At 31.4% G+C, this 55,362-nt stretch carries 77 protein-coding genes; 15 read left to right on the forward strand and 62 right to left on the reverse strand.

What is annotated here, in order from left to right; genetic code table 11:
* Positions 1-457: 457 nt before the first annotated feature.
* Together IPP61_00160 and IPP61_00165 are read left to right on the forward strand one after the other, a co-directional pair.
* A complete protein-coding gene (locus tag IPP61_00160; protein MBL0323592.1) occupies positions 458-922 on the forward strand; it encodes a hypothetical protein in 465 nt (154 codons plus the stop codon).
* A 941-nt stretch (positions 923-1,863) separates the two neighbouring features.
* The gene (locus IPP61_00165) at positions 1,864-2,037 is read left to right on the forward strand and encodes a hypothetical protein (GenBank protein ID MBL0323593.1); all 174 of its coding nucleotides are present in this window, start codon (positions 1,864-1,866) and stop codon (positions 2,035-2,037) included.
* A gap of 1,867 nt (positions 2,038-3,904) precedes the next feature.
* On the opposite strand, the gene IPP61_00170 is transcribed toward IPP61_00165, so the two are convergent.
* The 17 genes from IPP61_00170 to IPP61_00250 all read right to left on the reverse strand — a co-directional run bounded on the left by IPP61_00170 (position 3,905) and on the right by IPP61_00250 (position 13,895).
* Positions 3,905-4,099, reverse strand: a complete 195-nt coding sequence (locus IPP61_00170; protein ID MBL0323594.1) for a hypothetical protein — start codon at positions 4,097-4,099, stop codon at positions 3,905-3,907.
* A 148-nt stretch (positions 4,100-4,247) separates the two neighbouring features.
* Positions 4,248-4,784 (reverse strand): hypothetical protein, encoded by a 537-nt coding sequence (locus IPP61_00175; protein ID MBL0323595.1) that lies wholly within the window; start codon positions 4,782-4,784, stop codon positions 4,248-4,250.
* Positions 4,785-4,973: 189 nt separating this feature from the next.
* Positions 4,974-5,240: a hypothetical protein gene (locus IPP61_00180; protein MBL0323596.1), complete on the reverse strand. Its 267-nt coding sequence runs from the start codon at positions 5,238-5,240 to the stop codon at positions 4,974-4,976.
* Entirely contained in the window at positions 5,237-5,434 is a 198-nt protein-coding gene (locus IPP61_00185) for a hypothetical protein (protein MBL0323597.1), read from the reverse strand. The genes IPP61_00180 and IPP61_00185 overlap by 4 nt, the downstream gene beginning before the upstream one ends.
* Positions 5,435-5,591: 157 nt before the next feature.
* Positions 5,592-5,783 carry a hypothetical protein gene (locus tag IPP61_00190; protein ID MBL0323598.1) on the reverse strand — a complete coding sequence of 64 codons (192 nt, stop codon included), beginning with the start codon at positions 5,781-5,783 and terminating at the stop codon, positions 5,592-5,594.
* A 5-nt stretch (positions 5,784-5,788) separates the two neighbouring features.
* Positions 5,789-7,285 (reverse strand): AAA family ATPase, encoded by a 1,497-nt coding sequence (locus IPP61_00195; protein ID MBL0323599.1) that lies wholly within the window; start codon positions 7,283-7,285, stop codon positions 5,789-5,791.
* Positions 7,285-8,163 carry a hypothetical protein gene (locus tag IPP61_00200; protein MBL0323600.1) on the reverse strand — a complete coding sequence of 293 codons (879 nt, stop codon included), beginning with the start codon at positions 8,161-8,163 and terminating at the stop codon, positions 7,285-7,287. Before IPP61_00200 ends, IPP61_00195 begins: the two co-directional genes overlap by 1 nt.
* On the reverse strand, positions 8,154-8,639 hold the full coding sequence (locus tag IPP61_00205) for an HNH endonuclease (protein MBL0323601.1): 486 nt from the start codon (positions 8,637-8,639) through the stop codon (positions 8,154-8,156). Before IPP61_00205 ends, IPP61_00200 begins: the two co-directional genes overlap by 10 nt.
* 33 nt (positions 8,640-8,672) lie before the next feature.
* A complete protein-coding gene (locus tag IPP61_00210) occupies positions 8,673-8,831 on the reverse strand; it encodes a hypothetical protein (protein ID MBL0323602.1) in 159 nt (52 codons plus the stop codon).
* A 54-nt stretch (positions 8,832-8,885) separates the two neighbouring features.
* The gene (locus tag IPP61_00215) at positions 8,886-9,044 is read right to left on the reverse strand and encodes a hypothetical protein (protein ID MBL0323603.1); all 159 of its coding nucleotides are present in this window, start codon (positions 9,042-9,044) and stop codon (positions 8,886-8,888) included.
* 55 nt (positions 9,045-9,099) lie between these two features.
* Positions 9,100-9,420: a hypothetical protein gene (locus IPP61_00220; protein ID MBL0323604.1), complete on the reverse strand. Its 321-nt coding sequence runs from the start codon at positions 9,418-9,420 to the stop codon at positions 9,100-9,102.
* 4 nt (positions 9,421-9,424) lie between these two features.
* The gene (dcm, locus tag IPP61_00225) at positions 9,425-10,483 is read right to left on the reverse strand and encodes a DNA (cytosine-5-)-methyltransferase (protein ID MBL0323605.1); all 1,059 of its coding nucleotides are present in this window, start codon (positions 10,481-10,483) and stop codon (positions 9,425-9,427) included.
* A complete protein-coding gene (locus IPP61_00230; GenBank protein MBL0323606.1) occupies positions 10,480-10,734 on the reverse strand; it encodes a hypothetical protein in 255 nt (84 codons plus the stop codon). The genes dcm and IPP61_00230 overlap by 4 nt, the downstream gene beginning before the upstream one ends.
* A gap of 4 nt (positions 10,735-10,738) precedes the next feature.
* On the reverse strand, positions 10,739-10,972 hold the full coding sequence (locus tag IPP61_00235; protein MBL0323607.1) for a hypothetical protein: 234 nt from the start codon (positions 10,970-10,972) through the stop codon (positions 10,739-10,741).
* A complete protein-coding gene (locus tag IPP61_00240; GenBank protein MBL0323608.1) occupies positions 10,972-13,284 on the reverse strand; it encodes a hypothetical protein in 2,313 nt (770 codons plus the stop codon). Before IPP61_00240 ends, IPP61_00235 begins: the two co-directional genes overlap by 1 nt.
* A 92-nt stretch (positions 13,285-13,376) precedes the next feature.
* A complete protein-coding gene (locus tag IPP61_00245; protein MBL0323609.1) occupies positions 13,377-13,607 on the reverse strand; it encodes a hypothetical protein in 231 nt (76 codons plus the stop codon).
* Positions 13,608-13,625: 18 nt separating this feature from the next.
* Positions 13,626-13,895, reverse strand: a complete 270-nt coding sequence (locus IPP61_00250) for a hypothetical protein (GenBank protein MBL0323610.1) — start codon at positions 13,893-13,895, stop codon at positions 13,626-13,628.
* A 195-nt stretch (positions 13,896-14,090) separates the two neighbouring features.
* Between IPP61_00250 and IPP61_00255 the strand changes: the two genes are divergently transcribed.
* Complete coding sequence (locus IPP61_00255; GenBank protein MBL0323611.1) at positions 14,091-14,387, forward strand: hypothetical protein; 297 nt, start codon at positions 14,091-14,093, stop codon at positions 14,385-14,387.
* 482 nt (positions 14,388-14,869) lie between these two features.
* Here IPP61_00255 and IPP61_00260 read toward each other — a convergent pair whose 3' ends face one another.
* From IPP61_00260 to IPP61_00335, 16 genes are all read right to left on the reverse strand, one after another.
* A complete protein-coding gene (locus tag IPP61_00260; protein MBL0323612.1) occupies positions 14,870-15,328 on the reverse strand; it encodes a hypothetical protein in 459 nt (152 codons plus the stop codon).
* Positions 15,325-15,528, reverse strand: coding sequence for a hypothetical protein (locus IPP61_00265; GenBank protein MBL0323613.1), 204 nt, complete (start codon positions 15,526-15,528; stop codon positions 15,325-15,327). The genes IPP61_00260 and IPP61_00265 overlap by 4 nt, the downstream gene beginning before the upstream one ends.
* 462 nt (positions 15,529-15,990) lie before the next feature.
* Positions 15,991-16,473, reverse strand: a complete 483-nt coding sequence (locus IPP61_00270; GenBank protein MBL0323614.1) for a hypothetical protein — start codon at positions 16,471-16,473, stop codon at positions 15,991-15,993.
* A 13-nt stretch (positions 16,474-16,486) separates the two neighbouring features.
* Positions 16,487-16,906, reverse strand: a complete 420-nt coding sequence (locus IPP61_00275; GenBank protein MBL0323615.1) for a DUF882 domain-containing protein — start codon at positions 16,904-16,906, stop codon at positions 16,487-16,489.
* An 86-nt stretch (positions 16,907-16,992) separates the two neighbouring features.
* Positions 16,993-18,732 (reverse strand): hypothetical protein, encoded by a 1,740-nt coding sequence (locus IPP61_00280; protein MBL0323616.1) that lies wholly within the window; start codon positions 18,730-18,732, stop codon positions 16,993-16,995.
* Positions 18,733-18,818: 86 nt separating this feature from the next.
* Positions 18,819-20,027, reverse strand: a complete 1,209-nt coding sequence (locus IPP61_00285; protein ID MBL0323617.1) for a hypothetical protein — start codon at positions 20,025-20,027, stop codon at positions 18,819-18,821.
* A gap of 19 nt (positions 20,028-20,046) precedes the next feature.
* Complete coding sequence (locus IPP61_00290) at positions 20,047-20,913, reverse strand: hypothetical protein (GenBank protein ID MBL0323618.1); 867 nt, start codon at positions 20,911-20,913, stop codon at positions 20,047-20,049.
* 102 nt (positions 20,914-21,015) lie between these two features.
* Positions 21,016-21,408, reverse strand: coding sequence for a hypothetical protein (locus IPP61_00295; GenBank protein MBL0323619.1), 393 nt, complete (start codon positions 21,406-21,408; stop codon positions 21,016-21,018).
* 18 nt (positions 21,409-21,426) lie between these two features.
* On the reverse strand, positions 21,427-21,702 hold the full coding sequence (locus tag IPP61_00300; protein ID MBL0323620.1) for a hypothetical protein: 276 nt from the start codon (positions 21,700-21,702) through the stop codon (positions 21,427-21,429).
* A 1-nt stretch (position 21,703) separates the two neighbouring features.
* Positions 21,704-22,534 carry a hypothetical protein gene (locus tag IPP61_00305; GenBank protein ID MBL0323621.1) on the reverse strand — a complete coding sequence of 277 codons (831 nt, stop codon included), beginning with the start codon at positions 22,532-22,534 and terminating at the stop codon, positions 21,704-21,706.
* Position 22,535: 1 nt separating this feature from the next.
* Positions 22,536-23,462, reverse strand: coding sequence for a zinc finger-like domain-containing protein (locus IPP61_00310; protein ID MBL0323622.1), 927 nt, complete (start codon positions 23,460-23,462; stop codon positions 22,536-22,538).
* 129 nt (positions 23,463-23,591) lie between these two features.
* The gene (locus tag IPP61_00315) at positions 23,592-24,287 is read right to left on the reverse strand and encodes a hypothetical protein (protein MBL0323623.1); all 696 of its coding nucleotides are present in this window, start codon (positions 24,285-24,287) and stop codon (positions 23,592-23,594) included.
* A 35-nt stretch (positions 24,288-24,322) separates the two neighbouring features.
* The gene (locus tag IPP61_00320; GenBank protein MBL0323624.1) at positions 24,323-25,276 is read right to left on the reverse strand and encodes a hypothetical protein; all 954 of its coding nucleotides are present in this window, start codon (positions 25,274-25,276) and stop codon (positions 24,323-24,325) included.
* Between the two features lie 53 nt (positions 25,277-25,329).
* On the reverse strand, positions 25,330-26,187 hold the full coding sequence (locus IPP61_00325; protein ID MBL0323625.1) for a hypothetical protein: 858 nt from the start codon (positions 26,185-26,187) through the stop codon (positions 25,330-25,332).
* A 12-nt stretch (positions 26,188-26,199) separates the two neighbouring features.
* Positions 26,200-26,838 (reverse strand): hypothetical protein, encoded by a 639-nt coding sequence (locus IPP61_00330; protein MBL0323626.1) that lies wholly within the window; start codon positions 26,836-26,838, stop codon positions 26,200-26,202.
* A gap of 80 nt (positions 26,839-26,918) precedes the next feature.
* Entirely contained in the window at positions 26,919-27,176 is a 258-nt protein-coding gene (locus IPP61_00335) for a hypothetical protein (GenBank protein ID MBL0323627.1), read from the reverse strand.
* Between the two features lie 233 nt (positions 27,177-27,409).
* Between IPP61_00335 and IPP61_00340 the strand changes: the two genes are divergently transcribed.
* The 5 genes from IPP61_00340 (at position 27,410) to IPP61_00360 (ending at position 29,130) form a co-directional block, all read left to right on the forward strand.
* Positions 27,410-27,637, forward strand: a complete 228-nt coding sequence (locus tag IPP61_00340; protein ID MBL0323628.1) for a hypothetical protein — start codon at positions 27,410-27,412, stop codon at positions 27,635-27,637.
* 12 nt (positions 27,638-27,649) lie between these two features.
* Positions 27,650-27,862, forward strand: a complete 213-nt coding sequence (locus IPP61_00345) for a hypothetical protein (GenBank protein ID MBL0323629.1) — start codon at positions 27,650-27,652, stop codon at positions 27,860-27,862.
* Positions 27,859-28,146 (forward strand): hypothetical protein, encoded by a 288-nt coding sequence (locus tag IPP61_00350; GenBank protein MBL0323630.1) that lies wholly within the window; start codon positions 27,859-27,861, stop codon positions 28,144-28,146. Before IPP61_00345 ends, IPP61_00350 begins: the two co-directional genes overlap by 4 nt.
* Before the next feature lie 224 nt (positions 28,147-28,370).
* Positions 28,371-28,892, forward strand: a complete 522-nt coding sequence (locus IPP61_00355) for a hypothetical protein (protein MBL0323631.1) — start codon at positions 28,371-28,373, stop codon at positions 28,890-28,892.
* Between the two features lies 1 nt (position 28,893).
* The gene (locus IPP61_00360) at positions 28,894-29,130 is read left to right on the forward strand and encodes a hypothetical protein (GenBank protein MBL0323632.1); all 237 of its coding nucleotides are present in this window, start codon (positions 28,894-28,896) and stop codon (positions 29,128-29,130) included.
* A 233-nt stretch (positions 29,131-29,363) separates the two neighbouring features.
* Here the strand turns inward: IPP61_00360 and IPP61_00365 are convergent, their stop codons facing one another.
* From IPP61_00365 to IPP61_00445, 17 genes are all read right to left on the reverse strand, one after another.
* Positions 29,364-31,199, reverse strand: coding sequence for a hypothetical protein (locus tag IPP61_00365; GenBank protein ID MBL0323633.1), 1,836 nt, complete (start codon positions 31,197-31,199; stop codon positions 29,364-29,366).
* Positions 31,196-33,043 (reverse strand): hypothetical protein, encoded by a 1,848-nt coding sequence (locus tag IPP61_00370; GenBank protein MBL0323634.1) that lies wholly within the window; start codon positions 33,041-33,043, stop codon positions 31,196-31,198. Before IPP61_00370 ends, IPP61_00365 begins: the two co-directional genes overlap by 4 nt.
* Complete coding sequence (locus IPP61_00375) at positions 33,043-36,948, reverse strand: tape measure protein (protein ID MBL0323635.1); 3,906 nt, start codon at positions 36,946-36,948, stop codon at positions 33,043-33,045. The genes IPP61_00370 and IPP61_00375 overlap by 1 nt, the downstream gene beginning before the upstream one ends.
* A 166-nt stretch (positions 36,949-37,114) precedes the next feature.
* On the reverse strand, positions 37,115-37,813 hold the full coding sequence (locus tag IPP61_00380; GenBank protein MBL0323636.1) for a hypothetical protein: 699 nt from the start codon (positions 37,811-37,813) through the stop codon (positions 37,115-37,117).
* Positions 37,814-37,930: 117 nt separating this feature from the next.
* The gene (locus tag IPP61_00385; protein ID MBL0323637.1) at positions 37,931-38,377 is read right to left on the reverse strand and encodes a hypothetical protein; all 447 of its coding nucleotides are present in this window, start codon (positions 38,375-38,377) and stop codon (positions 37,931-37,933) included.
* Positions 38,374-38,610, reverse strand: coding sequence for a hypothetical protein (locus IPP61_00390; protein ID MBL0323638.1), 237 nt, complete (start codon positions 38,608-38,610; stop codon positions 38,374-38,376). Before IPP61_00390 ends, IPP61_00385 begins: the two co-directional genes overlap by 4 nt.
* Positions 38,607-39,083 (reverse strand): hypothetical protein, encoded by a 477-nt coding sequence (locus tag IPP61_00395; protein ID MBL0323639.1) that lies wholly within the window; start codon positions 39,081-39,083, stop codon positions 38,607-38,609. The genes IPP61_00390 and IPP61_00395 overlap by 4 nt, the downstream gene beginning before the upstream one ends.
* Entirely contained in the window at positions 39,080-39,280 is a 201-nt protein-coding gene (locus IPP61_00400; GenBank protein ID MBL0323640.1) for a hypothetical protein, read from the reverse strand. Before IPP61_00400 ends, IPP61_00395 begins: the two co-directional genes overlap by 4 nt.
* Positions 39,258-39,458 (reverse strand): hypothetical protein, encoded by a 201-nt coding sequence (locus IPP61_00405; GenBank protein ID MBL0323641.1) that lies wholly within the window; start codon positions 39,456-39,458, stop codon positions 39,258-39,260. The genes IPP61_00400 and IPP61_00405 overlap by 23 nt, the downstream gene beginning before the upstream one ends.
* Before the next feature lie 58 nt (positions 39,459-39,516).
* Positions 39,517-39,894, reverse strand: a complete 378-nt coding sequence (locus tag IPP61_00410) for a hypothetical protein (GenBank protein MBL0323642.1) — start codon at positions 39,892-39,894, stop codon at positions 39,517-39,519.
* Positions 39,895-39,969: 75 nt separating this feature from the next.
* Entirely contained in the window at positions 39,970-41,058 is a 1,089-nt protein-coding gene (locus tag IPP61_00415; protein MBL0323643.1) for a hypothetical protein, read from the reverse strand.
* Between the two features lie 625 nt (positions 41,059-41,683).
* On the reverse strand, positions 41,684-41,986 hold the full coding sequence (locus IPP61_00420; protein ID MBL0323644.1) for a hypothetical protein: 303 nt from the start codon (positions 41,984-41,986) through the stop codon (positions 41,684-41,686).
* Positions 41,987-42,023: 37 nt separating this feature from the next.
* Positions 42,024-42,335 (reverse strand): LytTR family transcriptional regulator, encoded by a 312-nt coding sequence (locus IPP61_00425; protein ID MBL0323645.1) that lies wholly within the window; start codon positions 42,333-42,335, stop codon positions 42,024-42,026.
* The gene (locus IPP61_00430) at positions 42,310-42,654 is read right to left on the reverse strand and encodes a hypothetical protein (protein MBL0323646.1); all 345 of its coding nucleotides are present in this window, start codon (positions 42,652-42,654) and stop codon (positions 42,310-42,312) included. The genes IPP61_00425 and IPP61_00430 overlap by 26 nt, the downstream gene beginning before the upstream one ends.
* A 19-nt stretch (positions 42,655-42,673) precedes the next feature.
* The gene (locus IPP61_00435; GenBank protein MBL0323647.1) at positions 42,674-43,285 is read right to left on the reverse strand and encodes a hypothetical protein; all 612 of its coding nucleotides are present in this window, start codon (positions 43,283-43,285) and stop codon (positions 42,674-42,676) included.
* A 2-nt stretch (positions 43,286-43,287) separates the two neighbouring features.
* Complete coding sequence (locus tag IPP61_00440) at positions 43,288-43,599, reverse strand: hypothetical protein (GenBank protein MBL0323648.1); 312 nt, start codon at positions 43,597-43,599, stop codon at positions 43,288-43,290.
* A 5-nt stretch (positions 43,600-43,604) separates the two neighbouring features.
* On the reverse strand, positions 43,605-43,961 hold the full coding sequence (locus IPP61_00445; GenBank protein ID MBL0323649.1) for a hypothetical protein: 357 nt from the start codon (positions 43,959-43,961) through the stop codon (positions 43,605-43,607).
* A 176-nt stretch (positions 43,962-44,137) separates the two neighbouring features.
* Between IPP61_00445 and IPP61_00450 the strand changes: the two genes are divergently transcribed.
* The 4 genes from IPP61_00450 (at position 44,138) to IPP61_00465 (ending at position 45,819) form a co-directional block, all read left to right on the forward strand.
* Positions 44,138-44,350 carry a hypothetical protein gene (locus tag IPP61_00450; GenBank protein ID MBL0323650.1) on the forward strand — a complete coding sequence of 71 codons (213 nt, stop codon included), beginning with the start codon at positions 44,138-44,140 and terminating at the stop codon, positions 44,348-44,350.
* A gap of 62 nt (positions 44,351-44,412) precedes the next feature.
* A complete protein-coding gene (locus tag IPP61_00455; GenBank protein ID MBL0323651.1) occupies positions 44,413-45,213 on the forward strand; it encodes a pentapeptide repeat-containing protein in 801 nt (266 codons plus the stop codon).
* The gene (locus tag IPP61_00460; GenBank protein ID MBL0323652.1) at positions 45,210-45,380 is read left to right on the forward strand and encodes a hypothetical protein; all 171 of its coding nucleotides are present in this window, start codon (positions 45,210-45,212) and stop codon (positions 45,378-45,380) included. The genes IPP61_00455 and IPP61_00460 overlap by 4 nt, the downstream gene beginning before the upstream one ends.
* Positions 45,370-45,819 carry a hypothetical protein gene (locus tag IPP61_00465; GenBank protein MBL0323653.1) on the forward strand — a complete coding sequence of 150 codons (450 nt, stop codon included), beginning with the start codon at positions 45,370-45,372 and terminating at the stop codon, positions 45,817-45,819. Before IPP61_00460 ends, IPP61_00465 begins: the two co-directional genes overlap by 11 nt.
* A gap of 238 nt (positions 45,820-46,057) precedes the next feature.
* Here IPP61_00465 and IPP61_00470 read toward each other — a convergent pair whose 3' ends face one another.
* From IPP61_00470 to IPP61_00485, 4 genes are all read right to left on the reverse strand, one after another.
* The gene (locus tag IPP61_00470) at positions 46,058-47,443 is read right to left on the reverse strand and encodes a hypothetical protein (protein ID MBL0323654.1); all 1,386 of its coding nucleotides are present in this window, start codon (positions 47,441-47,443) and stop codon (positions 46,058-46,060) included.
* Entirely contained in the window at positions 47,443-47,922 is a 480-nt protein-coding gene (locus IPP61_00475) for a DNA-packaging protein (protein MBL0323655.1), read from the reverse strand. Before IPP61_00475 ends, IPP61_00470 begins: the two co-directional genes overlap by 1 nt.
* 389 nt (positions 47,923-48,311) lie before the next feature.
* Positions 48,312-48,572: a hypothetical protein gene (locus IPP61_00480; protein MBL0323656.1), complete on the reverse strand. Its 261-nt coding sequence runs from the start codon at positions 48,570-48,572 to the stop codon at positions 48,312-48,314.
* A 94-nt stretch (positions 48,573-48,666) separates the two neighbouring features.
* Positions 48,667-49,098, reverse strand: a complete 432-nt coding sequence (locus IPP61_00485; protein ID MBL0323657.1) for a hypothetical protein — start codon at positions 49,096-49,098, stop codon at positions 48,667-48,669.
* 218 nt (positions 49,099-49,316) lie between these two features.
* Here IPP61_00485 and IPP61_00490 point away from each other — a divergent pair, with 218 nt between their 5' ends.
* Positions 49,317-49,655, forward strand: a complete 339-nt coding sequence (locus tag IPP61_00490) for a hypothetical protein (protein ID MBL0323658.1) — start codon at positions 49,317-49,319, stop codon at positions 49,653-49,655.
* A 90-nt stretch (positions 49,656-49,745) separates the two neighbouring features.
* Here IPP61_00490 and IPP61_00495 read toward each other — a convergent pair whose 3' ends face one another.
* The 8 genes from IPP61_00495 to IPP61_00530 form a co-directional block, all read right to left on the reverse strand.
* Positions 49,746-50,084 carry a hypothetical protein gene (locus IPP61_00495; GenBank protein MBL0323659.1) on the reverse strand — a complete coding sequence of 113 codons (339 nt, stop codon included), beginning with the start codon at positions 50,082-50,084 and terminating at the stop codon, positions 49,746-49,748.
* Positions 50,085-50,090: 6 nt separating this feature from the next.
* Entirely contained in the window at positions 50,091-51,005 is a 915-nt protein-coding gene (locus IPP61_00500; GenBank protein ID MBL0323660.1) for a hypothetical protein, read from the reverse strand.
* A gap of 1 nt (position 51,006) precedes the next feature.
* Complete coding sequence (locus IPP61_00505) at positions 51,007-51,828, reverse strand: hypothetical protein (GenBank protein MBL0323661.1); 822 nt, start codon at positions 51,826-51,828, stop codon at positions 51,007-51,009.
* A gap of 119 nt (positions 51,829-51,947) precedes the next feature.
* Complete coding sequence (locus IPP61_00510; protein MBL0323662.1) at positions 51,948-52,244, reverse strand: hypothetical protein; 297 nt, start codon at positions 52,242-52,244, stop codon at positions 51,948-51,950.
* 67 nt (positions 52,245-52,311) lie between these two features.
* Positions 52,312-52,500, reverse strand: coding sequence for a hypothetical protein (locus tag IPP61_00515; protein MBL0323663.1), 189 nt, complete (start codon positions 52,498-52,500; stop codon positions 52,312-52,314).
* Positions 52,501-52,502: 2 nt separating this feature from the next.
* Positions 52,503-52,700, reverse strand: a complete 198-nt coding sequence (locus IPP61_00520) for a hypothetical protein (GenBank protein ID MBL0323664.1) — start codon at positions 52,698-52,700, stop codon at positions 52,503-52,505.
* Positions 52,701-53,108: 408 nt separating this feature from the next.
* The gene (locus IPP61_00525) at positions 53,109-53,288 is read right to left on the reverse strand and encodes a hypothetical protein (protein ID MBL0323665.1); all 180 of its coding nucleotides are present in this window, start codon (positions 53,286-53,288) and stop codon (positions 53,109-53,111) included.
* Positions 53,289-53,300: 12 nt separating this feature from the next.
* Entirely contained in the window at positions 53,301-53,528 is a 228-nt protein-coding gene (locus IPP61_00530) for a hypothetical protein (protein ID MBL0323666.1), read from the reverse strand.
* Between the two features lie 338 nt (positions 53,529-53,866).
* Between IPP61_00530 and IPP61_00535 the strand changes: the two genes are divergently transcribed.
* Together IPP61_00535 and IPP61_00540 are read left to right on the forward strand one after the other, a co-directional pair.
* Complete coding sequence (locus IPP61_00535) at positions 53,867-54,451, forward strand: hypothetical protein (protein ID MBL0323667.1); 585 nt, start codon at positions 53,867-53,869, stop codon at positions 54,449-54,451.
* A 263-nt stretch (positions 54,452-54,714) separates the two neighbouring features.
* Positions 54,715-55,263, forward strand: coding sequence for a hypothetical protein (locus IPP61_00540; GenBank protein ID MBL0323668.1), 549 nt, complete (start codon positions 54,715-54,717; stop codon positions 55,261-55,263).
* The last annotated feature ends 99 nt before the right edge of the window (positions 55,264-55,362 follow it).

The following is a 55,362-nucleotide window of genomic DNA, read 5'->3' on the forward strand; positions in this document are numbered from 1 at the left end:
AAATTGCTTAAAAAATAAGTCCAAATATTATTGTTAAATCTGATTTTTTGAATCTGGGTATGGGAAAGGTGATTTTTTGACCACTGGAAATAATATCCAAGAGATCTGTGCGATATTAATTTAAGCCTTGAATATGTACTTTCCAATTTGATGCATTATATGACCTAAACTTTGACTTTGAAGGGAAACGTCGGTGATTGAGCCTGCAAAGTAATAATTCACGAAATGCAAGTTTTATAAATGCTACATGCGACTAAATAACGTGAATATGCAGACATTGGCCGGCTTTATTCGAGTCTTAAGTTGGATTTAGTACCCGGCAATGGAAAGTAAATTTAAAGGATTACAATACATAATTCAACAAGAACGTATGAATCAAATCTTTCATTTGGAGTCGTGAATTAAGTTTAGTTTCTGATTTTATCAGCCGGGGTATATAATCCGAAGAACAAAGGAGTTGCAATATGATGTAAATGAAAATCAAAAAGAACATAAATTTGATGAAAATATATTTTTGATTGCCACAGAAAACGGATCAATAGAAAGTATTACAAAATACAACCCGGTTGCAAATATCATTCTTTCCGGAGGAGTTTATAATTTAAAATACACTCCTTTGAATGTTTTACAATATAATGCCAGAAAATTACAATATCTTTCTGAAATAAAATTCGCATCCGGGGAAGGTAATATTTCCATGGTTATTGGTGGTAATTTTGAAAACAGTTCTTTTAATTTTGGCGAAAATATGCCTATGAAATGCGAATTTGATGCAGTAATAGATTTTGAAGAATTTAAAGAATTAAATGAAATTGGGATTGTTGCTTGTGGTGAAGATAAATTTATCAAGTGCGATGAAATTAACCCAGAATTTGCAGGGAATGGAAAAGGATTTGTAAATATTAAAGGTGAATTGATATGATCGGTTAGTAAAATCATCAGAAACAAATTTCAATCAGAAATATAAATGCAAAATTAGCGATAAATTAAGATTTCCGGTTGATGCATCTATGATGATTGGACGGTCAAACTATAATTTTAAGTTTTTAAATACGATATTTTGAATTGTACTGAATCAACAGAAATTGAAGTTTCAGACGGTCGATTAGTTCCTTTTTCGTGCATGAAAAGAGGTAGTTTTTAGATTAAGGGTGAAAGCTATGATTCAAACGGTAATAAACAATTTGCAATAAATATCGGAGGCGTAAAACTTGGTAAAACATTTAAATCAAAAGCAAATTAAGCTATCTGAATATATCACGAAAATTGTAAATCATTTCAATAAAGCAAAGGCTGGGATGTTGAATCAAATGGTAATATTATAAATTTCAGGCAATCAGATGATTGTTATAATTGTGGGACAAGTGTAACTTTCGATAGGGTGATTACAATATCCTAAACCAAATGCACCTTGTTTTGCAAAAAACATTTATTGCAACGGAGAAGTGATAGGGACTAAATGCTATTTACTAAATTTTACGGACTTTCAAGAAGGAAATAAATTCACAGTGGATGGATTGACTATTTTAGTTGAAAGCGAGATAGTGAAAATGATTTGAGATCTAAAATACATCCTGATTCTGAATATTATTACATTCAAAATGGTGCCACAATTGCGGTTAGTTCAGATAATGGATTGAGAATATAATTAATAAGAAATAATCCGAGAATTACTTTACCTTTTCAACGGATGCAACTTATGATTATTATAACAAAACTTTTGATGTAAGGTCCGGAAATGTTTTGATATAAATGGGTTCGAATCGTTGCGAACGATACGGATACACAAACGACAATTGATGCTTTTTTACGTATCTACAAATAGGTTTAGATTAGCAAAGGAACGTCAATTAATCCAGTTGTTTGAGTGGTAGCCGTTTGGTTTCAAATACAAATAATCCTGAAATTGAAGCATTATTAACAAAAACAACGGCAACTGCAAATAAAGACAAATATGCTATTTCTGTTTGTAATGATGTGGCAAGGGTAACGCCATACACTTTGGGAACCAATTATTATAGCAAAAGATGGCGATAGTTCAATTGATGTAGCTTATGGGTTAATTGGTGCCAATTCAAGCACTTTCTTACATTATTCGAGAGAAAGTACATTAGATTGTTACGCAACACCAGGATACTAAGAAAATGATTCAAACATAGCAGATGTAGGATTACTTTGCACTTCTGTTAATTGTTGCGTATAAAAGCATGATTTTTGGAATTTGAGGCTAAAGAATTTGGGTGCTATCAGGGAATTTTATTTAACCAGCATAATCAGAAATTGCCAAAACAACACTTATTAAGTGGTTAATGATATTGATGAAGATCTTGTAAGTTTTTCAAATGGAAACAAATACATACGGGCTTGAATTTGATAAAAATAGAGATATTACTCTTTGAGATTATATATTTTTGCAAGATGTATTTCCATTTCACGGAAGAATTAAACGAAAATTTAAATGGTGAAATAGTAAGGGGTAAAACGACAATTCAAAACAGACGTAATTTTGTAACTAAGCCAATTTCAAGTTTAGAACATAGTTTTTTGTTAAAATATTAAAGTGTGATTATCTTAATATTTCAGGTAAATTATAAAATGCAAGGCGAATATGATATTGAGCAACAAAGACAAGGAGTGAAGGACATTAGAAGTGCATCCGGTCTTATGGTTTGTAGATGGAAATATTGCATCAAACATTAAGAATTGTATTTCTAGGTTGTAGTTAATTCATAATGATTAACAATTAAGTCTCCTAGGTGATGGTCGTTCATAAATTCTACACGATCGCCAGTATTATATTGTTTTGCATATGTTCCAAATTTGCCGTTAACAACTTCAATAAAAACAACTTATTGGTATCCTGTTATTCTTTTAAAGAATATTCCAGTTTCTTTTTCATAAGTTACTTTATAAATTAAAGATACATATGATAATGATAAAAAATTTAAGTGAATTATTTTCATAACTTTTCAATTTCTTGTTTTACTGCATTCCAAAAATTCTTACGCAAACGACAATCATAGAAATCAAAACTATCACATTCCGATATAATGTCATTGAGATAAACTAAAGTGCATTGTTTGGCTAAATAAATTTCATCTTCCTGAACTAAATGATTATATACATCTGCTTTTCTTATATGTGTTCTGTATTTATCCAGCAACTCCTCTGCTTTCTTTTGTTGGGTTTTTCATTTTAATTTATTTTTGATTCTACAATATCTTTTAGTTTTACAGTTAATCTATCAAGGTCTATATAGGTAGTATTATTACATTCTCCTATAATTACGGCAATTTCTTTAATACTCAAACAGTTTTTATTTAGTACAATATATTCTTTTGCTTTTTCTAAAGTTGAAAAAAATATTCTGCGTGGATATAGTTCTGTTATATTGTCAGAAACAGTTAGGCACATTATTGTGTCTATTAAAGAAGGAGAATTTTCAACTGAAAAGACTTTATCGTCTATAAACTTACTTACACCATCGAAGGTGGTTAATATAAATCTGTTTTCTTCTTCAAATGTTATTATCTTTAATTGACCAATAAATTCATTAATGCTATTTAATTTATCTTTAGTCCTTTGCTAAACTATCTCTTGTTTTTGTAAGTAAGGTTTGATAACAGTAATTAATTTTTGTCTTTCTTTTCATAAAGTTCTATCAGAAAACTTATTTTTCATTTCGCTTAAACTCTTTTTATTTCTTTTTCCATATCTTAGAATGTTTAATGTTTAATTTAAAATTAGTGCTTCAAAACCGCACCAGCATACAACAAGGGCTATACAAAAGAGGCGGTTCGGTACTCCGCAGAAACATTTGTGGTTAAACAAACATTTGTACTCAGCATCAACTTTAGTGCTAACAATCGCCTCCTTCGTATAGCACCATACGTTATAGGGCATTTTAAGACCCCAACAACTCAACCTTTACAATCCTATCATCTTCTGAAAAGTTAATCGGACTATCATTAAAATTGTCTGAAATGAATTTGTAGGCAGCCATAGGGTCGCAATTAAATTCATCGTGAAATGTTTTTTCGTCAATCATGTCGGTGCAATCAAATTCAACCGTTACTTTAAATCCTATATTCTTTTCCATAATAAAAACGCCCTATAACATTGCATTGGCAAAAGCGGGGCGGAAGTGCTTTTGCTCAACGGTAGTACTTAATTTATCATTTGTGCATTAACAAGCGGTAGTACTTCAATTCCCTGCCTTCGCCAATGCATTGCCGTTAGCGTTCATACTAAGAACGTGCGTAACTTGCAAATTCTAAACCTCTATCACAAAACGATTTTACCATTGAGCAAACTAAACCGAATGACATTCCAGAGTGTCCTTGGTCTTCAATTATCTTTTTTGCCGCTTCTAATTCACAACCTGCATTTAGTTCTTTCACAATATCCAAGGTTGCTTTTAGCTCAAAACCTCTATATAAGTCACCCAATCTAATTGGTACACATTTCGCCCAAGTTTCGTGGTATTTTTCGGCAAGTATTTCATTACCTTTTTCAATCCATTCTTTTGTAAGTTTTGGTATGGCTTCTTCGTGTCTTTTCTTTTCGGCTTCATATTCCAAATGCTCTTTTTCACGTTCATCATCAAACTCAGCCTTTGTTCTGCCAGTAATTTTCTGATATGCCGAATCAACATCATCAATATCCGAATAAAGTATTTGTCCGTTAAATGAGCCACAAACTAAATCTTTATGGCTTTTCAATTCTTTCATTGCTGAGTTTATATCTCCAAACCCAAATTCAATTTTTCTATAATTCTTTTCCATTTTTTTGATATTTAATTGTTTAAAATTCGATTAAAAAAGTACGAAACGCTAACACAAGCTATAATCAATAAAGGTTTTAGTGGTTAATCCAACGTTTTAGCTCGCTCCAAGTTCGGTATATTTTGACAGGGACGAAGCCCGTAATCCTTTACTGGTCATAGCTTCAACGTTAGCTGCAAAACGTTATAATCAATTAAAAGGTAATCTGTTATTTTCCGGTACCAATGCATCAAACAAAATCTGCAAATGTTCTGATGTTTCAATTTTTGCAATTTTTATATCAATGCCTTTTTTTTCTATTTTCAAAACACAATCATCAATATTCATTATTAAAGTAGTTCCAAAACCTAACGGCATTTTATAATGAAATAATCCAGGATCAAAAAGTTCTTCAACAAAATATAAACTTTCAAGTTTTTTTCTAATAATCTGCTTTTTATTACTGTTGCGTTTCATTTCGATTCTGATATTAAAGTGTTTTGATCGACTTTTGTTTGATACTGGTTTATTTTAGTTTTATCATTTTCAGAAAAAACCGTTTTCGCAACCTCTACGGCTCTAAAATAGTCTTTCCCTAATGATTGTCTGCTATTCTCAATTAATCGCACCATTTTGGCTAAAATTGGCAAATCTGACTGTTTAAATTGCATTTTCTTTGTTTGTTTTGGTTAAATTTTTATTAAAGTGACAATTCCGGCAATAATTACGGTTGCAATTATAAATGTTGCTATTGTAATTAATCCTGAAAGTAGATATTCAGAATATTCATCTTGCTTGTTTTCTGTTTTCATTTTATTGATATATTTTTTATTTGATATAAACTTTTCTATATTTTCCACTTGTCATAAATGTATTGCATTCCGATAATTTCCAACCGTTTTCTTTCCAAATTGAAATTTCGTTTTCCGGGATTCTGTAATCTGAACTACTAACAAAAGTTAAATCTTTTTTAGGTATATTCCTTAATTCGGTTACTGTTTTTACATTTGACAAATCCATGATTTTTAAAAATTTACGTTTTCTGAATTAATTGATTTTGGCACCTCGCTTTCAAAACTTTCAATATTAGAATTATTTTGCATAGAATTATTATCTAAATTTTCCCGGCTTTCAACAATAGTTGAAATAGTAGGCAAAAAACGCATAAAACTACTATCCTTGCCTCCTTGTCTGTTTTTTGATGTAATTACTTCAATAAGTCCTTTTGTGCTTTCTCCTGTCTCCGTTTCAGTTATATTGTAATATTCTGGACGGTATAAAAATAACACTACATCTGAATCTTCCTCAATAGACCCTGATTCTTTAAGGTCTGATAATTGTGGTCTTCTGTCTCCTGCCCTATTTTCAACCTGTCTATTTAATTGTGAAAAAATGACAATGCAAATATCCAATGCCTTTGCAAGTGATTTTAATGACCTTGTTATTTGGCCTAATCCTTCATTTCTATTATCCCGGTCTAATTTAATAAGCTGCAAATAATCGATATACACTATATCAACGCCTTTTTTAGATTTGTCAATATTCTCGTTTTTATTTTTGATTCTCTTAATCTGGCTTGTTATGTACATTAAGTCAATACCTCCTGAATCGTCAATAAAAATATTATTATGAAAATTATTATGAATGAATTTTTCAATTACCAATCTTTCATCATTTGTGAGGATATTTTTATCAAATTTATAACTTTCAATTTGAGTTCCTAAAGAAAATATTCTTGTAGTAACTTCTGATGCCGGCATTTCAAGTGAAAAAATAACAGTCTTAAATCCTACTGATGCCTGGTGATATGCTTCATTAACCAAGAAAAGAGATTTACCCATTCCCGGCCTTCCTGCGACTGTATATAAATTCCCTTTTCTATATCCTCCTGTTAATTGATTTAATTGCCTAAATTTTGATGGAATACCTGGCAACTCGTTTTCTTTTCTTTCTGAAATATCTTTGTATGATTTTGTTGCAATCGCAATAAAATCAGTTTCTTTTGAAAACTTAAAAGTCAATAACTCGACTATTCCTTTTTGAACTTCATCTATAAGCTCAAATACATCTGAGGTACTATCATAAGACTTGTGAGTTATTTTTGTGCCTAATGTAATTAACTGTCTTTTTTTTGATAATTCAACAATATACAATGCAATTTGTTGCATATTTTTAAACGCCCAATATTTAGATGTATATTCTGCTATTGTCCTTGCACCTCCAACGAATTCAATTTCTCCAGTTGATCTCAATTCCCTAACTACTCCAAGTGAATCACATGATTGTCCTTTTTTGTGTAAATTTATAATTGCTCTATAAATTGTTTGATTTTTTTCTGAATAAAAATCAAATTCATTCAACATATCAATTACATTAAACAATTCGTTTGGAACTGCTATTATAGTGCCAATGATGTAATTTTCTTGCTCAATATCATACGGCATTTGCATGCCTTGATAATCAGCAATATTTTTAACTTGCTCACTTAGTGATTTATCATATTTTTTATAATCTTTTGCCATTAGTCAATTAATCCGTTTTCTTTTCTAAATGCTATTTTTTCTTCTTCTGTTGGCTCTAATGGCTTTTCGTAATGTTGTGTACTTGCTACTATTTTTGGGGTTTCATTAATGGATTTTTCTTTATTTGCATAATTCCCTTCCATGACTTTAATAAAGTTATTTTTGTTTGAAAAAAAGTCAAAAGTTAATACAAATCCTTCTTTTGTTTTTCCTGTTAAAAAATCTGATTTTAAAGCAATATTTAAAACCTCTGCAAATTTTTCTTTTGAAAATTCACTAAATAAAATTCTCAAAGACTTTTTTCTTTTATCGGTAAGTTTGTCGATTTTTGGAATTAATGATTTTTCAACTTTCTTATTCCAAAACAAAATAAAATTTTCATAGTCAATTTTAATTCCATTTTCAATTTCAATTTCATTTTCATTTTCATTTTCATTTTCAGAGTTTGCTTTACTTTTTGGTTTAGCAAATTTTCTTTTAGGTTTTTTATCCTTGTTTTGAGTTGAAATACCTCCTTTACTTCCTGAAATAGACCTCTTTAAGCTAATGTCATTGTCCTTAACCATTCTCTTTTGAATTAAAAAATCATCTCTTATTTCAAGTACTTTTTCATTTAAAAGCTCCTCAATTGATTGTTCTATTTCACCCAAATTATAAGGCAAACTTTTAGCAAGTTGTGTAGCAAAATTTAAACTTTGCTTTTCTGTTTGCTTATATTTTTGCTTTAGCAAAATTTTTCCGTAATCTTCTGATTTGTGCATCAAACACATAATTCTAATGTAAACACCAGTAGTTGAAGCACTGCATTCAATTAACTTTTCATCAGTCATAAAGTCCTGAATATATAGAGGTAAATATGGTTGGTCTCTTAATGCCATGGTCTTTCTGTTTTATGTAGTTCAATATGGCATCCCTTACAAAGAGTAATCCCGTTAGATAATTCAAACCTAAGGTTTTTATCTATTGAAAAAGGTATTATATGATGAGCATTTAAAACTCTTCCTTTTTTGTTACAAGATTGACAAATAAAGTTATCTCTTATAAATACGGATAATCTCCATTTTTTATATTCTGAGCTTGACCTTATTAAGTTATTTTCATCAGAAATTCCTCCTTTCCAATTCCAATGACTTTCTTTTATCTGTTGGTCATTTTCCGATATTAATTCTGAATAATTACCTAAAGCATTAGAAATGTTTTTAGGTAAATTAATATTTATTTCATTTCCTAAGTAAATATTAATTAACTCTTTGAAAAAAATATCGCTTTCAATAGAATTAAACTCTGATGTTACTTTAAACCAATTTTTCGTATTTAATAAAAAAGGTTTATTAATATTCTCTGAATGAATCATTTTATAACTTTAAAATTTTTTAACAAAAAAAAATTACTTGCTTAAATCTACAAATTTAACTCCGTCAATTTCTGTAAACTTAACTTGACCATCTTTCTCTAATTGATATATCCTTTGTGGTGTATATCCTTTTAGATTAGCATAATTTTTGACCGTTTTTAGTTTGGTCTTATCAACTTTTAATGATTCCATACACAAATTTACTTTAAAGGTTTCAAATATAAAAACATTTCCCTAAAATTTATTTTATAAATGGTCAATTTCTATATTTTCCCAAGTTTTACCGTCAATTGAATATTGGCCTCCGTTGAAAATCATTAAATAATCATCTGACCAATTATTTTCGTATTCATACCAATTTGTAAAAAATGGAGTTCCGATTTTTGGAATAATTAAATATTTCATTTTTCCCTATAATTTAAAACATTTTTTTATAGAATTTACCTATAATTTGTAACATCTATTTTCTAAAATCAACCTCTTTTGAGTTCTTTTGAATATCTTTATAAATAGACTTTGCAAGTTCAATATTTTCATTTTTTAAAACATGAACCTGAAAAACATATTCCCTGCCAAATTTATTTTTACCGGTTTTTTCGATGTTGTCAAATGGTAGATTATGTTTTAATTTCAAATCTGATATTCTTGTCCGAAATCCTGGCATCCAAAAAAATGAAACAATTGATACATTACTGTTGGTAATCATTTCAAATAATACCTCCTGAATTGCTGTTTTTGGAGGCTTTAAATCTTGACTGAATAAGTTTGGTTTGTTTTTCATTGTTTTAAAGTTTTGATAACCATTGTTCATATATTTGAGTTGCTATTTGTGCGGTCATGACTGGGGGGACGGACATACCACACATATAAAACGCCTTCATATCCTTTGTATCGTAATCAGTCGGAAATGTAGCACCTAATAGATATTCAAGATTATTCAATCTTCTTGGTATGTCTGAATGATATACTTTGTTTTGGCTTGCAAGTGTTGGCAATACATTTTCTTTACTAACTTTTATATCATTAAAAAAACTCCCATTGCTTTCTGGAACACTTGACAAACTTTCACCTGCAATACATTTATACCACAATTTCCCGGCAACAGGTGGTAAGTCTGTATTCATATCTTCATTATCTGATATTTCAGAAAATATAATTTTTTGTTCTTTAAATTCCAAGTTCAACTCTGGCAAAATATCAAACAAATTCATTTGCTTTAAAAAAGGCTTTGCCAAATCTTTACGCAATGCAATAAAAAATACACGTTCACGCCTTTGTGGTACACCCATTTTTGAAGCATCTAATAACCAATGTTGGCAATGATAACCAGCTAAGTTAAACTCTTTGTATATTTGCATTACATAGGCTTTTGCTTCACCTAATAATAAGCCTTTTACATTTTCAGCAACCACAACTTTAGGTTGTAATTTCTTTGCCAAATCAATAAAATCAAAAAACAAAGTGTCTAAAATCTGTTTTTGTTGACCCTCTCTAAAAATCTTATCTTTGCCCCAATCTTTTTCACGATTACCAGCCATAGAAAAACTACTGCAAGGCGGTGAACCATCCAAAATATCTAAATTGTAAAGTTCATCAGGTAAATCAGTTCTTAATTTAAAAGTCTGTATTGGCTCTAAATAAGCATATTTAGGATTATGATTAGCTTTGTATGCTTCAATCATTTTAGGGTCAATCTCATTGCATCCAATAACATCAAAACCTGCTAATTTGTAGCCCATAGTCGAGCCACCGCCACAAGCAAAACAACTAAAAACCGTTCCTTTGTCTTTTGTAAATACAGCATCTTTTAAAGTCCATTTATATGGGAATCTATGTTCTTTCATACAAACATCTTTTTTAATTGATCAAAGTCAAAAACACAACCGGCAAATGTTTTACGGCTTTCCCCTTTTGCACGTTTTGGATCAAACATAGTAATTGTCATGTTGTTGCCATTTTGACCAGGGTAAGTATGAAAAACAGTGTCAATCTGAATTTCTAAATCCCCGGATTTGTTTTCTTTAACCAATTCCGGATGGTTTTCAATAAATTCATCCAACTTGCTTAAATTTAGCTTTCCTTTACAATAGTACATATTTTTATAAAATTATTTTAGTTAAAATTAAACCTGATAAACCGCCAATCATAGCACCAAATGCATATATAAATTGGTCTTTTTTAGTCGCAATATTTGCTTTTTTTACATTAGTTACCCAAAACCATGATATTAAAAAACCAAACAATGCAACTCCAAAATATAAGCCTTTCGATAAGCATATTGTATTTATGCTTACCAAAAAGACTTGAATAAATGATGTTTTGAAAATTTGCATTAGAATAGTGTTAAAACGGATTCATTTTCATCAACTGCAGCTTTATGATTTTGGGCATTAAGTTTAAAATAACTACCTTTTAACTCAATTGAAATAGATTTTCTTTTCATTTTCAATGACTGAAAACCCTCTGAACCAATACCACCAAAAGGACTAAAAATAGTTTCTCCCTCATTAGAATATAAATGAATTACCCTTTCTATTGTATCTAATTGTAATGGTGCAATATGTTTCTCGTCATTTCCATCACGGCCCGAACGATATTGCAATGTTCTTGAATAATCAATATCATACCAAACTGGGGATGCATATTTTTGCCACAAATCTACTGGCAGATAATTTGGTAATTTTGGATCAATATCCTGGTGTTCAATTGGTATTTGATTTTCTCCATCATTTCTAAAAAACAATATATAATCCGGAATACCTACCCTACTCATTGAACTGTCTTTTTTGATAGTTTTGTGAAGTAATCCCAATGCTTTTGTTCTTTGCATTTCTGTTACTGGATTTTTCCAAATTGTAACCCTTGAATGATAAATAAAACCATTTTCTTGAAACCAATCAATCAGCATTCCTGAAAAGTCACGTAATCCAATATAACCTTCTTTCCCTTTCTGAATTGGCAAATCCATGCAATGAACGGCACAAATCCTGCCCGGTTTAAGTATTCTTTTTATTTCTGGAATCAAAAATTTAAAATGTTCTTCAAATTGTTTATAGTCAGAAACATTTCCCATATCATTAGGACTATCTGAATAAACATACAATTCCGCAAAAGGAGGAGAAAAAACTGTTAAGTCTGCTGAATTATCAGCTATTTTTTTTGATTCTTCTACGCAATCACCATTAAACAATTTATAATCTTTTGTTTTAATTTCTTTTTTCTCAATCATAACACTTGATTTATTTTTTTTATAGTCTGTTAAAGCTGAATATTTGGCCATTTCACGAATCATTTCTTTATGTTTTGATTCCTTTTCAAGTATTGATTTCCTTACATTTAACTGACTTTCCGGCACCAATAAATGAACATATACTTTTCTTTTTTGACCAAATCTGTATTCTCTCCTTACTGCCTGATAAAATGATTCAAATTTAAAATCGTAAGAAGTAAAAATCATATTACAAGCATTTTGATAGTTCATACCAAATGATGCAATTGAAGTTTTAGTAATCAAAGTTTTAAATTCATTATTAGCAAATCCGTTTAGGTGTTTTGCTTTAAATTCTGGCGAATCAGATCCTTGGACATTTATAGCATCTTTTGATGTTTTTTTATCATATCCAATTGATAATTTTTCACCATTCGAAAGTGTTCCTGAAATTTCAGTTTCTTGATAAAAAGAATTTAAATGTTTTTCTAAATAATCTGATTCTGTATTTCTTAAGCACCAAACTATCCATTGTTCATTTGAATTTTGAACTAATTCAATTGTTTTTTTCATTCTTGCATCAAATGAACGGTTTAAATCTTGATGTATATCAGTTGCAGAAACTACAACATCACCAAAAAGAGTATTTGTATTATTTTCAACATGAATTAAATGCTCAATAAATTCTATTTCTGGCAATTCATAACCACAACCATCATATCCAAGCGTTTTAGGATTATCAATTGAAAGTGACCATGAACAAACATATTTCCAAAAATCATCTGTAGCGTGTTTTCTTAATCTCCATTTACTTGTTTCTCCTCCATCGTGAACAAAGTACATTGCAAGCATTTCTAAATAGCTCATAGCTCCTAAAAACTCACTATGTTGACCTAATTCCATATGATCGTTTGGTGAAGGCGTAGCGGTGCAAGCTAATTTGTAAGGAGTATTTTTAAATGAAGAAATAATTAATGATGATGTGGCACCGTCCCGGCCTTTTAAAATAGAACTTTCATCTAAAACAACTCCAACAAAAACAGAACAATCAATATTTTTTAGTTGGTCATAATTAGTTATAAATATTCTATTTTCATCTGGCATAATTACATCATTTGGATTTAGTTTAAAAACTTCTATTCCAAAATGATTTCCTTCATGTATTGTTTGTTCAACAACTGCTAAAGGTGCCAATATCAATATAGGTTTTTGATATTTTTCTGAAATTACCCTTGACCATTCTAATTGTTGAAAAGTTTTCCCAAGCCCGCAATCTTCAAATAAGGCAAAACGCCCTTTTCTTATGGCAATCTTAATTGCATATTTTTGAAAGTCAAAAAGCAATGGATTCAATTCCGATTCTTCAATTTCAAAACCAGATTCAATGAATGTTTTTTGTTTTGATTTCAAAAACTCCTGGTAATCGTCTTTTTTCATTCGTTATAATTGTTTGATAAAAAATAAGTTATGCAAAGTAAAGCATAACTTATTGAAATAAAAAATATTTTTATGTATTTTTTTTGTTATTTTTATTCTTTGAAAAAATCAGAAAATTCAATTAACCTCAATCCAGATTGTTTTTGATAATCTGAACTTCCTACACTTCCCAAAGAATAATCTAAGTTTGGTATAATTACTATTGATGTTTCAATTTCTGCCATTTTTGGCACAAAATCTAAATATAAAACTTCATCCGATAAAAATTCCTTAACCTTATTAAACTGATTCTTATTTCTTATAATTACTGATAATCCAGTCATATATTTATTGTTTAAAATTTATTTACGAAAATCTTTTAGCATGGCCTTTATTTCAGGCTTTTTAAAGTAAATGCTCATTCTCAATTGTGATTTCTCCTGGAATTTCTGATTAGGGAAATTTTCATTTATAATCTGCAAAAAGTAAGACTTTGAAATTTTAGCCTCAGAGGCAATATTTTTATACATAATGCCTTTTTCAGAATTGAGATATTTAACCCGGCTTAAAATATCGTCATGCGATAAGAGTTTCACGGTTTCAAGTTCTGATGACGATTCTTTGTTTTTCATGTTGCAAATTTAATACTAATTTTGAAATAAAAAACTATTTTATAATATTTTTACTTTTGTTTTAAAAAATATAACATTTTATTTTTTAGTGTGGATTTTGTTTTGTTGCTTTGTGGTTGATAACGGTTTCAGGCTTGGCGATGTTGCCGAACACAAAAGTTAATTAGAATTACAAAACTTTAAATTATAGATAAAATGTCAAACGAAGAACTGAACGGCAATATAGCCAAACCCGTGTTACCTGCTGTGCTTATTTGCGATTGCAGTAGCCGTGAACATCAAATAATCATTGAACACGACAATGAGGATAACTTAATCTATTGTTATATTCATTTGGTAAAACACGGCTTTTGGAGAAGATTGAAAGCTGGTTTAAAATACATTTTTGGTTATAAATGTAGATACGGTCAATGGGATGAATTTATATTGAAACCTGAACACGCTAATCAGCTTCGTGAATTGTCGGAGTTGTTGTCACAGCATAGCAGGTAACGATTAGTACATGAGCAGGCGGGCTATGCTCTTTAAACCCGAAATACTAAGTGAAGTATCAAGCCCGCTTGCTTATGTATATTGTTATAGGGCGTTTATTTTTTCAATATATTTTGATAGGTGATGAAAAAATAGATACATTTAATAAGCATGAGGCATTAGAACACGCTGAATTTATATCATATTGTTTTAATAATTCAGAAAAAATAATAAATTGTAAAAAATAAAGAAAATGGAACATAGGAAATTTTGTGAACCAATTATTAGCAGGGGTGCTTTCTTTTCAGCTTTCAATTTGAAAAAGGCAACCAAAATGACATTTTTTGAAAAAATATTTCTTTTTTTTATAAAACCAAAATTTGAAGTTGACGAAATTCAAAGAACTACTTTGAAGTATAAAATATTCAGAGGGAAAATTTATATTTTGGATCATTTTATTAATCCGCCTAAATATTTTAATTGTCGGCACTCATTAGTATATGTCAAAGACTATCACAAGGAATAATCTTAATCTCAATCAAATCTTTTCCAAATACCTTTTTGGTAATAATCTTTGTACGGCATGGCATTTGTGCCTCATATTGTTTATTTAGCCTATTTAGGAAAAGATTTTGTTTTTGCAGTTGACCAATCAAAGATTTACTCAAAGTGCTATCCTCAATAATCTTTGTATTCAAGTTTTGCACCTGGATTTCTTTGTTATTCAAATTAAACTTAAAAATAACCAAAGAATCTGTTTTTAGGCTATCAGAATGAACCAAACTCTTATAGTCCTTATGATTGTGTGTAATTTCAGTTTTAATGCCTTGAATGGCTTGTTTTGTCTTAAAATATATCCAAGTAACTACTCCAATAAAAAAAGCAATCACAACAATAGTAATAGCATTTTGAACGCCTTTAGTCACCGGCCCAAATAATCTTTCAATCAGTTTTAGTTTCATTTTAATGTTTGTTTTATGTTTTCGTTTTCTAACCTCATTTTTTCATTCTCAATTTCAAATCTTTTCCTTTCAGCTTTTCTGATTAAATATTTTTCATAATGGATCAGCGAATTTACAACTCCCCAGATTACAAACATAATAAACATACCTAATGACTTATTCCTGTCAAGCATAGCTGTTTGCTCTTCATAAGCTTGCATCAGTGTTTGTTGATTTGCTATCCAAAATAAATAAAAATTGGAAAACTGAAATTAATGAATTTTGCAAAAAAGTTGGTTAAAATAAACGTCCCCATTTTTTTATAAATATTTGGATTTCCTGGCTTTTCTGATTTTAAAATAATATTTGATTCCATAAATTACCATTGATCCTAAAGTTATCGTTGGCACAAATACTTTTATTCCTTCATAATCATAATCATAATATCCTATTAATTTTAGGAAGTTATAAAGAGAATTTGCACCTGAAGAAAAAAAAAGCCATCCAAATAAACCAATTTTTATTTGGATAGCCCATTAATAAAAAACAAAATGCCAAAGGGATAAATGTGTAATAAAATAATGTATCAATTTCGCCACCACTGAAAAATAAATGATAAACGATATTGATATAAATTACTATTATTGCACCTATCTGGAATATTATATGCCTTTTATTCATAATTATTTTGGAGGCTTAGGAGGATTTGACTCTCCGTCATTATCCCCTTCGATTGATTGAATATTTTGATTATTACTAAATGAAGCTCCTTTAAAATATTCTTTAAATTTACCCCGGAATAAACTCCATGCAACCTCCCAAAATGCACCAAATCCAACAGCCAAAAGAGTTGTTGTTTTGCTTATTTCGCCATCAAATAAAAAGCTCATAAATACCATTGTTGATACTGGGCCTATTACAAGTTCTAAAACCGTGAGTAAAACAGATTTTCGACTAATTAAAACTCTTTCCGACTTTGAATTTTTAATAGTCATATAAAGACTTATTGCATTTGCAAGTATCGTTCCAATGAGCCCTAAATACAAAAAGTCAAGATGCATATTAAATTTATCCAGCCAATTATAAAGTGCTGTTATCAATATGTAGAAGTACAAAGCAAACTGAAGCCCGGCTTTAACAGTTGCATCAATAAAGAAGTCTTTCATTTTAAATTATAGTTTAATCAATTTTTAATACTTGCTTTCTGTTTCTTTTTTCATCGTATGAAATATGCACCCATCCATTAGGCTCATATTCATTTATTAATTGGTCAAATGGTAGATTTAAATCAATAATAAATCTCATTAAGTCTTGATTTGTCATTCCATCTACTTCAATATCTGCAGCCTTTCCTTCTACGTGTTGGCTTTTTTGACTTTTAGAACCAACAGCCTTATTTGTTCTTTTGCACCTGAATCCAGAAGTAATTCTTATTGGAACTCCTAAATGATTCCGTAATGGCTGCAAAATATTAATGCAAAGTTTTCTAAGGTTTTCAACTACGGCCTGGCTTGGGGTATATTGTTCTACAATCTTTAATCTATTTGCAGTATCCGAACGTAAAAGCTCATTTAAAGTAAAGTTTTTGCTTAAATTCATAAATGATTTTTTTTATTTACCCAAAATTAAAAGAAAAAAGGCTTAAAAAAATAATTCTAAGCCTTTAAATTATCGCAACAGGAATATTACTTTAAAATATTTGCTAAAATTTTCAATTTACTATCGTCAATAGTGCCATCGTTGTTTAATCTTGGAACTAACGCCCACTGTCCACACTCCAACATTTCAGAGTAAGAATAAACATTTACAAACGGCAGCTTATCACCCCATTTCTCACCCAGCTCCGCTATCATCTTAAAATGATTCTCAATATCCTGATTAGTAGCCTCATGAATAGATGGTGCCTGAGGCTTAAACTGAAACATATTCTGAAAACCTAGCGTGATCGTCGGGATAACAGTATTACCCGCATTCAGTCTATTTTCCAGCTCCGACTTATGAGCTGATATATGCTCAGCTTGGGTATAAGGTCTATTAGGTCCCGATATCGGTGCCGTATAAGCCCCAAGTGCATCAAATCCACTCGGGCGATCATAGTCATAAAACCACGTATGGTCATGTATCAAAAAAACATTTGGCACCAAACTCTTTAGCAAATCCACAAACACAGTCCGCCTCACCTCACCATTACACCTCACAAACCCATCCGCAGGCTCCAATCTCACAGGCCCTGTATAGCCTTCATTCTCCTTCCAGTAGCTTTCATTTGGTTCAACTACCCAATGAGCTCCCGACTGCAAAATATATCTCTCGGTACTAAACTGCGTTCCCCTCACATCGTTAATCCATACGACCGGCCTATTGTTGTATTTATAATAATATTTGGTTGTCATTTCTTTAGCAATCTTCAACACCATGCCCTTATCAAGGTTATTCAGGGTATAAGCGTATTGAACTTTTTCTTTGAACGGTGACTTGCTTGTCAAATAAAACCTCGAATGCTCGCTTATAATCGTATTATCCGCGTACAAAAAGAAATTAAACGCCTTTACTCCGGCACCCGAAGCATATTCAAGATCCTTGTCAAGCGAGGCTTGCGTGTAGTTAAAATCAACAGTCGCAGTTCCGTTGACACTTATATTTTGACCGTCGCGATAATCAGTCATTGTAATCGTCCTGGGCTCATGGTAAGATCCCCAAAATGGCGGCTTTTGATTATACAAACTCAATCCAAACCTATTACGGCTCGGCTCATTTACTAGCGGATTATATCCATTAGGATTACAACTCCCAACACCCGGAGGGCAATTCACATAATCTCTTGTAAACCCATTCCAATAGCTCAATATCACATCTAATTTAAATTTATATTCATTCCCCTGAATTTTATTTTTATAAAAAACCCCATCTTTAAAAAAATAATTTGTATTTAATTTTAAAAACGATTCGGTAGGGAAATTTTTGTAAGGGAAAAGCCCATTTAAATTAGTTTCAGGCACTGATGTGTCTATTTTTATATTACCTAAATTAAGATTTGAAATTTTTACATTATCCTTTAAAATGTTTATTCCGGATATTGCATATTCATCTCCGTTCTTATAATTTCTTAATAAGTAAAATTTTCCATCTAATCGCCATGCTTCAATATCCATGTGCAATCCTGTAATTTTATCATCCCAATCTGCAACTTTTTTAAAAATTACTTCATTTGGCGGTGAAATAATAACTACTTCGTTAAACTTGTTATCAATCTCAAATTTTCCTTCACGATATAAATACAATGATTTATCCTTTTTTTGATAGTACAGTTTGCCCTCTGACGGCTTTTTTACATTAGAGGTATCTTTTACCACGTTTTGACCAAAAGACACCACAACGGCAAATAAAACTAAAATTAGAACGAATAAGATTTTTTGTTTTTTCATGATTAAAATGTTTGTTTTCACAATATTACAAAAAAAAACGGCCAATCTTTCAAAAGGCCGTCTTAAAATAACAATCAAAAACCAGATCAAGGAGTTACTCCGTTATCAATTTTGTATTGGAAAATACCAGTTACTCCATCTGTATTTGCAGGGGATGTGACAAAATTATACTGCATAGAAGGAACAAACGTCAATGCGAATGCCGCATTTCCGCTGTTATCACAATCTTGCTCAATAAGCCTTAAATCAAAAATCATAGCAGGATCGCCATAATCCTGAATATAAGCAGGGTCATCAAATCTAAATTGAGGCTCTACAATTCTAAATGAACCAAAAGTAGTAGCTTTGATTTGATTTTTCCCGGCAACCAATTGCATATTTCTCCATTTGTCAATATTCAAGAAAACAAATGTTTCAGGCCACAAGACAATGATATTGTTTGCTTCGGTTTCACCAAGGGCAGCGGTTAATTTGTCAGAGTAATAATACTCATAAGGTGAATTAAGCAAATCACCATAATTTAAACCAACATCAGAACAGCAAGCAATTTCAAGTTTTTTGAAATATCTTCTCATGTCCAGGCTATCGGTTATGATAATTGGCCTTCCACTTAATTGATGCACTAATTGAAGTTTGTCAACTTCCTCGGCAAAGTCAGACAAAGGAGGATTGTTTAGATTGTTTACATCAAACAATTTTATCAATTGAGCATCAGAAAGGAATTCGCCTGCATTATCAGGATCTGGATAAAGTTTATTGGCACCTACACCCGCAGCAAGTTTAGTTCCTGCATAGGTATCAATATGATTGATAATTTTTCTAACACGGTCTGCAAGTTGACCATTGATGGTATTTCTTCTATTTCCTCCAACGTTAGAACGAACTCCATGTTTTCCGGCAAATTGGGCTTCAACAGCATCATATTCGGCACAAATCGCATTTGCAGTTGCATTTGTGATTTTGTATCCCAATTCAGCATATTGGTTGATGATATACTTAACCCTTTCACGTTTTGACATTGTTTCAGTTCCCCCACAAGTGGCAGAAGTCACAACATCATCTTCAGTAAGATCACCAGCTACACGAAAATCAAGATTGGCTACTGGATAACCATTCTCATCGTAAGATACAGTTCCATCCTCTCTTTCAGGATATAAAGCGGCTCTAATTCTCGCATTTTGCGGAGAAAGGGCGGCACGCAAAAGCCCAATATTTGGCATATTTACACCAGCAGCCAAAACAGAATCGTCAAGATTTTTGACTACTTTTTGACAGGTAATTGCTAATTCCGACATTTATTTAATTATTTGTGACTCAGTTTCCATTTTTTGCTCTGATTCTTTCAAATACTCCTTTTTTAGGGTCTTTTGAAAAATCAATATCAATTTCCACTGGATCAGGTACATTACTTTTTTTCTCGTACTTGTACTCCTTAATTACCGAACCAATAGCCCAATCGAGATTTACCTCATCATGAGTTTTTGTAGTAAAAGGAGTTTTGGTTTCTTTGTTTAAAAGTTTTTCGGTTTCATGGTCAACTTCGATATTGTTTTTCGCTAAGAATTCATTCAAATCCGCCTTGAAGTTTTCGGCAAAATGTCTTGACGTTTTAAAGTCATCCGCAATATCAGTTCTCAAAGTTAACAATGTTTGGAGTTTCGTTTCAAACAAAGTTTTTTTGTGATTTGCTTCCTGGTCTTTCATCTTTTGGATGTGGGACTCATCAGCCGTTTTCATTGAATCTTTCAACTCTTTGATTTCTTTTCTTAATGCTTTTTCAAGGTCAGCATCTCCATTTCCTTGTGCTTTACCTAACTTTGTTTCGAGCTTTTTCTTTTGAGTTTCAAATGCCTTTCTTAGCTTAGATGGCGTTTTGGCCTCATTTTTCAACTCTTGCAATTCGGAATCGTCCAAACCTTCACCAAGAATTTCAAGAATTTGAGCATCAAAACCGTTTAAAGTTTCGGTTTTAACCTTTTGAGTGATTTGTGGCTCTAAAATGTTTCGTGCCGTATCAATATTGTGTAACGATTCCAGCATTGAATCATAATCTGATTCGTCAATTTCGATACTTGATAAGGCCGTGTTTTCTAAAGCCGCCTTAATTGTTTTTCTGTCATCGGTATTGAGCTTCGCCCTTTTCACAATGTCAGTTAAGAGATTTGCTAATGTTTTAGCCATGATTTTAAAATTGATTTGTTAAATAAATTAACCAGTGATTTGCTTTTCAGCCGTAAAATTTTTTATAAAAATAGTATTGTTTAGATAATTTTTCCAAACAAATCATTCTTTTTCTTCTTTTGGTTTTCTTCCTGCCTTTTTCTTTTCCGTTGATTCTTCTGTTTTTTCAGGTTCTGAATCAGTTACTTTGTTTTCAACTTCTTCTTTTTGAGGATTAAAATCAATTACAGTTTGATTTGTTTTAACTCCTTCAATAGCTTCAGCTTCTTCTAAAGTTAAAACCTGTCGAATCGTTTTCCCTCCGATTTTCCTGATAACCTCATAAGCCGGACCAATGATTTTAATGGTTTCATCGGTTTTAATAACCTTTTCGGCATATTCCTTACCAAGTGCCTTCCTTTTTGTTTTTGAGCTTGTAACTACTTTCCCATGCTCATTTATAAATCCCGTATTTATCGTTTCTTCCACGATAACCATATTTTTTAATTCTTTCATAAAATTTATCGTTTAAAATTAAATTTCGTTTTCTTCTTCTTTTTCTTTAAAATCAATCTCCTGACTTTCATCAGCAATTTCAGTTTCTTTTGTCTTTTTTGACTTTTCTTTTTTAGTCGAAATTGATTCCTGAACAATGACTTCTTCTTTTTCGGCTTTAATTTCCTCATAAGTCATTCCGTGGACTTTCATAAACTTTTTGTTGTCATTAATCCACGTCTGATTAGTTTTGAATGTTTCAGGTTGAACATTTTTCAAAACCTTTTTTTTGGTAACTATAAATTCTTTTTCCATTTTATTTATTAAGTTTTTGATACAAATTCTTTGAAATTGGCCTTAATGTATGTCGGCAATTATATCCTCCTCTATACACAAATATAGTATTTTTATCAGTTCCAGGTATTTTTCCTGCCCAATTCAACTCCGGCCATGACTGAATTTCCTTTTTTGTAAAAACTTTGCCATATCTTGAAATGCAAAACTGCCGGCTTGTTTTCATTTTTGTTCCGGCATAATAATAGTATTCAATACCAAGATCATTGCTTATCTTTAATTGATAAGTCTGTGTCATTTGGTATAATGAATCAGTCGTAATTTGTTCTACATACCTGGTTGTAATATTTGCCTTTGAAAAATAATCTTTTAAGTATGCCCGAAGTTCTTTTTTTGTGATTCCGGTCATATTTAAATCATAGATTTTGTCAACGATTTTATTACTCACAATTTGACTTATTCCGGCACCTGTTAGAGATTCTTTCAAATAAAGTATTGATTCTTTATATATTTCACGGTATAATTCTTTTTTGTATGCCGAACTTAAAGCCGAAAAATACTCATTTGCGATTGCAACTATTTCTTTATACCCGGTTAATAAAGTCAAATATCCATCGGCAATAGCTCCGTTTTGAATAGTCTTTGCAAGTTCATCACGGAATTTATTAATTACTTTATTCCTTTCAAGTCTGGAAGTTAAATCTAAGTCAGAACTCAAAGTATCAATAAAATCTAAAATAGAATTTTGAATTTCTTTTGAAACTTTTAGATTGAAATTTTCAACAAAAGCAAATACCAAACCTTCAAGTTTGGCATCTATTTCGTCTAATATTTTCAAATCTTGTTCATCCATTTTATATCACTTCAACTACTGGCAACGTTGGCATTTGTGGCCTTTGAGATATTAATTCATTGGCATATTTTACAAGAATATTCCATTTTTCAACCGCCTCCATACTTTCCCATTTCATTTCTTCTCTTATAGCCCGATCAATAAACGCTTTAAAATTGGCTCCAATAATGTAATAAGTTTCAGAAAGTCCATTTGTAGAAGTTCCAGCACCGCCACCAAACAAGCTAATAACATCCGAAACGCTCATTCCTAAAGTCGGATTTAAACTTATTTCATCAATAATATTTTTTGTTTCTTTTGAGTTGTCACCAAAAACCAACTTGCAATATTTCAATTCTAAAGACTTTACAATTTCGGCACTCATTCCCGAATCTTTAGCGGTTTTTATTTCAGCTAAAACCATTTCAGGTGACATTACATCAAATGAAATTGGAATAGTTATTTCCGGTATTCTTACAAATTTTTGATTTTCAGCATTTATACCAAATAATTGAGCGTCAATAAACTTATAAATAGGAATCAGAATATTTTCAATCAAATGCCTACCTTCTGAATATATCCTTTGAGAAAATTCAAGTCTATTATATTGTTTTGAAAGACCAGATTCTGCTGAATTTAAATCTTTTTTACGCAATATTCCAAAATCAATTGCATCATAAGCATCGTCAACATGATTATAATATGCCTTTGTCAATTCCTGAACAGCTGCAATATTTCTTGGTATAAAACCACCTGGAGAATTGAAAGGGAATTTGCTTTGATCTTTAAGAAAATTATCCTCATAGGTATCAATCAATAATACATCAAGATTGCCCCATGATAAAGTCCCGTGACCGTCACAAGTTTTACATTTGGCATTAGGGCTCTCTAAAGTAGGTATTGTTTTTCTGCCATTGCAAGTAGGGCATTTTTTAGGGACATTTGCCATTCAAGCGTATGTACATGATGATTCAGCTCAATTTCAATATCTGAACTTCTGGATATAGCCTTTTTAAAGTCAGGCAAAGAATCAGATAGTAAAGATTTAAATAAAACATTTTCACTTGAATCAGTCTTTTCAATATGTCGGCCTAATTTTAAAGCCGGCATTACACCGCAATAATGCTGAATTTGGCCTTGTAACTTGCAATTTTTCACGATTGCCTAAAGTCGAATGATTTACTATCCAATATGATATTTCATCGATAAAAAAGTAGTTTGTTTCATCCTGAGATAAAATTTGTCTTAAAACACAATATTTGTTTTTAACAAAATATAAAACATCAGATTCTAAAAAAATCTTTGGGTATGGTTTGTAGCTATCTGTTTGTGTTTGTGGCGGATTTGTGTCTAAAACGGCAATTACTGAATTTGGAGTTTTTGCATAAGCATTTACCCCAATTGTAAAAAGCCAATTCACCAAGCTATTTGATCCGTTGAAATTATTTTCGCAATAGTCTCTTAATAAATTAATTCCAGAATCATCAAGTGGATAATTAACTAAAAAATCCTCTGATTGTTCAACCTTGATAAGTTTGTCAAGAATCCGGCTCAAGTGACCTTTAACCGGATTCTTAAACACTGACTTACGATATTCTTTGTCTTTCTTTGCCTCTTTTGGCCTTTCCAAATTTAAAAAAGCTGGATAATCATCACCAAAAGTTTCATTAATCTCATTTGCTATTTTAACAGATTCATCATAAAACGAATGTTTCAATTGATTTTCTTCTAAAATCAACTTTAATTTTTCCTGAATATCTGTTATCGTTAACATCGGATTTTTAAATCAAATTAAGAAAGAAAAAATTATCAAGCTGGCTTAGTTACAATTTCCATGCAATATTCACCAACAACACAAGCACTTGATATTGCCAAAACGCGGAATTTTCTTTTTGTGTTGGCCGGTTGAGCATTTACAGTTACAATACCGGTATTTTCATCAATCAAAGTTCCAGTAGGCAACCCACCACCACAATCTACATGAAGTTCCCATTTCAAACAGTTAGTTTGTCCTGTAACATTGAAATCAAGTGTAGTTGTCAAAGTTCCGGCTGCAACTGCCGTAAATACATTACAAGGACTCCCGCAAGTATCTTTTGCAAGTTTTAATGCATCCAAAGTAGGATCTGTAATTGTCAACTTAGTAAATCCTTCCAATTTACTTGCATCTACATTACCATAAGGCACTGGCTCACCATCGCCCAAATAACGGAAAGAAAAACCACCGTTAATAATATCTGCAGAATTGCCGGTTATCTCATGTCCGATCCCAAACCATGTTACTTTTTTACCTATAACCAAATGTACTTTACTTTCAGTCCAATACACAACGTCATAATTTACAAGGTTCTGACGTAACCAGTTCATCCACTTTACCGTTTGAGTTGAATAAAAATATTCATACACAAACTCAAATACGTTATTTACTTCTCCGGTTGGCTGTGGGTCGTTTTGTAACCCATATGTTACCGAAGCCATCTTTTCCTCTGGCTTTGATTTTTTACCGTTTAAATGCCCATTTGGGAAATAATACGCCTTACCAGATAGTTGTAAAGCTCTAATAATGTCAATGACATCATCTGCAGCAGTAGTTCCATCTGAAATCAACGCTTCGGTAACATCTTCGGCCTCTAATTCGCCTTTTTCAACCAATGCAAGTGCTATGATGTTGCTTTTTTCGCTTCCAGGGGAAGTTATAAAGTTTTCAAAACACTGTACATTTTGTGAGCAAGCCATAACGAGATTAATTCCGCTAATGTTCATGTTCTTTTTTCGTTTAAATTTAAAAATATAGTTTTTTTTGCCGAAAACTCAAATTAATTACAACCAAATTCGCCTGTCAATATGGTAACAGTACCTATATTTTCTGTTGGCGTTGTTGTCGTCGTGCCATTCCATACATAACCTCCAGCCGGATATGAATCTCCCGCCTTTGAAAGTGATTGATTAACTATGTTAATTACAGTTGTCGTTTGTTTTACCGTCCCATCAGAACACCTTACAATATTATAGTATAAAGTTGTTGCTGGACATCCAGTTTCGCCAACCAATATAGAAACTTCCCCTCTAAAGTTTGGTGCTGTTGTTTGTGTCGTTCCATTCCAACGGTGCAAGCCGTGTATTGGGTGCGAAACTCTCTGATTAGCAACCGTTAATACGGTAGTTGTTTGATAAACGTTACCATCAACGCATGAAACAATATTGTAGAATGTTGTTGGCTCAACTGGCGGTTCTTCACAATTAGGCAAATTGCCACCGCAATAAATACAATCTTCTTGTGCTAATACACCTTTGGCGATAACGCCACCGTCACCATCGTACACCTCACGATAGAAATCTTTTTCAGAACATATAAGCCGGCCTGTTAATTCACCTGAAGGTTTATCGGCTGCATCAATTACGCAATCGGTTGAAATTCTTCCAACAAATGCAGAACATGACTTACTAACACAAGATGGAGTGTTTATTTCACACCAAATTTCAGTGGCATAAACCAATGGATCACCAACTGGTATTAAGGCTAATCCACCGTTAATTATTCCGTCACCAATTTGTCCGGTGCTATCATGCAAAGTGACTTCGACACCATCCAACAACAAATCAGCACCTACCAACACTTCAGTAGATCCTTCTATACAAAACTCTAATATTTTAGGCGTTTTACACTTTCCCATTTTTTAAAAATATTATACGCAACTTGGTTCAGTACCTCCACAAAGATAGCAATTTTCTTGCACTACAATCCCGGCAACCTTTTGACCATACTCATTAAATACCTCTTTATGCAAGTCGGTATCAAGACAAATAAATGCACCTGTCAAAGTTCCTTCTGGTAATATTCCACTTGCATCAATGCAACCAACTTCACCGCTTACATATTCACCAACTACATATTCACAACTTTGTACATTGCAATTATTTGTGTCAACAAAACAGTATATTACATTACCAGTTTTAAGTGGAGAATCTAATTTTATAAGACATTTTGCATCTTTTACATATCCAAACTCTCCTGTATTTAAGTAAATTTTTAGTCCATTTGGAAGTTCAGTTGCATCAATAAGAACATAATTACTACCGTTATAAATGCCGTTTAGGAAGTCTGGTTGATGACAAACGAAATCAGAATCTTCAACATTTATTTCAGTGTAAACAAATTTCATTAAATCATTTGGTTCACCTAAAATAGCAAATTGAAAAGTTTCATTGAATTGAACTTGAAAACTTCCTGATTCGTAACTAACCCAAACAAACGATTCATCTGGCTTTACATTTCTTACCCATGCAGTTTCCCCATGTGAAAATATGCCAAAATCAACAGCCATCAATAATTCATCAGTAACTTGAATTATCTTGTTTTGATCACCTGCAATAGTGTAATAAGTACCTGAATTAGTAGGTAATTTTATTGGGGTAGTATCCGTTTTTTTTTAAGCTCAATAAATGGTGAATCTGAAATCAAATAAAACTTGTAACCGTTGTAAGTTGACCAATTGAAATTAGGGATACCACTAATAACCGAATAAGTAGCAACCCCGATATTTACCGGAATCTGACCAAACTTTTCATTAATATTAGCGGTTGATGTATAATCTTCATTTATTTCTAAAATGAAATCTTCATCTATTCCGTTTGATAACTTGATAAAATCAAAATGAATCATTTAAAACAAAGTTTTTTTTGATTTGCGATTTGCCTGAATTGGCCATTGGTTTGTGGGCAACTAACCCACCGTTGTAGAAATTCAATTCAAATATAAATAGTTTTTGATTTAATTGTGCAAAGTTTTTTTTATTGAGTATTTTAAATAATTTAACAAAAATATTTAAATATATTTTTTATTTAGAAAAATAGTAGTAAATTTGTGTCATAAGAAAAGTTAAACAATAATTTATAATGGAAAAACTGGAATTTAAAGGAACGAAAGAAAATTTTGATTTAAATCAAAAAGACTTATGGATAGATGAAAACATCGACCGATTAAGTGAAGAATTTGAAGAGTATTGGTCTAGTGAGATTCTTTATTCTGGAAGCGTTTGGGATATAGACAAAGATGCTGTTAGGGAAGAATTTTTTGACGAAAAATATTCAGAAAGTATAGCCATCGAAAAAGCACTAAACTAACCATCAATCAAAATGACAGCGAAAGAAAAAGCATTTGAGATATTTGACAAATACCAATTTGCAAGTATTTATTTCACAGACAAATCAGAAGGTAGTTATAAAAATGCAAAAGCATGTTCTAAAATTTGTGTAGATATTATTCTAAATGAATATAATTGCTTGATACAAACAAAAGCACATGAAAATTATTGGAATGCAGTAAAACAAGAAATAGAAAAATTATGAAAGATTTATCATTACTTCCAAACAAAGAAGGTTTTGAATTTATTGCTGTATTAAAAAATGGAAATATTGTAAAATCAAAGGTAATTAAAGACGAAAACGGGTTGCATAGGTTTCCTGAGTTTAGTAACTCGATAGGATGGTTAGATTTAAAAATTAAAGCCTTTAGGAACAAAAAAACGGGGTCTATTGATTGGAGGGGTAATCACGAACTTGCCACAATTTACGGAGATAATTATTATTTAAAGCAACCTGATTTATATGAGCCAATTTACGGGAATATTTAAAAACGAAATATTCAATGTTAGCACTTTCGTAGCACTTGCATACAACGTATGGTGCTATACGAAGGAGGCGATTGTTAGCACTAAAGTTGATGCTGAGTACAAATGTTTGTTTAACCACAAATGTTTCTGCGGAGTACCGAACCGCCTCTTTTGTATAGCCCTTGTTGTATGCTGGTGCGGTTTTGAAGCACTAATTTTAAATTAAACATTAAACATTCTAAGATATGGAAAAAGAAATAAAAGAGTTAAGCGTAAATGAAAAAATAAGTTTTCTGATAGAACTTTATGAAAAAGAAAGACAAAAATTAATTACTGTTATCAAACCTTACTTACAAAAACAAGAGTATAGTTTAGCAAAGGAATACCAAGATAAATTAAATAGCATTAATGAATTTATTGGTCAATTAAAGATAATAACATTTGAAGAAGAAAACAGATTTATATTAACCACCTTCGATGGTGTAAGTAAGTTTATAGACGATAAAGTCTTTTCAGTTGAAAATTCTCCTTCTTTAATAGACACAATAATGTGCCTAACTGTTTCTGACAATATAACAGAACTATATCCACGAAGAATATTTTTTTCAACTTTAGAAAAAGCGGAAGAATATATTGTTTTAAATAAAAGTTGTTTGAGTATTAGAGAAATTGCCGTAATTATAGGAGAATGTAATAATACTACCTATATAGACCTTGATAGATTAACTGTAAAACTAAAAGATATTGTAGAATCAAAAATAAATTAAAATGAAAAACCCAACAAAAGAAAAAGCAGAGGAGTTGCTGGATAAATACAGAACACATATAAGAAAAGCAGATGTATATAATCATTTAGTTCAGGAAGATGAAATTTATTTAGCCAAACAATGCACTTTAGTTTATCTCAATGACATTATATCGGAATGTGATAGTTTTGATTTCTATGATTGTCGTTTGCGTAAGAATTTTTGGAATGCAGTAAAACAAGAAATTGAAAAGTTATGAAAATAATTCACTTAAATTTTTTATCATTATCATATGTATCTTTAATTTATAAAGTAACTTATGAAAAAGAAACTGGAATATTCTTTAAAAGAATAACAGGATACCAATAAGTTGTTTTTATTGAAGTTGTTAACGGCAAATTTGGAACATATGCAAAACAATATAATACTGGCGATCGTGTAGAATTTATGAACGACCATCACCTAAGAGACTTAATTGTTAATCATTATGAATTAACTACACCCAGAAATACAATTCCTCATGTTTGATGCAATATTTCCATCTACAACCAAAAGACCGGATGCACTTCTAATGTCCTTCACTCCTTGTCTTTGTTGCTCAATATCATATTCGCCTTGCATTTTATAATTTACCCCGGAAATATTAAGATAATCACACTTTAATATTTTTAACAAAAAACTATGTTCTAAACTTGAAATTGGCTTAGTTACAAAATTACGTCTGTTTTGAATTGTCGTTTTACCCCTTACTATTTCACCATTTAAATTTTCGTTTAATTCTTCCGTGGTAAATGGAAATACATCTTGCAAAAATATGGGTAATCTCAAAGAGAATATCTCATTTTTATCAAATTCAAGCCCGTATGTATTTGTTTCATTTGAAAAACTTACAAGATCTTCATCAATATCATTAACCACCTCAATAAGTGTTGTTTTGGCAATTTCCTGATTATGCTGGTTAAATAAAATTCCCTGATAGCACCCAAATTCTTTAGCCTCAAATTCAAAAATCATGCTTTTTTTATCGCAACAATTAACAGAAGTGCAAAGTAATCCTACATCTGCTATGTTTGAATCATTTCTTGCGTATCCTGGTGTTGCGTAACAATCTAATGTACTTCCTTCTTCCGAATAATGTAAGAAAGTGCTTGAATTGGCACCAATTAACCCATAAGCTACATCAATTGAACTATCGCCATCTTTTGCTACATAATAATTGGTTCCCAAAGTGTATGCGTTACCCTTTGCCACATCATTACAAACAGAAATAGCATATTTGTCTTTATTTGCAGTTGCCGTTGTTTTTGTTAATAATGCTTCAATTTCAGGATTATTTGTATTTGAAACTAAACGGCTACCACTCAAAGCAACTGGATTAATTGACGTTCCTTTTGCTAATCTAAACCTATTTGTATATGCGTTAAAAAAAGCATCAATTGTCGTTTGTGTATCCGTATCGCTCGCAACGATTCGAACTCCATTTATATCAAAAACATTTCCGGACCTTACATCAAAAGTTTTTACAGTGTAATAATCATAAGTTGCATCCGTTGAAAGGTATGTAAATGTAATTCTCGGATTATTTCTATTAATTACGGTTCTCAATCCATTATCTGAACTAACCGCAATTGTGGCACTATTTGGAATGCAATAATATTCAGAATCAGGATGTATTTTAGATCTCAAATCATTTTCACTATCTCCGCTTTCAACTAAAATAGTCAATCCATCCACTGTGAATTTATTTCCTTCTTGAAAGTCCGTAAAATTTAGTAAATAGCATTTAGTCCCTATCACTTCCTCCGTTGCAATAAATGTTTTTTGCAAACAAGGTGCATTTTGGTTAGGGATATTGTAATCACCTATCGAAAGAGTTACACTTGTCCCACAATTATAACAATCATCTGATTGCCTGAAATTTATAATATTACCATTTGATTCAACATCCCAGCCTTTTGCTTTATTGAAATGATTTACAATTTTCGTGATATATTCAGATAGCGAATTTGCTTTTGATTTAAATGTTTTACCAAGTTTTACGCCTCCGATATTTATTGCAAATTGTTTATTACCGTTTGAATCATAGTTTTTCACCCTTAATCTAAAACTACCTCTTTTCATGCACGAAAAAGGAACTAATCGACCGTCTGAAACTTCAATTTCTGTTGATTCAGTACAATTCAAAATATCGTATTTAAAAAACTTAAAATTATAGTTTGACCGTCCAATCATCATAGATGCATCAACCGGAAATCTTAATTTATCGCCAATTTTGCATTTATATTTCTGATTGAAATTTGTTTCTGATGATTTTACTAACTGGATCATATCAATTCACCTTTAATATTTACAAATCCTTTTCCATTCACCTGCAAATTTAAGTTAATTTCATCGCACTTGATAAATTTATCTTCACCACAAGCAACAATCCCAATTTCATTTAATTCTTTAAATTCTTCAAAATCTATTACTGCATCAAATTCGCATTTCATAGGCATCTTTTCGCCAAAATTAAAAGAACTGTTTTCAAAATTACCACCAATAACCATGGAAATATTACCTTCCCCGGATGCGAATTTTATTTCAGAAAGATATTGTAATTTTCTGGCATTATATTGTAAAACATTCAAAGGAGTGTATTTTAAATTATAAACTCCTCCGGAAAGAATGATATTTGCAACCGGGTTGTATTTTGTAATACTTTCTATTGATCCGTTTTCTGTGGCAATCAAAAATATATTTTCATCAAATTTATGTTCTTTTTGATTTTCATTTACATCATATTGCAACCTCCTTTGTTCTTCGATTATATACCCGGCTGTGATAAAATCAGAAACTAAACTTAATTCACGACTTCCAAATGAAAGATTTGATTCATACGTTCTTATTGAATTATGTTCTAATCCTTTTAATTTACTTTCACTTTGCCAAGTACTAAATCCAACTTTTACACTCGAATAAAGCCGGTCAATGTCTGCATATTCACGGTATTTTGTCGCAACGGCATTTATAAAACTTGCATTTCGTGAATTATTACTTTGCGGCTCAATCCTCAATTCGTTCCCTTCAAAGTCAAGTTTTAGGTCATATAATGCATCAAAATTAGAAAATACATATTCAAGGCTTAAATTAATATCAGACAATATTCCCCGGATATTATTTCCATTGGTCAAAAAATCACCTTTCCCATACCCAGATTCAAAAAAATCAGATTTAACAATAATATTTGGACTTATTTTTTTTACAATTTCTTTGAAAGCATCAAAGGCATAAATTCCAAAACAATCAGATTCATTTGCAATTTCGCTGTCATTTGGATCATCTGTAATTGCAATATTGGTACCGGAAATAAAATTAATCTCATACGGCACATTTATCGTACTATCTTGTAGTGATAAGGATATTTTATATCCTTCCAAAACATTTATACTTTGATTTAGCGAATATTGCCTTAATGTTACAACTCCAGATGCATGGATATATGATTGTAATAATGTGTCTGAAATAGTACTCCCACCGCCATTTTTTACCGTTAATTTTATGTCGTAATTATGGGTAAGATTTTCAGACCAATTGATTGAACCCATTATTTTTACAATTCCATCTTTTTGAGCAATAAACAAAGTACCGTCTCCGATTGTTGCATCTTGCATTCCTGTAATCTTGTTATCAGATTTTAACGGAATTCCGATATTCAAATGCACCCCGGTAGTTGTTACTTTGAATTTTGATTGAGTGCCTAATTCGTAATTTCCTCCAGATATATAATTCTTTTTTGTTAGAACTATTTTTGATTGTGGAGTTATCGAATAGTCAATCAACCTTTTTGAATTAACTAAATCCTGGTATGGATCACTGGATAGGTTAATTGATATTTTGCAACATTCAATATTTTGATAGGTTGAAAAGTCAAGACTTCCGATAAAAATCGTTTGGTCACAATATTTTAATTCAGCTTTTACACTTGCATTTACTCCATCAACTTTTAACAGTGACTTTATTAAATCAACTGTATCGGAATCTGAAATTTCAAGACCTTCATTATTATCAAAATATCCATAAGTACCAACCACAAACCCATTGAATATTTCAGACCTTACTTTTGTTAAAATAAGGTCAATCAAATTACTTGGTTGAGTTACTTCGGTATCGTTTAAAAATAACTTATACATTATTTCAGTCTTTTATTTTTAAATTTAGTGACATTGTTTTTGGTTTCAACATATTTTGAAAGTCCTTTTTCATCAAGATTGAAATTTTGAATCGGGATTTTACTTAAAACAGATTTTACTTCTTTCAATTCTTCAACTACCGGCTTCATATTGAAATTTAAAAGATATTGCATTGCTGCGTGTTCTTCCAATTTATTTAATGCCGATTCTTTGATTTTTAAAGGCTGTAATCCTCCGTCAAGGATAGATTTATAGTTAATGGCATATTCTATTGTCTTATGCATATTTAACCCTGCATTAAGCCTTTTTTCGTTCAAATCACCTCTTATTACTCCTTCATCATAGCTCAATAATGCAAGATTCTTATCAACTCCTTTTTTCCCTCCTACTTTTTCGGTACCTGTGTTAAATTTCGGTAAGTTTAAGTTGTCAAAATTCAAATTTGGCAAAGTCCAATCTCCAATACCATTTATTAAAGTATTGATTGTATAAAGTCTTTTTGCAATCTCATTATATTGGTCGGCTGTGATTTTCCCGGCATTATAAGCATCCAACGCTTTAGCCATAATTTCATCATAGCCATTTTTGATAATGTCCTGAAGAATTTTAAATGATTCTGCCAATTGCTCATCTTTCGCTTTTGTTATTGCTACTATTGAATCATTGTGTCTTTGTGTTTCAGTTTCAATATTTGCATTTTTTGTTTTTTCAGCTGCCTCAATTGCCAAATTTTTAGTAGTAAGCCTTTCGAGTTCATTTGCATTATATTCGATTCTTAAAGCCTCAATTGCATCTTCACCATCTTTTATAATTTTTTCGGTAGCTGAATATTCCTTGCGTTTTTGTTCCTCATTTGATAAAACAAATTTTAATTCTTCCTGCAACCATTTTTCAACTTCTGAAAGTGCATTATCTCTCGCTTGTATAGCGGCATTTATGCCGTCTATTTCGACTTGTGACATTTCCGGAGTAATATCCTTTATTTGACTTGCATATTGATTGAATATGTAGGCTCTTTTTGCGTTATAATCAGCATCTAATGAAAGCCTTGTGTCTTGATTTGTCAATAATGCAATTAATTGCTGATTGGTTTGTTCTTGGATAGCCAATGAAGCTGCACCAAATGCCGTATCTGCTAATACTTTTTCAAGATTGTACTTGTCATTTATCGCTTTTACGGCTGCATTATATTCAGAATTAATATTGTCAATTTTCTGACTATGTAATCCATTTTCATTTGTAACAGCTTTATTGTAATTGTCAACTATCTGTTCCCCGATTAATATTTCTTGCTGTAACCTTCTTTCAGCATTATCAAATTCACCTAAATCAAGCCTTAAAGTCGTATTGAAAGTATCAATTAATCCTCCATAAACTGATTTTATTGATTCAATGTCGGAAGATGTAAACATTCCATCCATCGCTTTAATGAATGCCTCTCCTGCTGCTTTCATTTCTTGATAGTATTGTTCCATCTTTGCTTTTTGCTCATTTGCGGCACCCATTACCCAAGTATCCATTGCTTGAAACAATGACTGAACGCCTCCAACTATTGCCCCAACATAATTACCCTGTGCTAATGCATTTACTGCCCCTGTCACGCTTTTTCCAACATTTAACCATGCCCTTTCTTGTTCAATAGCTGCTTTTTCGGTTATTGATGTAGCTCTTGAAAGTTTCTCTTCTAAATCATCATTATATCGATCTAAAATAAAATTTGAAATAAACTCAAAAGATTGTTTTGCTGCTTCTTTAAAATCTTCAGCTAATTTTTTTTTCTTATCTGAAATATTAAGTAATTGTTGATATTCTTCTTCTGTTAAATCTCTTAATGCCTTGTTAAATATTTTTCTTGCAAGCATTTCAAAGTCCATTTCTTCATCAAGTGCTTTTTTCTTACGCTTTTGATATTCTTCTTCTATATTTTCTTGCTCTTTTAATTGGTCTTTTTTATCCTTAATTTGTGTTTCTCCTTCTTTTCTTTTTAGTGCCGTTAGTTCTTTTTCAAGTTTTTCAATTTCAGCTTTTAAATCTTCTTCCTGCTTTAACTCTAATGATCCAGATGACTTTTTAAGAAGCAATTCGCGTTTCTTCTGTTTTATTTTTTCATTAATTAAATCAATATCAATTTGTAAAATTCTATCAGAATATTTTTTTTCAGCATCTTCAATTTCCTTTAGAGTCTTTGCATTATTTATGACTTCCATCATATCATGGTAAGCCAATAGTTTAGACCTTTCAGCTAATGATTCTCTTTTGGCTTCGATATTCTTTTTTGAAGATTCTGACTCATCTTGACTTTGTTTTATTAGCCTTTTGTATTGTTCATCAAATGGCTTTCTCATTATATCATCGGCATCTTTCATTGCCTTTGTTAATGTTTTCAAGAAACTAGCCCATGCCTTTTCATTTTCTTCTTGGTCTTTTTCTAATGCTTTTTGTTTATCTAATGATCTTTTTAAAAGTTCTTTTTTTTGTTTTTCTGTTAAACCTTCATTTTGTTTTACAATGTTATTTGTGGTATTCTCACTTTCATCAACAATAGCCTTTTGAGTCGTTTTATTTGTGCCTAAAATGCCTTTTTGGCTGTCAGTCCAAAGATTTCCAATTCTTCCAACATTCTTTTTGAAATTATCGGCAACTGCTCCAAAAGTTGCATTTGTATCAATTTTAAAATCTCCACCAAAGAAATTTAAAACCTTTTTACCAGTATTTATCAGGGCATTAAACGTGTCTGCAAGTGCCTGTGTTAATGTAATTGCACCAATTAATCCTGTACCAAGTCCTTTAATGGCATAAGAAACAACATCTACCCAATATTGCAAAAATTTAGATGCATTTCCGGCCCCTGTGATGTTAAATATTACATCTGACAATGTTTCTATCAAATCCCATAATGCACCCCCTACATTCTTAATTGCACCCCAAACAATCTCATAATAATCAAACATTGTGTTTAGTACATTATTATATTGAGTGCCAATTGTAAATGCTTCTTTAATTACATCTATGAAGTTTTTAAATCCATTTGCAGCCGAAAGAATCCATTTTGAAATAGTTTCAATAAACAATGAACTCTTATTAAAGTCTTGTAATCCTTCAATAAAGTTATTTACAAAAACATTCCAAGCACCGCCAATTGTTTTAAGGTTTGATTGTGCTTTATCTCCGTAAACTTCTTCGAGTGCTTTTGCGAATTTTGGTAAAGCATCTTCTGCCAAAACTTGACCCTGCTCTAGCATTTTGTTAAGTTGCTTTTCGTTTACCCCTAATGCTTTTGCCATTATACCAAAACTTCCTGGAAGACGCTCCCCAAGTTGTCCACGGAGCTCTTCGGCAGATATATTGCCTTTTGAAAACATCTGGCTAACAGCACGTAAACTTCCTTCAATTGAATCATTTGAAAGTTTTAATGCCGACCCTGCTTTTATTATTGATGCATAAATATCCTGTCTTTGTTTTAGACTTAAATTTGTGCTATTTGAGGATGCAATAAAATTGGTATATGCCTGTGTCAAAATATTTACATTTTGACCATATTTTTGTGATAAATCAGTAAGGAATTTTAGTGAGTTTTCGTAGTCTTTATTATTTTTTACAACATTACTAAGTGCAATTCTTAATTTGTCAGTTTCTGCCATTAATCCAATCATTTGCTTTGTGTAGTCTATGATTTTATCAACAGCAAATAAACCAATCATAGTAGCTCCGATATTTCGAAACATGGTATTGGTTTTTGAACCAGTATCATTTAATGAATTTAGATTAGTTTCCTGCTTTTTGGCTGCATCACTTGCTTTTGTAGTTTCACCTTGTAATTCTCTTTCGAGGTCTGCAAGTCTTTTAAGATTATTTTCGGCATCTTTAGTGATAGCCTCTGCAATTATCCTAATTCGAGTATCCATTTCAAATATTTTGTTTAATTTTGAAACGGATTTTTAAGTTTTGCCAAAAACTAATCCAAAAATAAAGGGTAATATTGATTTATTACCCTTTTTCTTTTAAAATGTTATTTACCTTTTTGTTTCTCCATCTGCTTTTCAGCTTCTTCTGATTCTTTTATTTTTGCGGTCAGGAGGTCGAAATACTCTGTGACTCTCCATCTATTAATTTCCATAATCCCTCGTAAATCTCCATCAGCGAGGCGATATTTTGACCGATAGTCTGCCCTTTCTCTGTCTCTGATAACATCGAATAATTGTGTAGTGAATGGGAAAACTCCGTTTCTGTCAGACTTTTTAAATATGTCAGCGTACCATGTTGAGATAAGTCCTGAAAGTTTATGAAACGGTTCAATGGAGTACGCAAAAAAAAAGCAAGTAAATTCATAGTACTTCCATCTGGCAATATGGCAATATTATTTTCAACCCATATTTTAATTTTCTTCTGTGAATAGTTAATGTCATATTCTGCCGGATCTTCTGATTCATCAAAAAACCAAACTGCTGAAATATCATAAACTAAAGTAAGATTGTTGCTTTGTTGTCTCCTGAATTTTAATGTCTGTGTTAACCTTTGAACTTCTGCAATTCTTCTTTCAGGGGTTAAACTATTGTCATTTGTGAATTTATCAACCATATCAAGAAATTCAGTCATTACGGCATCCGTAACTTTAAACTGATTATGATTGTCAACTATATTTTGAAAGGACCTAAATCTATTAAAGTAAATTGGTAATCCTCCATCCGTAAATTGATAATAGTCAATTCCATTGCAAGTAAATGCAAGTTCTTTTTTTGCTTCTTTTAGGAAAAATTCATTTTGTGTCATAAATCCAAGATCCGTTTTTTATTGATAATTGTTTTGAATAAACTGTCCTTTTTGACTTTAAAATCTCTTTTATTTTTTCCCATTCACCGTGTTTTAGAAAAGTATTTGTTTCCATAATCAACAATTTTCAAAATCTCCTGGTCTCGCTGTAAATTGGTATGAAATTGAATAAGCCTCCAATTCGGGGTAATCCTCAATGGCACCTATTTTTTTAAGTACCGATTGAGTATTGTAGTCAAATTCTTGAGCTTTGATATTCATTCTATTTAATAAGTCAAGAATATGATAAAACTTAACAAACTTTGAAATAACAATCATTTCGACTGTAAATGTCATTTCTCCGAATTTTGAATCATTATTTGCCCGGCCTCCATTGATAATATGAGCTACCTGAATATCGTAATTATCATCTGGCAAAAATGGATCTATTTTATTTCCGGCATAAATACCGAGTTGATTCTTTTTTTCGTGAGCATTAAAATACATTTTAGCAATACCATCAACGGCATCGACTGTTTTGTAATTCTCACGAATCTTTGAGTTTATTTCGATTATTGTTTTCATTTTAAGTAAATGTTAATAATGCATTTCGTTTTTGATTCTACAAAATACTCCACACTTGAAACCGTGAAGGTTACAGAATCAAGAACTTCATCATTTTCATCAATAAGCATATTTCGATTGAAAATAATTATATCCCCGGAACTTGGAACATTTGGAATACTTAAATTGTGAAATTTTGGTATGTTATTCCCAAATTCTGATTTTGATAAGAATACAATGTTTACTTTTTTCATAATATTTTCTTTACAAAATTAACTTCTATTTCTGAATTAAATGTTTGAATAACGGCATTTTCTTCGTCTTTTGTTAATGCAAAAATTTGGCCGTAATAATCTTCAAGGTATTGAGCTTTGTCAGCTTCTGAATCGTTCATAAATCCAATTTCAGCACTTTTTGTGTCAGAACTAAGCAATTGCCAATTTCTCATTAAATCACCGCTAAAAGTTAAATCTACGTGGCTTGTTTGAAGATTTTTTTTGTCTCTGGCTTTTTTATGGTACTTTGAATAAACCCCATCTGGCTTATTGCTTTTTGTTGTCATTCTACCACCTATCGAATTACCTTTTTGTTGTATTCTGTCAGCAACTAAAACAACGGCATCCATTCCGGCCATCCTCAATGCCTTTTCTGTGGCTATTGGTAAACCGGTTTGAAATTCAGCTTTTAACTGAAGTAGTGTTGTTCCAAGGTTGCTTTCAATTTTCATACCTTCAATAATTTACTTTTAACGGTTGCGAATGTACGGCCTGAATTAATTATTTCGCTACCTTTTTTTGTTACCACTTCAACAATCAATACTTCTGTACGAACTGAAATGACTTTTACCAATTCACCTTTATTAGCGTAAATGTCCTTTGATTTTACCAGGGAATATACATCGTCAATCAGTCTGTATAATTGCATTTTGTTTTATTACCTTATCGACCTTTATATATTCGGTTTGAATCTTTTTAAATTCCGATTCAGCACGTTTTTGTAGTTCTTTTAATAAATCGGCTTCGGTTCTTTTGTTAAGCATTTTATTTTCCAACGAAATTAAATATTTTTCGTCAAAAATCACTGATTCGTCTTTTTCTGTCATAGTTAATTTAAATTTTTCTTATACCTTTTCTTTTGGGCGATTTCCGCTTTGATCCGTTTTAATGGTTAATTTCAATTTCTTTTTGCGTTAGTTCTTTGAAAAGGTTCTGAACTTCATGAACATATTCTCTCTGTCCAATTGTAGTCGGCCCAAAATCAAAAACAAAACAATTGTCAACAACTGTAAATGATATTCTGTATTCTGAATGTTCAAAATACTTTTTATTGCCAATTTTGTATATTTTTTTAAAGCCAAAATTGTTTTTTAGTATTTCTTCTGTGAGGGGGATTCCCTTAAATGGCTCATATTCTAATATATTTGAATCAAAATAATCATTATCAAAAAATATTTTATTTTTGTGGGTTCCTATAACAGTGACAACTTCACCATTATAATTAATTTTATTTCCTTGCTTTAAATCTTTAGCTTGTATCATTTCTAATTGTTTGACTATGCCCCAAATTAAAACAATAAAAACAACATAAAAAAATATTTTACTGTATTTTTTATTTTAAATCATTGATTTATGATATACCCCTACTTTGTTATCACATTCCCAACACATCGAAACATCATCTAATGGTAAATTTGGCACCGACAACTCTAAAACCTTTCTATAAGTTTTATTCAATTCATCTTTCAGGTCTTTTGTATATTCCAGATTTCCTTTAGCCATATTATTTATTCTAAAACCGGCCATTTTTTCACCTAAAATATTGGCTGCAATCTTATTTGTCACGGCATAACCTAATTCACTTGCATTTTGACATATAAACTCTTCAATCGAGCAAATAATATCAACATCTACGCAAATAAAACTTTCGATAGCTGTAAATTCTGAAATATCGGTTAATTCATTTGCCACAAACGGATAAATGGAAAATTCATTGTTTTGGTCAAGTCCAATTAATTCATGCGGAATTACTGAAACTGTACTTTGTCCGTAACCGTCAAAACTCTCGCATGGATCACATGATTTGCATTTTGTTTCTTTAAACCGGTTACATGAAAGTTTACCGAGGTTAAATTCAGTATCAGAACTTTGTCTTTCTAAAACTAAAATAATAGCCCGGTGATTATCAGAATCAATGCTTGTATTTATTGGAATAGAATTGATTTTGTTGGCTTCTAAGGATATTTCTTCTGGTGATTCATACAATACCTCATTTGTTTCGTAATCAATCAATTTAGCCTTACAATTCGTTGTCACAAGTGGGTAAATTGATATTGAGTTGAAAGTTCCAATAATATATTTTGAATCTGCAGTAGTAAAAAGTATCCCAATCTTTGTTTCGGAAAACTCATTCGATTCAATTGGTCTTAAAATCCTGGCTTTTTCAGATTTATAAATTGTTTCGTTCAATTTTACTCTTTTTGTGGCCCGAAGTAAAACGTCCTTAATATCGTGTTTAAGTTGATTTATTGCATTAGTTCGGCACTTTTTAAATACATCGAAAAATGTCTCTTGGTCACCGTCTGCAATCTTATCCATAAGCTCATTACTCATGCCTTCAATGTCGTTAACCCAAAGAACTGCATTCTGTGTATTGTGACACCCTTTAACGCCTATAATTCCATCAAAACAATTATTAACATCCATGATTTTCAATATTTTAATTACAAAACAAAAGTAATAAAAAAAGACAAACGAAATTATATCATTTGTCTTTCATTAATTATTCAAACAATTCAAAACAATCAAACATCCAAAAAGGATATAATAATCAATATGAAGTATCTTTAACGGCAACTCGAGCAACCTCCTGAATTTGGCTTAGGCTTTGATGTTGAACTATTGCTACTTGGTTGAGGTCTTGATATATTGGCCGGCCTCCAAACTATTCCAGGTTTATTTGCCATTATTTTTAATATTTTTACGTGAAACTATCTTTTACTTTCTAAATCTTTCCTTATTTTATTTGTAAAAATAATCAGAAATTCAGTCAAAAACCAAATCATAGGGTTTAAATTCACACAAACCACCATATAAAATATGTGCATCCATATTGAATATTGAGTAAATCCTGAAACAATTAGCAACAAATACGCTATTGATCCGATTACACTTGATGAACACGGAACACACAAACCCAAAGGCTTTCCCCAATATCTACCGAAATATCTTTCAATAAAATATCCTAAATTTTCTAAAAGCATCTCAGGACGCAATAACCTGCACCATCCCACGCAAAAAAGGGAAATTAATAGAATATTGATTAAGTGGATCATTTGATAGAATTAATTTTAGATTTAATTTTGTCTATCCTTTCTTTTTCTTCCAAAGTCCTTATCTCGGGTCCATATCCTTTTTTTAAGGCATCTTTTAAAAGTTTATTTCTTTCAGACCTTTCAGCTTTTTTTTGCTTTGACAATTCAATAGCTCTTAATTCTTCAGCTTTATCATTTAATTCATCTTGTGAATCTCTTTCTGTTTCAAGCAATAAATCAGAGGTCAATTCTTTATAATTCGTTGTAGTTGTGCTTTCTTCAATATAGAATTTGGCACCTACCTTAACAACTTTTTTCACTATCAATACTTTTGATTGAGGCTCTAAAATTTGAGCTTTAAGGCTTAGTGAAAAAACTGATAATATCAGCAATAGAAATATCTTTTTCATTATTATTTAAAATTGGTTTTCTTCTCCGTGAAAATTCAAAACTCTGATTATTTTTTAAAATTACTTTTGATTCTGAAATGTCCTTTATGAATATAATGTTTACGGCAATTTTTCTATTTAATCTCAAAAATAAATCAGGATTTAACTCGATAACTTTTTTTAAAGTTTTAGATTCAGTTTTTTTTGTGCCATCCTCAAAATACAAATCACAATAAGGACCATCGGCAATTATTTTATATACTCCTCCAAACTCCTCCAATATATGCTATTGTTATTTGATTGCCAATTTGACCAGGTACTATTTCACCGTTTGATTTTGGTAAACCGGTAATTGTTTGACCGTTTGCCGTCGTAATAGATCCCGAAAATGTAATATTACCTGTTCCATGATTGACTATTTTACAAGAAAAACCATCTGAAACGGTTCCGAGCGTATAAGTGGCTGATGCACCAGTATGAACAATAATATAATTATCATCACCACTTGCAATGGTGGTAGATGTTCCGGTGACTGTTCTATTTAAGATAGAAGTGAATGCAAAAAATAAAACACATATTAAAAACGCTAATTTTTTCATAAAATATTGATTTAAAATGTTAATAATCAATTCCGTTAAAATGCAAATACCACCTCCTGTCCATTTCTGTTAAAACAAAACTACTCCCATGCTTAATTCCATATTTTACGGCACTTGGTGCAGTTGTCATGCTTCCTATGCAAGTTCCAGGAGTAAAAAAATAAGTAATATCCCCTGATTTGACAAAAATAGTATCTGAAAATTTGACACAATAAGTATTGTCGTAATAATTAAACAATGAATCAGAAAATCCCCAATATGAAAAAGTTATGTTTCGATTAAAATTCAAAGTATCAAAACGACTTGGTAAAGTTACCGTTAGGCTATCTTTGTTTAAGCTCACAAATTCAGTTCTACGGCCTTGATAGTTACCTCCTGGATATTCTATTGTATCACTTGAATTAAGTTGCACTCCTACAATGTATTTATGTTCAACTTTGATTCTCATTGCATCAGTATTTGTTCTCCAATCCAATATCCAAGGTTGAAAATCTCTTACGCCAATTCCGTAAAATCCTGACTTTGCAAGTGTGGTTGTGTCCGCATCAAACACCGCCGTAGTCCTTTGCCTTTGAGCTAATGAAACTAATGAAACCAAAATAAACGATAAAATCAAAACTACTTTTTTCATATTTAAGCTCTTTTTGTTAGAAAAATATCACCTGTAAATTTATCTTCACTTGGACTATCTGTAAAAGGCAAATAGACCTTTATTTTATTTATTTCTATTGGATCAAAGTCGATTTCTTTAACCCATCTATTATTACTATCAAAAAACAAAGCTGAGATCTTTTTTGTCCCTAAAATATGTTCCACTTCATCTCCTTCTACCAAATCAACGACTGAAATGTTTTGGAATAGTGGTAATCTTGGAATAGCCGAATTCCCCGAATAACATATCCGGGGACTTACACAAGATTTTGATCCAAAAACTATTCTTTGCATAAAGCTTAAACTATTTGAGGAGTTACATTCAAAATATCAGAAACTTTAAATTCAAAACATGATTTCCCTGTATCTTTAATTTCAACTTTTTGATTTTCGGAATCAATAAAATAAACTTCATAAATTCCAGGGAAATGAATCGAAATATAACCAACTGGCAAAGTTTCTAATTCTACCGAGGCAATTCCATCTGCATTAGTTGTAACATCAATTTGATAAATTCGTTTTGATCTACCGGTAATATTGAATTTCAAATCTAATTCAGCGTTCAAAATGCCTAAATCAAAGGTCAAAACTTCCTCGCATTGGCTTATATTATCTACGTTGACACAATTACAGTTATCACAATTTCCGCAGCCCATATCATTGTTTTTAACACAAATATAAATAATACTTTGAAAATCAAATATTGTTTGTAAAATCTATTGAAAAAATACGGGAATAAAAAAAAGATTAAAAATATTTAAAAATATTTTGTATTTTGCTTGCATAATTAAAAATAGTGTTTTACCTTCACGTCATCAAACAAGAACAAAAAATGACAATTGAAAAATTAGAAAATCAAGTAAAAGAAATAGTTAGCTGGGCAATTGCTAAATATGGTTTTGATATTGCTTTTGAAAAATCGCAAAACGACCTTTCAGGACTTGCTTTAGATTATTTAAATTCGTCTATTGCATTTACTAATAAAATCCAAAACGATAGCATCGCTAAAGGTGCTATCTTAACCTTATTAAACAATAACAATTAAACAGTTTATAAAACCATGACCGAAAAAAAACGAGGTCAAAATAAATAAAACAATCTAATATCATGGAAAACAAAACAATCAACATTCAAATCAAAACATTGTTTGGTAACTTAATTTTCGAATACGAATCGGAAAACAACTCTATTAACGAAACTTTATTAGAGGCAATTAAAAGCGGTGCGGATTTGAGAGGTGCGGATTTGATAGGTGCGGATTTGAGACGTGCGGATTTGATCGGTGCGGATTTGATCGGTGCGAATTTGATCGGTGCGGATTTGAGACGTGCGGATTTGAGCGATGCGAATTTGAGCGGTGCGGATTTGAGACGTGCGGATTTGAGCGATGCGGATTTGAGCGATGCGGATTTGAGCGGTGCGGATTTGAGACGTGCGGATTTGAGACGTGCGGATTTGAGCGATGCGGATTTGAGACGTGCGGATTTGAGCGATGCGAATTTGAGCGATGCGGATTTGAGCGATGCGAATTTGAGCGATGCGGATTTGAGACGTGCGAATTTGAGCGGTGCGAATTTGAGCGATGCGAATTTGAGCGGTGCGGATTTGAGCGGTGCGAATTTGAGCGGTGCGAATTTGATCGGTGCGAATTTGAGCGGTGCGAATTTGATCGGTGCGGAAAATATAGAAACCGCATATCTTCCAATTTTCTGCAAATGGACACCTTGCATAATTGGTGATAAAATAAAAATTGGGTGCAAAGAAAAAACAATTGAAGAATGGGATTATTTTTTTGCATCAAATGAAACTTTTGAAACTTCAAGAGATAGCGAACAATTTAAACAAATTGAGTCAGTCTATCTGGCTTACAAGGCTTACTATTTACATTTAAACAAAAAACAATCATGAGCAAAAAACCAGGTAGAAAAAACCAAATAGAAACTGACGAAAAAACCGGCATACTTTTTATGCGTGGGATTCCACTTAGCCAATTAGAATCGTGTCGGCAATTGGTGACAGATTCGCTTTATGGTCGTATTACAATCATTAAAAAAAATAATCAAAATGAAAAATGAACTTCCAGGACTTGGGGTATTTTCTTGGATAATAATTTTCCTATTCGTTTTAGTCAATTCTTTTTTATTTATTTGGGCTTATAGGAATTATCAAAAAAGTAACAAATCAAATGAAAGTAATTCTAATGAAGATGAATATGATTTCATTATTGAATTAACAGGTTATCCAATTCCAAAAGAATGCTTTGTAAATCTAAATAAAGAAGTTATTAACGCTTTATTTTGGATCTATTCAAAGGGATATGTTTCCGAAGAAGATTTTCAATCTATTGATATTAACTTTTACCTTCCTGATGGCAATTCAAACTGGCCGGAAAGAATGAGATTAATGAAAGAAAACTATCAAGAAACCAGAAACAAATATCAGCTTCACAAGAAAAACAACATGGTTTTTAATGCAGATAATTTTTTTCATACTTTTTTTGGGATAAATAAATAGAATTGAGAAATGAAAACACTTTTAATACTAATTTTAATATCCGGATTACTTTACTTTTTTACCGGATGGCTTTTAAGCGACAAAAATAAAAAGTAAAATATTTGAGCACCTACGAATTCAATGAAAATAGTAGGTGTTTTTCTTTTAAACAAAATCAGATTTGGTAAAATGACATTTCTTATCATACGGAAACAAAATTATATTTGGTTTTTACAAATTTCATTATAATTATTGGGCATTAACTTAAATTTACGTATTCTTTCCAAAGGTCATATAAAAATACATGGTCAAAATACCTCGCTGTGTCACCGCAGTGACCGTAATTGTTAGCATCAGCGTGTTTTTTATTTAAGCCTCCTGAACTGTCCTGCTCCATTCGTTTATAATCGTTGCAGGTAATAGGGCAATCAGTTGCCGAAATAAGCCAATCTGTTTCTTTTCCTAAAATGTAATTACATATAAGTTTAGAATTATAATGGCTTGGATTTGAAGTTGGCACCATATCTTCATAATCTACCCCTAACTCACGTAATTTATTGAAAATGATACTAAAACCGCTTGAATGACCTGAAGTAAAAGCAGACTTATTATTTCCAGAAGCGTCACCTGTTATTAAAAATCTTCTTTCTTTTCCAAAATAACTTACTATGTAATCAATAAATTCTGGTAAATCCATATTAGCACTTGGATCGTGAAATTCTTTAATTTTTCTAACGTATCTGTCATAAACCGAAACTTGACCGGCCAAACATGACAAAACAACGTTAAAGTCAAAACTAAGGCAAATTGGTAAATTATCATTAATAGCTATCGATTCTGTTGTTTCGTGTTTATCAGGTTTGAAATTATAAAAGAAAGGTTTATCTGGCACAATCACACCCCATTCTCCAAGAACATTTATCGAATACCAATGATAATCAATTTCTTTTTGGCTTTCGTATTTATCAATTGTGTTTTGGTCAACAAATCCATAAGTTCCGCAAGGGCTGCCAACTGTCCAATAGTTATCTGTATAAAGTGTTTTAATTAATGCCTTTCGGCCATCTTCTGAAACTTTTACGAAACTGTTTTTACTTGGAAGTGATAAATTACATTCAACCCATATTTCAGTATCAATAATCTTTGTCTTTACAAATGATGTTATATTGGTAGGATTCCATGCAGCAAAATAACACTTTGCAATTTCACCACGAAAAGCATTTATTGATTCCTTATAATCTTCTTCAGTAAATTGGTCTAATTCGTCATGGTACAAGTAAGAATATCCTTCTATACCTTTTGCCTTGTTTTCATCATCTAAACCTTTTAATATAATTGTTGCATTATTGTACATTGATTTAAATGAAAAGTCCATAGTGCGATAACCGCTTTGCAACCTGGATGTGCTGATTGATAACTTCATTGATCCTTTTAATGTCGTTTTTATCGTTCCTCCTACCTTTCTAAAACAAATTGCACTCTGATTATTCTCGATACACAATTGAGCTATTATCTGGCCTATTGTGATAGTTTTTGAGCTTGATTTTCCACCATATATATAAAATTCGTTTACCCCTCGCTTCATCAATTCAAGTATGACAAAGTACAAAGGATTAAACCAGCTTTTTTTATATTGGATTTTCATTAATCTAAAAGTTCCCTTTCAAATGTTGCTCCTAGGTTGTGAGTTAATTCTGATTTATCACCTAATCCAAGTTTTCGAGCGATAATATTGGCATTTAGGAAACCCGATGCAGCTCCTTCAAATTGTTGAGCTTCGATAATTTGCCTAATACGCTTAGTGATATGAAAATAAGCGTCAATCTTTTCGTAATTGAAAAATGTATGTGTAGTTATTTCTAATGCATTACAAAGGCCTTCAATGGTCATAGGTCGCATTCTATTAATTTTTACCTCATTTGCATCTTTACCTCTAAAATCTTGCTCTCTGAATGGATTTTGCTCTATAAATTCAAAATATTCGTTTGCTCCTTCTGCTAATTGTTCTGGAGTGTATTCTCTCGCCCTGCCTGGGCTTATCCTTACCCTCCAATACTGATTCCCTGCCTTAAATTTAAAGTCTCCTACCTTTGGAATTTCTTTAACTTCGTTTTCCTCTTCCATAATTTTGATTTGTTAATTAAAAAATGATTTAATTAACCGATTGCTTTACCTTTCGGTCGATGTAAAATTATGAAAACTTTGTAAATAAAAAAAACACCCTTAAAAAGAGTGCTTTTAAATTAAACCCTAACCTATAAAAACTATGACATTTTTTTTAAAAGTAACTCCGAGAATAAACCCGGAGTTCTAAACCATTCCCATTAAAATAACTTGTTCTTCTACTTTTTTGTTTAGATGTTTACAATTTATTTAGTCTTTAATGTTTTATTTCGGGAAAATACCTTACTGATGAAAAATCAATATCTGATTAATTTCATCCAAATTTAGCAACTGATAAACTACTATTACCAAAATTGCTATTAAAAATCTTTTGTGTTGCTTTTTCATGATTATTTTATAAAAGCCATTTTTGAATAATCAGTAAATCCACCACCTTTAATAATTGACTTTAATGCACCAGTTCCGCCAATAGGATTGTAAGGTAAAACAAATCCGTCTTTTTCTTCTCCAAAAGAAACAAGTCCAAAACCATTAACAGAAAGATACTTTCCATTCAAAAGAACATAAGCGTTTTTTGCTTTGTTAAAAACTTTTTTGTTATTAACCTTAACAATTGATAATTGGCTATTTAAAAATTCTGTTTTTGTCATTGTCGTAAATGTTTATTTCTGATTGTTTGATGAACAAATATAGCAGGTTATTTTGATATAAAAAAATATTTTAACTTATTTTTTCAAATTATTTTTATCTCCCATACACAAGTAAACATGAGTCACGCATTTCGGAATTAGTTCTACCTTGATATTTTGTAATAGCTTTAAAGGTTTCTGCATTCACTTTTGATTTAGTTGGTTTTATCAAATGGTGCTTTAATCCTAAGTATTCGCACATTTCAACAACCTTTCTTCCAGCTTCGTGATTGGCTCCTGTCCTTAATCCAATATTAGCGTTAATTGCTGCACTTCCATTTGTTACTTTGTGCCAATTTGATTTATTAAGCCATCCGGCCTCAATAACTACTTCAATATCCAGATTTTCACAATCTTTTAACAAATATAGTTTATCAAATAACTCAAAAAACTTTAAGTTTAAAAGCTCAAAATTTGTTTTTGAATAATATAAACACACCCCATTTTTTTCAATATCTGGATCGACTCCTATATACAACTTTTGCATATTTTAATTATTTTTTATTGAAATTTACTATTTTTCACTTAAAATTGTACTGAAATTTTTCAAAATTATTTTTCAATTTAATTTTTATTGCAATGAAAAAACTTATTTTATCCTTAATTTTTGGCTTATTTGCCTTTTTCGCTCTGCCTCCGGTTTCCGTTTCTGCTCAATCAGCCCCAACTGGACCGGTTATAACCTATGTAAAAGTTGGTAATGCTTTGTCAACTCCAACCCATGCTGCAACTGATACGGTAACGAATACAACCGCTAAGTATCAATATGCGGTAGTCCAAGGTGCAAATCTTCATGTTACTTTTCAGTCCTTATTTACGAAAGTAACCGGAACTCCTGCAGGAACTGTGGCATTACAAGGATCAATAGATGGGTTAAATTGGTCTGGAACTATTGGAACTGCATTTACACTTACTGATGTCAGTACCCAGGTTGCCTCATTTGTTGTTGCCCCTTCAAGTTATCAATATTATCGAATTGTTGTAACTCCAACCGGCACGCAATCAAGCCGAATATCTACAAAGGTATTGGTACGGCGAAATTAAAAAAGCCATTTCCATTATTAAAATTTAAGAAAAAAGCCTGGAAAACTCCGGGCTTTTTTGCTATATCAAACTTACTACAATTAATAACTTTTAAAATGGCAAATCGTCCCCACATTCTAAACCTTTGCCTTTATTTTTATTTCTTTTGAAAAACACTTTTACCTGATAAGGGTAATAATATCTTATATGTCTCCAAAAAACATTCCTAATCCAATAAAATTTCCATAATATCCATATTTGAAATTTACCATATAAATTGTATTCAAAATCTGATATTTTACAGCAAAATATACTTCCGGACAATGGTCCTTCAATTACTTTTACTTCAAATCCTTTATAAAAAGAAAAGAATATTGGATTTAAAACTACATCAAACTTCATTACCTTGTCTTTTGCTTTTATCCGTATTGGCAACCTTAAAACGTCCATGATTATTTAAATTGAAAAATTAATGTTGTTAACTGCTTTTATGTTGTTTAAAAATTCCCGGCCTAATCGCAAACATTCATTCCTTTGCTTTATTCTTTCAGGATCAAATGAATGAGGCACCAAATGCACCCTGTCCTGAATAGGAATTTCAACAAAGTCAATAAACCACTCGATATGAATACTGGCCGACTGTGTGCAATATTCTTCGAGTGCTTTTCTTGTAAAAATATGGTCATTGATAATTTTCTTGACTTCTGTAATTCTGGAATCCGGAATATTTCCGGCATTGTCAAGAAACTGCATTTTATAATTCTTATTGGTAACCTCCTGGTTAATCAAATGAATTGGGGTATCTGTCAAAACATAAGCCAATAGTGCCTCATTTATTCCCCAAAGTTCCATGTAATTATCCAACTGGCGAAAATAGAACTCTTCATTTGATTCGATAAGATGTTGACCAAATGTATTAAAATCCCAAGTTGATTTAATGTCAATAATCACTTTTTCAGACTTAATGTCTCTTTTGCCACGTACCCAATCATTTTGTTTTTCCTGTGAATCTGAAACAAGCCTGATATTCAATAATTCACTCAAAGTATCCCGGCTTTCTTTTTCAACTAAAATACCTTTGTCAAAGTATTTATTTTCAAGTCTAAAATCACGGTTAAATTTTTGAGCAAAATATATTTTTGTCAAAAGTTTTTGTGCCGTTGTTGAAAGCTCAAACTTTGTTGACTTCAAAAATTTATATTCAAGTTCAATAAGTTTTTCAGATTGTTTTTCGGTTAATGGTTTTCCGATACCTAAATTTCTTTCTCTGAATGATTCAAGTTCTGAAATTGTACTTTCAGAAAGTGGACGTGGAACGGTTACTAAATCGCCTTGTAGTAGGCTTCTGAATATGAAGTTTGAAAAGTCCATTTTATAATTCTTTTTCTTTTTCGTTAAACATAATTTCAAAATCAGATTGTTGATTTTCCGATAGTTGTTTCCAAAGTATATTTACTTCTTCTTTAGAGGCAATTTTTAACTTTTGCTCAATTTCTGATGCATCAAGTTCGACAATTGTTTGAGGTTGCTTTACTTCAATAAATCCAACATCCTGAATATCACCATCTGTAATTTCCATGCCCGAAATCCGGCTTAATAACCATGCCCGGCCTTTCCTTGTTGCCTTACCTATAATTGCATCTACTGAAGTATAGGAATCCATTTTTATCGGTATTGGAATTGTTTCCTCCTTTGTTTCTCCGTTTAAGATCCATGATATTTTTACATCAACCGCAGCTGATGTATTATTTGGATTAATCCGTGGCAATGAACATACAAGATTATAAGAAAGCCCTTTGAAATTATTAAGTAAATATCCGCACCCTTCTTTTGTTGGATACATATTTCCACCAATAATATTGAATTGATTATTTACAGGTTGTAATCCCATCAAAACGGCTTCAATTAAACAATTTTTAACTACTGGCTCTGGATAGCCCGGGCCTTTTGAATATCCACCTCCTTGCTGTTTTACAAGGTCTTTGTCAGTTTTAAATCCAAGCCTGTTGCCTTGCAGTGCCATTATTGGCTGCATATACTCTGGAGTTAGTAATTCGCTTAATTGGCTTATGGCATCGGCTACCAAATATGCTTTTTGAAAACCTTGTATTTTATCGCTTCCGATAACTGATAAAACATTACTATCCAGTTTTTTGGCAATTTCTATAAATTTTGAATCGCTTTGATTTTCCATTTTTGGTTATTTTGTTAAATTATGATACAATTTTTATTATTAAGCCACCAAAGGCCAATATTAAAACTAAGATTATTATAATTGATATTAAAAGCTCGATTAATGAGCTTAATTGTGACTTACTCATAGAGATAATCGGTTAGTTGTTTGAAAATTGTTGCTTCTGTTTCATTGTCAAAATCAATTTTATCACCTTCTGAATCTGTGATATTTACAATCACAATCAGATTGGTAATTATTTCAATTCCGGCACCTGTCTCCGGTTCTTTGTAACCTTCATAATCTGCAGTTCCTTCAATTATAACATAATTTCCGGTTGTTGTATCCTCGAATTCTACCGCAAATGTTTCTTCATTTGCAATCTGGCTTTGAATTGATTCTAATGTTTCGGTTGGAATTTGAACTTTAATTGTCATTGTTTTTTTTGTTTGATGTTGTAAAGTTACAAATAAAATCCGAATAAAAAAATATCTATTTATATTTTTATTTAAACATTTTTAAAATATAATTGTAATCCTGGTCTGGTGCTGAATCTTTTAATTCTGCTTTTATGAAAATACAATTCACATAACAGCCGAAAATACTTTTTAAGGTAGTTCCAATGTATGGTTTTAAACTTTCGTAAAATTTTATAGCCTCTTTTGGCTTATTGAATGTTTTTTGGAGTGTCATTTTCAAAATGGTAATTTTTCTTTATTTTTTTCTTCTTTAATTATTTTCCAGTCTCTTTTTATTTTTTCTTTGATTGCAATTCGAATGAATTGACTTATATTTACGTCATACTGTTTCAATTTTTGTAAAGATTCAAACTGTACTTTATTAAAGCCAATTGTTATTCTGTTAACTTTCTTATAATCAGACTGTAAATTCATTTTTTGATGCAATTTTATTCGTAAATACAATTGTTGTATGCAAGTGCTAAGAAAGTGGTTATTCGGAAATTCCGTAATACCACAGCATAATTAAATATTATCATAAATTGGCTCATATAAATCAGGTTGCTTTAAATAATAATTATCTCCGTAAATTGTGGCAAGTTCGTGATTACCCCTCCAATCAATAGACCCCGTTTTTTTGTTCCTAAAGGCTTTAATTTTTAAATCTAACCATCCTATCGAGTTACTAAACTCAGGAAACCTATGCAACCCGTTTTCGTCTTTAATTACCTTTGATTTTACAATATTTCCATTTTTTTAATACAGCAATAAATTCAAAACCTTCTTTGTTTGGAAGTAATGATAAATCTTTCATAATTTTTCTATTTCTTGTTTTACTGCATTTCAATAATTTTCATGTGCTTTTGTTTGTATCAAGCAATTATATTCATTTAGAATAATATCTACACAAATTTTAGAACATGCTTTTGCATTTTTATAACTACCTTCTGATTTGTCTGTGAAATAAATACTTGCAAATTGGTATTTGTCAAATATCTCAAATGCTTTTTCTTTCGCTGTCATTTTGATTGATGGTTAGTTTAGTGCTTTTTCGATGGCTATACTTTCTGAATATTTTTCGTCAAAAAATTCTTCCCTAACAGCATCTTTGTCTATATCCCAAACGCTTCCAGAATAAAGAATCTCACTAGACCAATACTCTTCAAATTCTTCACTTAATCGGTCGATGTTTTCATCTATCCATAAGTCTTTTTGATTTAAATCAAAATTTTCTTTCGTTCCTTTAAATTCCAGTTCTTCCATTATAAATTATTGTTTAACTTTTCTTATGACACAAATTTACTACTATTTTTCTAAATAAAAAATATATTTAAATATTTTTGTTAAATTATTTAAAATACCAATTCAGGCAAATCGCAAATCAAAAAAACTTTGTTTTAAATGATTCATTTTGATTTTATCAAGTTATCAAACAGAATAGATGAAGATTTCATTTTAGAAATAAATGAAGATTATACATCAACGCTAATATTAATGAAAAGTTTGGTCAGATTCCGGTAAATATCAGGGTTGCTACTTATTCGGTTATTAGTGGTATCCCTAATTTCAATTGGTCAACTTACAACGGTTACAAGTTTTATTTGATTTCAGATTCACCATTTATTGAGCTTAAAAAAATAACGGATACTACCCCAATAAAATTACCTACTAATTCAGGGACTTATTACACGATTGCAGGAGATCAAAACAAAATAATTCAAGTTAGTGATGAATTATTGATGGCTGTTGATTTTGGCATATTTTCACCGGGGGAAACTGCATGGGTAAGAAATGTAAAGCCAGATGAATCGTTTGTTTGGGTTAGTTACGAATCAGGAAGTTTTCAAGTTCAATTCAATGAAACTTTTCAATTTGCTATTTTAGGTGAACCAAATGATTTAATGAAATTTGTTTACACTGAAATAAATGTTGAAGATTCTGATTTCGTTTGTCATCAACCAGACTTCCTAAACGGCATTTACAACGGTAGTAATTATGTATTAATTGATGCAACTGAACTTCCAAATGGTTTAAAAATTTACTTAAATACAGGTGAATTTGGATATGTAAAAGATGCAAAATGTTTGATAAAATTAGATTCACCACTCGAAACAGGTAATGTAATATACTGTTTTGTTGACACAAATAATTGCAATGTACAAAGTTGTGAATATGTAGTTTGGTGAATATGTAAGCGGTGAAGTTGGTTGCATTGATGCAAGTGGAATATTACCAGAAGGAACTTTGACAGGTGCATTTATTTGTCTTGATACCGACTTGCATAAAGAGGTATTTAATGTAAGTATGGTCAAAAGGTTGCAGGATTGTAGTGCAAGAACATTGCTATCTCTTTGGAGGTACTGAATCAAGTTGCGTATAATATTTTTAAAAAATGGGAAAGTGTAAAATGCCTAAAATATCAGAGTTTTGTATAGTAGGATCTTCTTAAGTGTTGGTAGGTGCTGATTTGTTGTTGGATGGTGTCGAAGTCACTTTGCATGATAGCACCGGACAAATTGGTGACGGAATAATTAACGGTGGATTAGCCTTAATACCAGTTGGTGATCCATTGGTTTATGCCACTGAAATTTGGTGTGAAATAAACACTCCATCTTGTGTTAGTAAGTCATGTAGTGCTTATGTGGGTAGGATTTCATCAGATTGCGTAATTGATGCAAGCGATAAACCAAGCGGTGAATTAACAGGCCGGCTTATATGTTCTGAAAAAGATTTCTATCGTGAGGTGTACGATGGTGACGGTGGCGTTATCGCCAAAGGTGTATTAGCACAAGAAGATTGTATTTATTGCGGTGGCAATTTGCCTAATTGTGAAGAACCGCCAGTTGAGCCAACAACATTCTACAATATTGTTTCATGCGTTGATGGTAACGTTTATCAAACAACTACCGTATTAACGGTTGCTAATCAGAAGTTGCTACCCAATACACGGCTTGCACCGTTGGAATGGAACGACACAAACAACAGCACCAAACTTTAGAGGGGAAGTTTCTATATTGGTTGGCGAAACTGGATGTCCAGCAACAACTTTATACTATAATATTGTAAGGTGTTCTGATGGGACGGTAAAACAAACGAC

This window comes from Cytophagaceae bacterium, from assembly GCA_016722655.1.
GTDB lineage: Bacteria > Bacteroidota > Bacteroidia > Cytophagales > Spirosomataceae > Leadbetterella.

Excerpts from the sequence above, each read along its gene's own strand:
- IPP61_00195 (MBL0323599.1), bottom strand. The coding sequence starts at position 7,285 with ATGGCAAAAGATTATAAAAAATATGATAAATCACTAAGTGAGCAAGTT.
- IPP61_00530 (MBL0323666.1), bottom strand. The coding sequence starts at position 53,528 with ATGGAAGAACTGGAATTTAAAGGAACGAAAGAAAATTTTGATTTAAAT.
- IPP61_00310 (MBL0323622.1), bottom strand. The coding sequence starts at position 23,462 with ATGGCAAATGTCCCTAAAAAATGCCCTACTTGCAATGGCAGAAAAACA.
- IPP61_00240 (MBL0323608.1), bottom strand. The coding sequence starts at position 13,284 with ATGAAAAAAGACGATTACCAGGAGTTTTTGAAATCAAAACAAAAAACA.
- IPP61_00210 (MBL0323602.1), bottom strand. The coding sequence starts at position 8,831 with ATGGAATCATTAAAAGTTGATAAGACCAAACTAAAAACGGTCAAAAAT.
- IPP61_00230 (MBL0323606.1), bottom strand. The coding sequence starts at position 10,734 with ATGTACTATTGTAAAGGAAAGCTAAATTTAAGCAAGTTGGATGAATTT.
- IPP61_00515 (MBL0323663.1), bottom strand. The coding sequence starts at position 52,500 with ATGACACTCCAAAAAACATTCAATAAGCCAAAAGAGGCTATAAAATTT.
- IPP61_00290 (MBL0323618.1), bottom strand. The coding sequence starts at position 20,913 with ATGGCTAAAACATTAGCAAATCTCTTAACTGACATTGTGAAAAGGGCG.
- IPP61_00235 (MBL0323607.1), bottom strand. The coding sequence starts at position 10,972 with ATGCAAATTTTCAAAACATCATTTATTCAAGTCTTTTTGGTAAGCATA.
- IPP61_00465 (MBL0323653.1), top strand. The coding sequence starts at position 45,370 with ATGAAAAATGAACTTCCAGGACTTGGGGTATTTTCTTGGATAATAATT.
- IPP61_00245 (MBL0323609.1), bottom strand. The coding sequence starts at position 13,607 with ATGACTGGATTATCAGTAATTATAAGAAATAAGAATCAGTTTAATAAG.
- IPP61_00500 (MBL0323660.1), bottom strand. The coding sequence starts at position 51,005 with ATGGACTTTTCAAACTTCATATTCAGAAGCCTACTACAAGGCGATTTA.
- IPP61_00280 (MBL0323616.1), bottom strand. The coding sequence starts at position 18,732 with ATGAAAAAACAAAAAATCTTATTCGTTCTAATTTTAGTTTTATTTGCC.
- IPP61_00325 (MBL0323625.1), bottom strand. The coding sequence starts at position 26,187 with ATGGGAAAGTGTAAAACGCCTAAAATATTAGAGTTTTGTATAGAAGGA.
- IPP61_00180 (MBL0323596.1), bottom strand. The coding sequence starts at position 5,240 with ATGAAACGCAACAGTAATAAAAAGCAGATTATTAGAAAAAAACTTGAA.
- IPP61_00315 (MBL0323623.1), bottom strand. The coding sequence starts at position 24,287 with ATGTTAACGATAACAGATATTCAGGAAAAATTAAAGTTGATTTTAGAA.
- IPP61_00285 (MBL0323617.1), bottom strand. The coding sequence starts at position 20,027 with ATGTCGGAATTAGCAATTACCTGTCAAAAAGTAGTCAAAAATCTTGAC.
- IPP61_00380 (MBL0323636.1), bottom strand. The coding sequence starts at position 37,813 with ATGACACAAAATGAATTTTTCCTAAAAGAAGCAAAAAAAGAACTTGCA.
- IPP61_00335 (MBL0323627.1), bottom strand. The coding sequence starts at position 27,176 with ATGATTCATTTTGATTTTATCAAGTTATCAAACGGAATAGATGAAGAT.
- IPP61_00475 (MBL0323655.1), bottom strand. The coding sequence starts at position 47,922 with ATGGAAGAGGAAAACGAAGTTAAAGAAATTCCAAAGGTAGGAGACTTT.
- IPP61_00220 (MBL0323604.1), bottom strand. The coding sequence starts at position 9,420 with ATGAAAAACAAACCAAACTTATTCAGTCAAGATTTAAAGCCTCCAAAA.
- IPP61_00430 (MBL0323646.1), bottom strand. The coding sequence starts at position 42,654 with ATGAAAAAATTAGCGTTTTTAATATGTGTTTTATTTTTTGCATTCACT.
- IPP61_00455 (MBL0323651.1), top strand. The coding sequence starts at position 44,413 with ATGGAAAACAAAACAATCAACATTCAAATCAAAACATTGTTTGGTAAC.
- IPP61_00320 (MBL0323624.1), bottom strand. The coding sequence starts at position 25,276 with ATGAACATTAGCGGAATTAATCTCGTTATGGCTTGCTCACAAAATGTA.
- IPP61_00270 (MBL0323614.1), bottom strand. The coding sequence starts at position 16,473 with ATGAAAGACTTCTTTATTGATGCAACTGTTAAAGCCGGGCTTCAGTTT.
- IPP61_00445 (MBL0323649.1), bottom strand. The coding sequence starts at position 43,961 with ATGGGCTGCGGAAATTGTGATAACTGTAATTGTGTCAACGTAGATAAT.
- IPP61_00435 (MBL0323647.1), bottom strand. The coding sequence starts at position 43,285 with ATGAAAAAAGTAGTTTTGATTTTATCGTTTATTTTGGTTTCATTAGTT.
- IPP61_00300 (MBL0323620.1), bottom strand. The coding sequence starts at position 21,702 with ATGGAAAAAGAATTTATAGTTACCAAAAAAAAGGTTTTGAAAAATGTT.
- IPP61_00390 (MBL0323638.1), bottom strand. The coding sequence starts at position 38,610 with ATGAAAAAAGTAAACATTGTATTCTTATCAAAATCAGAATTTGGGAAT.
- IPP61_00395 (MBL0323639.1), bottom strand. The coding sequence starts at position 39,083 with ATGAAAATTGAAAGCAACCTTGGAACAACACTACTTCAGTTAAAAGCT.
- IPP61_00520 (MBL0323664.1), bottom strand. The coding sequence starts at position 52,700 with ATGAATTTACAGTCTGATTATAAGAAAGTTAACAGAATAACAATTGGC.
- IPP61_00175 (MBL0323595.1), bottom strand. The coding sequence starts at position 4,784 with ATGGAAAAGAATTATAGAAAAATTGAATTTGGGTTTGGAGATATAAAC.
- IPP61_00250 (MBL0323610.1), bottom strand. The coding sequence starts at position 13,895 with ATGAAAAACAAAGAATCGTCATCAGAACTTGAAACCGTGAAACTCTTA.
- IPP61_00190 (MBL0323598.1), bottom strand. The coding sequence starts at position 5,783 with ATGGATTTGTCAAATGTAAAAACAGTAACCGAATTAAGGAATATACCT.
- IPP61_00470 (MBL0323654.1), bottom strand. The coding sequence starts at position 47,443 with ATGAAAATCCAATATAAAAAAAGCTGGTTTAATCCTTTGTACTTTGTC.
- IPP61_00265 (MBL0323613.1), bottom strand. The coding sequence starts at position 15,528 with ATGCAAGCTTATGAAGAGCAAACAGCTATGCTTGACAGGAATAAGTCA.
- IPP61_00360 (MBL0323632.1), top strand. The coding sequence starts at position 28,894 with ATGAAAAACCCAACAAAAGAAAAAGCAGAGGAGTTGCTGGATAAATAC.
- IPP61_00330 (MBL0323626.1), bottom strand. The coding sequence starts at position 26,838 with ATGGCTGTTGATTTTGGCATATTTTCACATGGGGAAACTGCATGGGTA.
- IPP61_00495 (MBL0323659.1), bottom strand. The coding sequence starts at position 50,084 with ATGGACGTTTTAAGGTTGCCAATACGGATAAAAGCAAAAGACAAGGTA.
- IPP61_00460 (MBL0323652.1), top strand. The coding sequence starts at position 45,210 with ATGAGCAAAAAACCAGGTAGAAAAAACCAAATAGAAACTGACGAAAAA.
- IPP61_00185 (MBL0323597.1), bottom strand. The coding sequence starts at position 5,434 with ATGCAATTTAAACAGTCAGATTTGCCAATTTTAGCCAAAATGGTGCGA.
- IPP61_00260 (MBL0323612.1), bottom strand. The coding sequence starts at position 15,328 with ATGAAACTAAAACTGATTGAAAGATTATTTGGGCCGGTGACTAAAGGC.
- IPP61_00370 (MBL0323634.1), bottom strand. The coding sequence starts at position 33,043 with ATGTATAAGTTATTTTTAAACGATACCGAAGTAACTCAACCAAGTAAT.
- IPP61_00505 (MBL0323661.1), bottom strand. The coding sequence starts at position 51,828 with ATGGAAAATCAAAGCGATTCAAAATTTATAGAAATTGCCAAAAAACTG.
- IPP61_00510 (MBL0323662.1), bottom strand. The coding sequence starts at position 52,244 with ATGACAATTAAAGTTCAAATTCCAACCGAAACATTAGAATCAATTCAA.
- IPP61_00200 (MBL0323600.1), bottom strand. The coding sequence starts at position 8,163 with ATGGCATTAAGAGACCAACCATATTTACCTCTATATATTCAGGACTTT.
- IPP61_00525 (MBL0323665.1), bottom strand. The coding sequence starts at position 53,288 with ATGACAGCGAAAGAAAAAGCATTTGAGATATTTGACAAATACCAATTT.
- IPP61_00215 (MBL0323603.1), bottom strand. The coding sequence starts at position 9,044 with ATGAAATATTTAATTATTCCAAAAATCGGAACTCCATTTTTTACAAAT.
- IPP61_00345 (MBL0323629.1), top strand. The coding sequence starts at position 27,650 with ATGACAGCGAAAGAAAAAGCATTTGAGATATTTGACAAATACCAATTT.
- IPP61_00340 (MBL0323628.1), top strand. The coding sequence starts at position 27,410 with ATGGAAAAACTGGAATTTAAAGGAACGAAAGAAAATTTTGATTTAAAT.
- IPP61_00405 (MBL0323641.1), bottom strand. The coding sequence starts at position 39,458 with ATGACAGAAAAAGACGAATCAGTGATTTTTGACGAAAAATATTTAATT.
- IPP61_00275 (MBL0323615.1), bottom strand. The coding sequence starts at position 16,906 with ATGAATTTAAGCAAAAACTTTACTTTAAATGAGCTTTTACGTTCGGAT.
- IPP61_00205 (MBL0323601.1), bottom strand. The coding sequence starts at position 8,639 with ATGATTCATTCAGAGAATATTAATAAACCTTTTTTATTAAATACGAAA.
- IPP61_00415 (MBL0323643.1), bottom strand. The coding sequence starts at position 41,058 with ATGGATGTTAATAATTGTTTTGATGGAATTATAGGCGTTAAAGGGTGT.
- IPP61_00485 (MBL0323657.1), bottom strand. The coding sequence starts at position 49,098 with ATGCAAAAGTTGTATATAGGAGTCGATCCAGATATTGAAAAAAATGGG.
- IPP61_00295 (MBL0323619.1), bottom strand. The coding sequence starts at position 21,408 with ATGAAAGAATTAAAAAATATGGTTATCGTGGAAGAAACGATAAATACG.
- IPP61_00365 (MBL0323633.1), bottom strand. The coding sequence starts at position 31,199 with ATGATCCAGTTAGTAAAATCATCAGAAACAAATTTCAATCAGAAATAT.
- IPP61_00350 (MBL0323630.1), top strand. The coding sequence starts at position 27,859 with ATGAAAGATTTATCATTACTTCCAAACAAAGAAGGTTTTGAATTTATT.
- IPP61_00255 (MBL0323611.1), top strand. The coding sequence starts at position 14,091 with ATGTCAAACGAAGAACTGAACGGCAATATAGCCAAACCCGTGTTACCT.
- IPP61_00385 (MBL0323637.1), bottom strand. The coding sequence starts at position 38,377 with ATGAAAACAATAATCGAAATAAACTCAAAGATTCGTGAGAATTACAAA.
- IPP61_00170 (MBL0323594.1), bottom strand. The coding sequence starts at position 4,099 with ATGGAAAAGAATATAGGATTTAAAGTAACGGTTGAATTTGATTGCACC.
- IPP61_00305 (MBL0323621.1), bottom strand. The coding sequence starts at position 22,534 with ATGGATGAACAAGATTTGAAAATATTAGACGAAATAGATGCCAAACTT.
- IPP61_00450 (MBL0323650.1), top strand. The coding sequence starts at position 44,138 with ATGACAATTGAAAAATTAGAAAATCAAGTAAAAGAAATAGTTAGCTGG.
- IPP61_00480 (MBL0323656.1), bottom strand. The coding sequence starts at position 48,572 with ATGACAAAAACAGAATTTTTAAATAGCCAATTATCAATTGTTAAGGTT.
- IPP61_00355 (MBL0323631.1), top strand. The coding sequence starts at position 28,371 with ATGGAAAAAGAAATAAAAGAGTTAAGCGTAAATGAAAAAATAAGTTTT.
- IPP61_00410 (MBL0323642.1), bottom strand. The coding sequence starts at position 39,894 with ATGATACAAGCTAAAGATTTAAAGCAAGGAAATAAAATTAATTATAAT.
- IPP61_00440 (MBL0323648.1), bottom strand. The coding sequence starts at position 43,599 with ATGCAAAGAATAGTTTTTGGATCAAAATCTTGTGTAAGTCCCCGGATA.
- dcm (MBL0323605.1), bottom strand. The coding sequence starts at position 10,483 with ATGAAAGAACATAGATTCCCATATAAATGGACTTTAAAAGATGCTGTA.
- IPP61_00375 (MBL0323635.1), bottom strand. The coding sequence starts at position 36,948 with ATGGATACTCGAATTAGGATAATTGCAGAGGCTATCACTAAAGATGCC.
- IPP61_00400 (MBL0323640.1), bottom strand. The coding sequence starts at position 39,280 with ATGCAATTATACAGACTGATTGACGATGTATATTCCCTGGTAAAATCA.